At 32.3% G+C, this 57,671-nt stretch carries 57 protein-coding genes, 1 tRNA gene and 1 riboswitch (2 of these 59 cut by a window edge); of the genes, 4 read left to right on the forward strand and 54 right to left on the reverse strand.

What is annotated here, in order from left to right:
• From flgL to KQI41_RS15625, 10 genes are all read right to left on the reverse strand, one after another.
• Positions 1-423, reverse strand: partial view of a flagellar hook-associated protein FlgL gene (flgL, locus tag KQI41_RS15580; protein ID WP_216585638.1) — the 5' portion only. The gene continues 555 nt to the left of window position 1, outside the view; the window shows 423 of its 978 coding nt (coding positions 1-423); its start codon is at positions 421-423; the stop codon falls past the left edge of the window.
• 64 nt (positions 424-487) lie between these two features.
• The gene (gene flgK, locus KQI41_RS15585) at positions 488-1,912 is read right to left on the reverse strand and encodes a flagellar hook-associated protein FlgK (RefSeq protein ID WP_216585639.1); all 1,425 of its coding nucleotides are present in this window, start codon (positions 1,910-1,912) and stop codon (positions 488-490) included.
• A 39-nt stretch (positions 1,913-1,951) separates the two neighbouring features.
• Positions 1,952-3,364, reverse strand: coding sequence for a flagellar hook-associated protein FlgK (gene flgK, locus KQI41_RS15590; RefSeq protein ID WP_154438397.1), 1,413 nt, complete (start codon positions 3,362-3,364; stop codon positions 1,952-1,954).
• A 3-nt stretch (positions 3,365-3,367) separates the two neighbouring features.
• A complete protein-coding gene (locus KQI41_RS15595; RefSeq protein ID WP_154438399.1) occupies positions 3,368-3,835 on the reverse strand; it encodes a flagellar protein FlgN in 468 nt (155 codons plus the stop codon).
• Positions 3,836-3,849: 14 nt separating this feature from the next.
• Positions 3,850-4,131, reverse strand: coding sequence for a flagellar biosynthesis anti-sigma factor FlgM (gene flgM, locus KQI41_RS15600; protein ID WP_154438401.1), 282 nt, complete (start codon positions 4,129-4,131; stop codon positions 3,850-3,852).
• Between the two features lie 63 nt (positions 4,132-4,194).
• Positions 4,195-4,605 (reverse strand): MerR family transcriptional regulator, encoded by a 411-nt coding sequence (locus tag KQI41_RS15605; protein WP_154438403.1) that lies wholly within the window; start codon positions 4,603-4,605, stop codon positions 4,195-4,197.
• Entirely contained in the window at positions 4,602-5,249 is a 648-nt protein-coding gene (locus tag KQI41_RS15610; RefSeq protein ID WP_154438404.1) for a ComF family protein, read from the reverse strand. The genes KQI41_RS15605 and KQI41_RS15610 overlap by 4 nt, the downstream gene beginning before the upstream one ends.
• 1 nt (position 5,250) lies before the next feature.
• Positions 5,251-7,473, reverse strand: a complete 2,223-nt coding sequence (gene recD2 / locus KQI41_RS15615) for an SF1B family DNA helicase RecD2 (RefSeq protein WP_154438406.1) — start codon at positions 7,471-7,473, stop codon at positions 5,251-5,253.
• A gap of 154 nt (positions 7,474-7,627) precedes the next feature.
• A complete protein-coding gene (gene metK, locus KQI41_RS15620; RefSeq protein WP_216585640.1) occupies positions 7,628-8,800 on the reverse strand; it encodes a methionine adenosyltransferase in 1,173 nt (390 codons plus the stop codon).
• Positions 8,801-9,167: 367 nt separating this feature from the next.
• Positions 9,168-9,271, reverse strand: a riboswitch (SAM riboswitch).
• A 57-nt stretch (positions 9,272-9,328) separates the two neighbouring features.
• Positions 9,329-9,799: a COG2426 family protein gene (locus KQI41_RS15625; RefSeq protein WP_154438410.1), complete on the reverse strand. Its 471-nt coding sequence runs from the start codon at positions 9,797-9,799 to the stop codon at positions 9,329-9,331.
• Positions 9,800-9,969: 170 nt separating this feature from the next.
• Here KQI41_RS15625 and KQI41_RS15630 point away from each other — a divergent pair, with 170 nt between their 5' ends.
• From KQI41_RS15630 to KQI41_RS15640, 3 genes are all read left to right on the forward strand, one after another.
• Positions 9,970-12,087 (forward strand): methyl-accepting chemotaxis protein, encoded by a 2,118-nt coding sequence (locus KQI41_RS15630; RefSeq protein WP_216585641.1) that lies wholly within the window; start codon positions 9,970-9,972, stop codon positions 12,085-12,087.
• Between the two features lie 253 nt (positions 12,088-12,340).
• Positions 12,341-12,417, forward strand: a tRNA-Pro gene (locus KQI41_RS15635).
• A gap of 176 nt (positions 12,418-12,593) precedes the next feature.
• Positions 12,594-15,455 (forward strand): phosphodiester glycosidase family protein, encoded by a 2,862-nt coding sequence (locus KQI41_RS15640; RefSeq protein ID WP_154438414.1) that lies wholly within the window; start codon positions 12,594-12,596, stop codon positions 15,453-15,455.
• A gap of 53 nt (positions 15,456-15,508) precedes the next feature.
• Here the strand turns inward: KQI41_RS15640 and KQI41_RS15645 are convergent, their stop codons facing one another.
• The 29 genes from KQI41_RS15645 to KQI41_RS15785 all read right to left on the reverse strand — a co-directional run bounded on the left by KQI41_RS15645 (position 15,509) and on the right by KQI41_RS15785 (position 40,161).
• Positions 15,509-15,838 carry a rod-binding protein gene (locus KQI41_RS15645; RefSeq protein WP_154438416.1) on the reverse strand — a complete coding sequence of 110 codons (330 nt, stop codon included), beginning with the start codon at positions 15,836-15,838 and terminating at the stop codon, positions 15,509-15,511.
• A gap of 11 nt (positions 15,839-15,849) precedes the next feature.
• On the reverse strand, positions 15,850-16,644 hold the full coding sequence (gene flgG / locus KQI41_RS15650; protein ID WP_154438418.1) for a flagellar basal-body rod protein FlgG: 795 nt from the start codon (positions 16,642-16,644) through the stop codon (positions 15,850-15,852).
• A gap of 6 nt (positions 16,645-16,650) precedes the next feature.
• Positions 16,651-17,688, reverse strand: a complete 1,038-nt coding sequence (locus KQI41_RS15655; RefSeq protein WP_216585642.1) for a flagellar hook-basal body protein — start codon at positions 17,686-17,688, stop codon at positions 16,651-16,653.
• A gap of 58 nt (positions 17,689-17,746) precedes the next feature.
• Positions 17,747-18,769, reverse strand: coding sequence for a rod shape-determining protein MreB (mreB, locus tag KQI41_RS15660; RefSeq protein ID WP_326828277.1), 1,023 nt, complete (start codon positions 18,767-18,769; stop codon positions 17,747-17,749).
• Between the two features lie 120 nt (positions 18,770-18,889).
• Positions 18,890-19,144, reverse strand: coding sequence for a sporulation transcriptional regulator SpoIIID (gene spoIIID / locus KQI41_RS15665; RefSeq protein WP_216585643.1), 255 nt, complete (start codon positions 19,142-19,144; stop codon positions 18,890-18,892).
• A gap of 49 nt (positions 19,145-19,193) precedes the next feature.
• A complete protein-coding gene (locus tag KQI41_RS15670) occupies positions 19,194-20,006 on the reverse strand; it encodes a M23 family metallopeptidase (protein ID WP_195837882.1) in 813 nt (270 codons plus the stop codon).
• 138 nt (positions 20,007-20,144) lie between these two features.
• Positions 20,145-21,182 (reverse strand): stage II sporulation protein D, encoded by a 1,038-nt coding sequence (spoIID, locus tag KQI41_RS15675; RefSeq protein ID WP_154438423.1) that lies wholly within the window; start codon positions 21,180-21,182, stop codon positions 20,145-20,147.
• A 147-nt stretch (positions 21,183-21,329) separates the two neighbouring features.
• Positions 21,330-22,580: a UDP-N-acetylglucosamine 1-carboxyvinyltransferase gene (gene murA / locus KQI41_RS15680; RefSeq protein ID WP_154438425.1), complete on the reverse strand. Its 1,251-nt coding sequence runs from the start codon at positions 22,578-22,580 to the stop codon at positions 21,330-21,332.
• 18 nt (positions 22,581-22,598) lie between these two features.
• Positions 22,599-23,396 carry a YwmB family TATA-box binding protein gene (locus tag KQI41_RS15685; protein ID WP_154438427.1) on the reverse strand — a complete coding sequence of 266 codons (798 nt, stop codon included), beginning with the start codon at positions 23,394-23,396 and terminating at the stop codon, positions 22,599-22,601.
• Positions 23,397-23,540: 144 nt separating this feature from the next.
• Positions 23,541-23,951: a F0F1 ATP synthase subunit epsilon gene (locus KQI41_RS15690; protein WP_154438429.1), complete on the reverse strand. Its 411-nt coding sequence runs from the start codon at positions 23,949-23,951 to the stop codon at positions 23,541-23,543.
• Between the two features lie 2 nt (positions 23,952-23,953).
• The gene (atpD, locus tag KQI41_RS15695; RefSeq protein ID WP_216585644.1) at positions 23,954-25,351 is read right to left on the reverse strand and encodes a F0F1 ATP synthase subunit beta; all 1,398 of its coding nucleotides are present in this window, start codon (positions 25,349-25,351) and stop codon (positions 23,954-23,956) included.
• Between the two features lie 18 nt (positions 25,352-25,369).
• Complete coding sequence (atpG, locus tag KQI41_RS15700; protein WP_154438433.1) at positions 25,370-26,227, reverse strand: ATP synthase F1 subunit gamma; 858 nt, start codon at positions 26,225-26,227, stop codon at positions 25,370-25,372.
• A gap of 122 nt (positions 26,228-26,349) precedes the next feature.
• Complete coding sequence (gene atpA / locus KQI41_RS15705) at positions 26,350-27,852, reverse strand: F0F1 ATP synthase subunit alpha (RefSeq protein WP_154438435.1); 1,503 nt, start codon at positions 27,850-27,852, stop codon at positions 26,350-26,352.
• 27 nt (positions 27,853-27,879) lie between these two features.
• Positions 27,880-28,413 (reverse strand): F0F1 ATP synthase subunit delta, encoded by a 534-nt coding sequence (locus tag KQI41_RS15710; protein ID WP_154438437.1) that lies wholly within the window; start codon positions 28,411-28,413, stop codon positions 27,880-27,882.
• A complete protein-coding gene (atpF, locus tag KQI41_RS15715; protein WP_154438439.1) occupies positions 28,401-28,913 on the reverse strand; it encodes a F0F1 ATP synthase subunit B in 513 nt (170 codons plus the stop codon). The genes KQI41_RS15710 and atpF overlap by 13 nt, the downstream gene beginning before the upstream one ends.
• A gap of 66 nt (positions 28,914-28,979) precedes the next feature.
• Entirely contained in the window at positions 28,980-29,249 is a 270-nt protein-coding gene (gene atpE / locus KQI41_RS15720; protein WP_154438441.1) for an ATP synthase F0 subunit C, read from the reverse strand.
• Positions 29,250-29,278: 29 nt separating this feature from the next.
• Entirely contained in the window at positions 29,279-29,947 is a 669-nt protein-coding gene (gene atpB / locus KQI41_RS15725) for a F0F1 ATP synthase subunit A (protein WP_154438443.1), read from the reverse strand.
• A 48-nt stretch (positions 29,948-29,995) separates the two neighbouring features.
• A complete protein-coding gene (locus KQI41_RS15730; RefSeq protein ID WP_154438445.1) occupies positions 29,996-30,370 on the reverse strand; it encodes an ATP synthase subunit I in 375 nt (124 codons plus the stop codon).
• The gene (locus KQI41_RS15735) at positions 30,363-30,599 is read right to left on the reverse strand and encodes an AtpZ/AtpI family protein (RefSeq protein ID WP_154438447.1); all 237 of its coding nucleotides are present in this window, start codon (positions 30,597-30,599) and stop codon (positions 30,363-30,365) included. Before KQI41_RS15735 ends, KQI41_RS15730 begins: the two co-directional genes overlap by 8 nt.
• Positions 30,600-30,814: 215 nt before the next feature.
• Entirely contained in the window at positions 30,815-31,465 is a 651-nt protein-coding gene (locus KQI41_RS15740) for a 3-oxoacid CoA-transferase subunit B (RefSeq protein ID WP_154438449.1), read from the reverse strand.
• Positions 31,465-32,121: an acetate CoA-transferase subunit alpha gene (atoD, locus tag KQI41_RS15745; RefSeq protein WP_216585645.1), complete on the reverse strand. Its 657-nt coding sequence runs from the start codon at positions 32,119-32,121 to the stop codon at positions 31,465-31,467. Before atoD ends, KQI41_RS15740 begins: the two co-directional genes overlap by 1 nt.
• A 120-nt stretch (positions 32,122-32,241) precedes the next feature.
• Positions 32,242-33,420, reverse strand: a complete 1,179-nt coding sequence (locus tag KQI41_RS15750) for an acetyl-CoA C-acetyltransferase (RefSeq protein ID WP_216585646.1) — start codon at positions 33,418-33,420, stop codon at positions 32,242-32,244.
• Positions 33,421-33,677: 257 nt separating this feature from the next.
• Positions 33,678-35,069 carry a sigma-54 interaction domain-containing protein gene (locus tag KQI41_RS15755; RefSeq protein ID WP_342366199.1) on the reverse strand — a complete coding sequence of 464 codons (1,392 nt, stop codon included), beginning with the start codon at positions 35,067-35,069 and terminating at the stop codon, positions 33,678-33,680.
• A gap of 167 nt (positions 35,070-35,236) precedes the next feature.
• Entirely contained in the window at positions 35,237-36,346 is a 1,110-nt protein-coding gene (gene wecB, locus KQI41_RS15760; RefSeq protein ID WP_154438455.1) for a non-hydrolyzing UDP-N-acetylglucosamine 2-epimerase, read from the reverse strand.
• Between the two features lie 121 nt (positions 36,347-36,467).
• A complete protein-coding gene (locus KQI41_RS15765; protein WP_154438457.1) occupies positions 36,468-37,493 on the reverse strand; it encodes a glycosyltransferase family 4 protein in 1,026 nt (341 codons plus the stop codon).
• A gap of 14 nt (positions 37,494-37,507) precedes the next feature.
• Entirely contained in the window at positions 37,508-38,137 is a 630-nt protein-coding gene (upp, locus tag KQI41_RS15770) for a uracil phosphoribosyltransferase (RefSeq protein ID WP_216585647.1), read from the reverse strand.
• A 53-nt stretch (positions 38,138-38,190) separates the two neighbouring features.
• Positions 38,191-38,628: a ribose 5-phosphate isomerase B gene (gene rpiB, locus KQI41_RS15775; protein WP_216585648.1), complete on the reverse strand. Its 438-nt coding sequence runs from the start codon at positions 38,626-38,628 to the stop codon at positions 38,191-38,193.
• A 30-nt stretch (positions 38,629-38,658) separates the two neighbouring features.
• Positions 38,659-39,099 carry a low molecular weight protein arginine phosphatase gene (locus tag KQI41_RS15780; protein WP_216585649.1) on the reverse strand — a complete coding sequence of 147 codons (441 nt, stop codon included), beginning with the start codon at positions 39,097-39,099 and terminating at the stop codon, positions 38,659-38,661.
• A gap of 12 nt (positions 39,100-39,111) precedes the next feature.
• A complete protein-coding gene (locus tag KQI41_RS15785) occupies positions 39,112-40,161 on the reverse strand; it encodes an L-threonylcarbamoyladenylate synthase (protein WP_216585650.1) in 1,050 nt (349 codons plus the stop codon).
• 144 nt (positions 40,162-40,305) lie between these two features.
• On the opposite strand from KQI41_RS15785, the gene KQI41_RS15790 reads away from it, so the two are divergent.
• The gene (locus KQI41_RS15790) at positions 40,306-41,016 is read left to right on the forward strand and encodes a ZIP family metal transporter (protein ID WP_216585651.1); all 711 of its coding nucleotides are present in this window, start codon (positions 40,306-40,308) and stop codon (positions 41,014-41,016) included.
• A gap of 87 nt (positions 41,017-41,103) precedes the next feature.
• Here KQI41_RS15790 and KQI41_RS15795 read toward each other — a convergent pair whose 3' ends face one another.
• The 15 genes from KQI41_RS15795 to KQI41_RS15865 form a co-directional block, all read right to left on the reverse strand.
• Positions 41,104-44,121, reverse strand: a complete 3,018-nt coding sequence (locus tag KQI41_RS15795; protein WP_216585652.1) for a type I restriction endonuclease subunit R — start codon at positions 44,119-44,121, stop codon at positions 41,104-41,106.
• Between the two features lie 38 nt (positions 44,122-44,159).
• On the reverse strand, positions 44,160-44,795 hold the full coding sequence (locus tag KQI41_RS15800) for a restriction endonuclease subunit S (RefSeq protein ID WP_326828279.1): 636 nt from the start codon (positions 44,793-44,795) through the stop codon (positions 44,160-44,162).
• Positions 44,796-44,832: 37 nt separating this feature from the next.
• Positions 44,833-46,158, reverse strand: a complete 1,326-nt coding sequence (locus tag KQI41_RS15805; RefSeq protein ID WP_216585654.1) for a restriction endonuclease subunit S — start codon at positions 46,156-46,158, stop codon at positions 44,833-44,835.
• Entirely contained in the window at positions 46,142-47,125 is a 984-nt protein-coding gene (gene rhuM, locus KQI41_RS15810) for a virulence RhuM family protein (RefSeq protein WP_229768456.1), read from the reverse strand. Before rhuM ends, KQI41_RS15805 begins: the two co-directional genes overlap by 17 nt.
• 35 nt (positions 47,126-47,160) lie before the next feature.
• Positions 47,161-48,741 (reverse strand): type I restriction-modification system subunit M, encoded by a 1,581-nt coding sequence (locus KQI41_RS15815; RefSeq protein WP_216585655.1) that lies wholly within the window; start codon positions 48,739-48,741, stop codon positions 47,161-47,163.
• 120 nt (positions 48,742-48,861) lie between these two features.
• Positions 48,862-49,926, reverse strand: a complete 1,065-nt coding sequence (gene prfA / locus KQI41_RS15820) for a peptide chain release factor 1 (protein ID WP_216585656.1) — start codon at positions 49,924-49,926, stop codon at positions 48,862-48,864.
• 33 nt (positions 49,927-49,959) lie between these two features.
• Positions 49,960-50,478, reverse strand: a complete 519-nt coding sequence (locus tag KQI41_RS15825) for a chromate transporter (protein ID WP_216585657.1) — start codon at positions 50,476-50,478, stop codon at positions 49,960-49,962.
• Positions 50,475-51,017: a chromate transporter gene (locus tag KQI41_RS15830; protein WP_216585658.1), complete on the reverse strand. Its 543-nt coding sequence runs from the start codon at positions 51,015-51,017 to the stop codon at positions 50,475-50,477. Before KQI41_RS15830 ends, KQI41_RS15825 begins: the two co-directional genes overlap by 4 nt.
• A 14-nt stretch (positions 51,018-51,031) precedes the next feature.
• Positions 51,032-51,865, reverse strand: coding sequence for a peptide chain release factor N(5)-glutamine methyltransferase (gene prmC / locus KQI41_RS15835; RefSeq protein WP_216585659.1), 834 nt, complete (start codon positions 51,863-51,865; stop codon positions 51,032-51,034).
• Positions 51,859-52,803 carry a DUF1385 domain-containing protein gene (locus tag KQI41_RS15840; RefSeq protein ID WP_216585660.1) on the reverse strand — a complete coding sequence of 315 codons (945 nt, stop codon included), beginning with the start codon at positions 52,801-52,803 and terminating at the stop codon, positions 51,859-51,861. The genes prmC and KQI41_RS15840 overlap by 7 nt, the downstream gene beginning before the upstream one ends.
• Before the next feature lie 567 nt (positions 52,804-53,370).
• Entirely contained in the window at positions 53,371-53,571 is a 201-nt protein-coding gene (gene rpmE, locus KQI41_RS15845) for a 50S ribosomal protein L31 (protein WP_154438482.1), read from the reverse strand.
• 95 nt (positions 53,572-53,666) lie between these two features.
• Positions 53,667-55,022, reverse strand: coding sequence for a transcription termination factor Rho (gene rho / locus KQI41_RS15850; RefSeq protein ID WP_216585661.1), 1,356 nt, complete (start codon positions 55,020-55,022; stop codon positions 53,667-53,669).
• A gap of 167 nt (positions 55,023-55,189) precedes the next feature.
• Positions 55,190-56,158 (reverse strand): class II fructose-bisphosphatase, encoded by a 969-nt coding sequence (glpX, locus tag KQI41_RS15855; RefSeq protein ID WP_154438486.1) that lies wholly within the window; start codon positions 56,156-56,158, stop codon positions 55,190-55,192.
• 11 nt (positions 56,159-56,169) lie between these two features.
• Positions 56,170-56,817 carry a fructose-6-phosphate aldolase gene (gene fsa, locus KQI41_RS15860; protein ID WP_216585662.1) on the reverse strand — a complete coding sequence of 216 codons (648 nt, stop codon included), beginning with the start codon at positions 56,815-56,817 and terminating at the stop codon, positions 56,170-56,172.
• 70 nt (positions 56,818-56,887) lie between these two features.
• Positions 56,888-57,671: the 3' portion of a class II fructose-1,6-bisphosphate aldolase gene (locus tag KQI41_RS15865; protein ID WP_154438490.1), read on the reverse strand. It continues 68 nt past the right edge of the window; 784 of the gene's 852 nt are visible here — the last part of the coding sequence; its start codon lies off the right edge, out of view — the gene reads right to left on this strand; it ends in the stop codon at positions 56,888-56,890.

A 57,671-nucleotide genomic window follows, 5' to 3' on the forward strand; every position in this document is an offset into this window, starting at 1 on the left:
CTTATCTGTCTTATAACCTGTAAATAATGATCTTCCTGCATAAGTGGAATTACCTACTTGAATCAAATGTCCTTTTAGTTCTGCTATTTCATCTTTTATTTTATCTAAATCATCTGTATTCGTTCCATTGGCTGCTTGTACAGATAGTTCGTTAGCTCTATGAAGTATTGCTTTTATTTCTTTTAAGGCGGATTCTGTGTCCTTCATCCAAGACTGTGCATCTTTAGAATTTCTAATATATTGTTCTACCTTTGATATATCTGTATTAAATTTCAAAGATTTACTTGCAGCTATTGGGTCATCAGATGGCACTCTAAATTTCTTCCCTACAGATGTTTCATATTGCAGTCTTTCTAATCTTTGTAATGTACCATTTAGATTATATGTCATATTATTAATCAGCATATTGTTTGTTATACGCATTTTGCTAGTCACTCCCTTTGGTTACATTTATGTCTCTATTCACAATTCACAACTATAAATTTAACTAACGTCCAACTAATCCAAGTCTATTTACTGTAATATCGATTATCATGTCCATTGTGGAAATCATTTTTGATGCTGCTACATAAGTATGTTGGTATCTTACCATATCTGCCATTTCGTCTTCTAAGTTTACTCCAGATATGGAGCTACGTTTCATTTCTATGTTTTTCTGCATCAATTCCTGTGTTCCATATACTCTTTTTCCTTGAAGACTATCTACTGCTAAAGATGATACTATAGCCTTTATAAAATCATCTGGTGTTCCTTGAGATAGGCCTCCACTAAAAAACTCTTTATCTTCTCTTTGGTTTATTAATTCCAATAAGTTCGTATTGTCTTCAGCATCTCCACCTACGCTACCTGCTGCTGCTATAAAATTTACATCTTCTAATATCTTTTCATTTACAGTTATAGTTGCTGCTGTTACTGGATTACCATCTGTGCTTACAAAGAAATCTTCTCCTGGGTTACCATTTAAGTCATATCCCTGTTTATGTTGGTCATTAAACTTCTCTGCATATCCTGTTGCAAATTCATCTAGTTTCTTCATATAGTATGGAATTCCTCTATAACTGTTATTTACTCCATCACCTTCATACATATCTGCTAATCCTTTAAGTGTTCCTGAACTAAGGTTTACTTTTCCCCCATTTTCCCAAATGAACCTTTTACCTGGATCTTCTTTTTCATCATAACTTATTTTATTAGTATATATATGATCTACTAAGGAGATACCCCCTAAAGATACTGTATATTTTCCATCTGGTGATTCATTTACCTTTATATTTACTAGTTTTGACAATTCATCTACTAAGACTTCTCTTCTATCTCTTAAATCATTGGCTTTTCTTCCATCTAATTCTGATGAATGTATTTGCTTATTTAGTACGGCTATTTGCTCACTTAGGCTATTTACCTTTCTTACATTCATATCTATATTATATTTGGTTTCTATTTCCATATTTTGTAATCTCTTTGCTGTATCATTTAAATGTTTTGTAAATGCCATAGCATTTTCTTTTACTGGCTTTCTAAAAGCATCATCTGATGGATTTTTACTCATTTCATCTAAACTAGAATAAAAATCATCCATATATTTTCTAAAGCTACTATTAGATGGTTTTCCCATTAATTTTTCTATTTCTGTTAAGGCATTTTTCTTGATTTCCCATTCTCCCATTGGAGCTGTTTCATTCCAATATTTAAAGTCTACAAATGAGTCTCTTATTCTCTCTATATTATAAACTTCTGTACCAGTTCCTAGAAATCCTGTTCCCGGTATTAGATAGGGGCTTGTTGCTCTTTGTTCTATTTTCTGTCTAGAATATCCCTTTGTATTTGCATTATCTATATTATGATTTAAAGTATATAAGGCTCTCTGTGATGCAAGAAGTCCTCTTACTGCCGAGTTAAATCCAAAAAACATATTTACTCAATCCTTTCGTAAAAATTTTGGATTAGTGAATTATCTCCCCACTAATCCTACTCTATTAACAACGGTTTCTATCATTTCATCAATAGCATTTATTACTCTCGAATTGGCTGTATAGGCATGTTGGTATTTTATCATATCGGTCATTTCTTCGTCTAAAGATACAGCAGAGATGCTTTTTCTTTTTTCGTCTATGGAGTTAATTAAGAATCCTTGATTGTTTACTATGTTTCTTGACTCTTCCCTTTCTATTCCTACACTTAGAAATATATCTCTGTAATATTCATCTGGATTCATACCATCTGTGATTTCTAAATCTCTTAAGTTATAAATCTCATTTGCTATATCTCCATTTCCTATACCATCTGGATCTGTAGATGCTGCTATTTTATTGTAATCTGAAAGAACTGGATTTACTTTAATAGTACCTGCTGCTCCTTTAGCACCTATACCTATAAAGAAAGGTTCTCCAAGACCATTTCCAGACCCATCTACTCCACCATTTCCTTCTAAATCATAGCCTTTACTATGAATTTCATTTATTTTTTCTGCTATATCCTTCACTAAGGTATCTAATCTCTCCATATAATTAACTACTGACACATCCCTAGCATTTATATATCCTGCTAGTTCTCCTGAGCTTAACTCTATTTTTTCATTAGTATTTTGCCAGTATATTTCTCCTAAACCCTCAGCATTGTTTCTTATATCTATAGTGCTTACATAGCTGCCATTTACTAAATCTCTTCCCTGCATGGATATTACTGATTCACCAAATTTATTTTCATGAATATTAACTGGTATTAGCTGTGCTAATCTATCTAGTAGGGCATTTCTTTCGTCTCTATAGTCATTAGCTTTTATTCTACTGTTTTCTCCTTCTACTAGCTTGATTTTGCTATTTAGCTTAGATACTCCATTTAAAATATTATTTATTTCATTTACTTTGTTTCCTATTTCTTTGTTTAAACTCTGTTTTATATGATTAAGTTGAGTAGAAATATGGTTTACTGTTTCTGTAAAAGCTACTGCTGATTCATGAACCAAACCTCTTATAGTTAGACTTTCTGCTTCTTTACCTAATTCATTCCAATTACTCCAAAGTTCATTCATTGTTTTTTGTAAACCACTATTAGTTGTTTCATTAAATACACCTTCTACATCTTCTAAAATTCCCGACTTTGCATAATGGTATCCAAAGCTTGATATTTCTCGTCTTAATCTTATATCTAAAAACTCGTCTCTTATTTGTCTTATTTCTCCTACACTGACTCCTGTACCTGTTTGAAACCTTCCATCTGTTCTATAGTAATTATCTTTATGTAGGGCTGATTGCCTTACATAATTGGGATTATCTGAATTAGCTATATTATGTGAAACTGTGTTTAAGGACGTCTTTGTAGCTTGTAATCCTGATATTGATATATATAATCCACCAAATGACATATCCTACACCTTCCTATCAAAAATACTATTTCCGTTTTCTTTTATCTCTTTCTTACCATAATTAGGACTTGTGGGGTTGCTGGTAATTAAGTTTATATTGAAATCAATCCAATCTAAATTCTCCATTATCAAATCATTGTTTATCTTGTTCCTATCACTTAATTCTTCCATCACATTTTTCATTTCTTCTTTAATATTAATCAATACTTTATTATCTTCTGGAAATTTTTCTATGACAAAAGAAATAGAAGTGTCTTTGGCTACTCCCCAAGTATCTAGAAATCTTTCTCTTTCTTCTTCCAGCAGAGCCATTTGATTTACTAACACTTCTTCAATTCTTGAAGTTTCTTCTAATTCCTGTACATTATTGGATATGATTATATCTGTCTTTTTAAAAGATATATCTTTTAGTTCAACTAAGATTTCTAATTCTTTATTTAATATTTCTTCTAATTCCTCTATAAATGTCATTTTCTCACCAGCCGTTATATTTTCTTATCAAAAGTAATATCTTCAATTATCTTTTCAGCTATTTTCTTTCCGTCTATTTTATATGTTCCTGTCTGAATTTGTTTTTTAATATTTTCTACTTTTTCTGTACGTATTTCTTCCACTTCTTTTACCTTTTTCAAAGCGTATTGAAATTCTACAGCTTGTTCTGATAATTTTACTTGATCTTTATCATTAGTATTCTTATCTTTGACTTTCTTAACACTATGATTCTCATTATATACTTTAAAAACATTACCCATTTTATTTATTCTCATAAAAAACACCCCTCTTCCCTTTCAATATTATTATCGGTAAGATGGGGTGTTACTTTAGTTTTTTTATCTATTTTTTCCATATCTATCTATTAATCTAAATTTTTCTTCTACTTTTCTACCGTCTGTTTTAGGTCTTGCTGCATTTACTATGGCTCCCAGTTCCCTTTCCATTCCCACTGTACATTTTTCACAGAATCTTCCTGTTCTAATGCCTACACCACAGCTTTCACACTCTAGTATAAGAGCACTTCCTTCTGCTATTTCCAATCTTCCTGCCCTTAGAAAATCTATGATTTTCCTTGAATCTACTTCTGTTTCTTCACTAACTTCCTGAACATCAGCTCCTGGATTGTCATATAAATACTCCTTTACCTTTTGAAAATCTGCTTCATCTTCTCTTCTACAGGTAGGACACACTCTAAATCCATCATAGTTATAAATTCTTCCACATCTACTACAATTTTTTACATTCATATTTTCACTCCTTTTTTACTTGAAGTTATGCCCACGGTTATGACTTCCTTTACACCACTATTTATAAGTAATCTAGAACATTCTCCCATAGTTGCTCCTGTAGTTATAATATCGTCTACTAGAAGTATTTTTTTATTTTTAATTTTATTAATATCCTTCACTTTAAATGAATCCTTTAGATTTGTAGCCCTATTGATTTTAGTCAAGTGAGATTGTTCCTTAGTCCATTTTATCTTGACTAAATTATTTTTAGACACAGGTATGTTTAATTCTTTTCCTATGAAATTTCCCAATAGCTCAGCCTGATTATATCCTCTTATGGCTTCCTTTCTTCTATGAATTGGTATATATATTATTATATCTATATCTTTATGTATGTTTTTTCTTGTTATTGTTTCCACCATAATTTGTCCAAGGGGTTTATATAAATAATTTTTTCCATTAAATTTATAATCTCCTATAATTTCTCTAATGAACCTATTGTACTCCAAGGAATAGTAGGTTTTCTTAATATAGGGAAAATCCAGTTCTAATTCACCATGGACTATTTCTAATCTTTCATAACAATCTTTACATAGATACCCAATTATGTCAATATTATTCTCCTTGCAAAAAAGACAAATATTATTTTTCACAAATAACATACTATTCCTCCATAAAAATAGAAATATAACTTCTCATTTTCCTATCTAAAGCCGAATATCTTTTTGTTATTCTATTATTTTTTATCATCATAGATAAATATTTCTCTTCTCCTACTAATACTACTAGTTTTTTTGCCCTTGTAATGGCAGTATATAATAGATTTCTAGTTAGAAGCATTGGAGGACCCCAGGTAATAGGCATTATAACTACGGGGAACTCTGAACCCTGTGATTTATGTACTGTTGTTGCATAGGCTAGTTTCAATTCATCTAATTGGTTAAATTCATATTCTACTTCTTTTTCATCATCAAATAAAACTTTCATGGTTCTATCCTCTTCATCTATATCTATGATAAATCCAAAGTCTCCATTAAATACACCTTCACCTGTATCTATTTCTATACCATTTTTCATTATCTTCCATTCAGTAGTATAATTGTTTTTTATTTGCATCACTTTGTCCCCTACTCTAAAAAGTTCTCCAGCTATATCCTTTTCAGATTTTTGGTCATTTTCTGGATTTAGGGTAGATTGCAAATATTTGTTTAAGGAATTTATACCTACATCTCCTTTTTTCATTGGAGTAAGAACTTGAATATCTTTTACACTATCTACTCCATAGAATTTAGGTAATCTATCAGCACAGAGTTCCACTACTGTATCTAATATATCTTTAGTAGTATTTCTTGTGAGAAAATAAAAATCTTTATCCTTTTGATTTAGAATTGGATTTTCTCCCTTATTTATTTTATGGGCATTGACTATTATCATACTTTCTTCTGACTGTCTGAAAATTTCATCTAACCTTACTACTTTAACTACTCCTGATTCTATTATATCCTTTAATACATTTCCTGCTCCTACAGATGGTAACTGGTCTATATCTCCTACTAAAACAACTCTAGTTCCTGGATTTATAGCTTTAAGTAAAGAATTCATAAGCAGTATATCTATCATGGAAGATTCATCTATGATAATTAAGTCTCCTTCTATGGCATTGTCTTCATCTTTTCCAAAGGCCATACTTTCTTCTTCCATAAAGGAATATTCCAATAATCTATGTATTGTTTTTGCTTCTTTTCCTGTAGTTTCTGTCATTCTCTTTGCTGCTCTTCCAGTGGGAGCTGCCAATATAACTGAAAGTCCTAAGTCCTCTGATATTTTTATTATGGCATTTATGGTAGTAGTCTTTCCTGTACCTGGTCCACCTGTAATTACTACAAGACCATTTTCTAAGGATTCTTTTATGGCTAAAATTTGTTTTTTAGCAAATAGAATAGTTTCTTCTTCCTCTATTCTTTTTATTTCCTTTTCTACATCTACTGATAGTTCTTCTAATTTTACTTGAGACAATTCTACTAATTTTTTACTTACATTATTTTCTGCAATATGAAAAGGAGTGTAATAAATTAGAGTATCTTCACCATCTCTAATTATATGAATACTTCCCTTCAGTCCAAGATTTCTTATACCTTCTTCTACTAAACTTTCTTCTGTTTCCAGCAATTCTTTGGTATTTAAGATTAATTCTTCTTTAGGTACATAGGAATGTCCATTTCCTGCCCATTCCATTATAACATACTTTAGTCCTGCCTCTATTCTATATAAAGATTCCTTATTTATACCCATTTTTTCTGCAATTTTATCTGCTGTTTTAAATCCTATACCGTATATATCTTCAGATAATTTATAGGGATTTTCCATTATTATATTTATGGTGTCTTTACCATATTTTTTATATATTTTGATACCATAGTTTACTGTAATTCCATATTGCTGAAGAAATACCATTATATCTCTTACTTCTCTCTGTTCTTTATAAGCTTCAACTATTCCTTCAAGCTTCTTATCCCCTATTCCACTAATTTCCTTTAGTCTTTCTGGATTATATTGGATAATTTCCAAAGAATCCATGCCAAACTTCTCCACTATCCTTTTAGCCGTCTTTGGTCCAATATGAGGTATAAGTCCAGAGGAAAGATAGTTTTCTATTCCCTTTAAGGTAGACGGTACTACTACCTCTAAAGTTGTAAAGCTAAGTTGTTCTCCATAAGTAGGGTGATATATCCATTCTCCTTCTACCTTTACAGTTTCTTCTAAATTAATAAAGGGAGTATTACCTACTATAATAATTGGTCCATCAGATGTATTAAGTTTTGCAACTGTATAGCCGTTGGATTCATTTCTGAATCTAACTTCTTCAATGACACCTTCCAGTAACATATACTCGCCTCCCTTATTAGTTAATATTTAATAGTTAAAAGTGAATAGTTATGGAAGTTTCAAGTAAACTTGAAACTATTTAGGTAAAGACCGCAGGTCGTACACACTATTCACTATTCACTCTTAGTTATTCACTGGAGATTTATTGAGAGGGTTATCCTCTCAATAAATCAACTTTATCTATTTTCTCCCATGGTAAATCTAAATCTTCTCTGCCAAAGTGTCCATAGGCCGCTATTTGACTATAGATTGGTCTTTTTAAGTCTAAGTCTTTTATAATTGCTGCTGGTCTCAAATCAAAGTGCTTTCTTACTAATTCTTCTATTTCTCCATCAGTTACTTTACCAGTACCAAATGTATCCACATAAATTGATAATGGTCTAGCTACTCCTATGGCGTAGGAAAGACCTACTTCACATTTATCTGCTAATCCTGCTGCTACTATATTTTTCGCCACATATCTTGCAGCATATGCAGCTGAACGGTCTACTTTTGTAGGATCTTTTCCTGAAAAAGCTCCCCCTCCGTGTCTTGCATATCCTCCATAGGTATCTACTATTATTTTTCTTCCAGTCAATCCTGCATCTCCCATAGGTCCACCTGTTACAAATCTACCTGTTGGATTTACATAATATTTTGTATTCTCATCTAGTAATTCATGAGGAATTATTTCCATTACTACATATTTTATTATGTCTTCTCTTATGGTATCTAAAGATACATCTGGACTATGTTGAGTGGATACTACTACATTTTCTATTCTTACTGGTTTATCATTATGATACTCTACTGTTACTTGAGTCTTTCCATCTGGTCTTAGATATTCCAAAGTGCCATCTTTTCTTACATCTGCTAATCTTTTAGCCAGTTTATGAGCTAAAGATATGGGTAATGGCATTAGTTCCTTAGTTTCATTACAAGCATAGCCAAACATCATGCCCTGATCTCCAGCACCTATTTGGTCTAATATATCTTCTGAGTTAGTCTTTTGTTCAAGAGATTTATCTACTCCCATGGCAATATCTCCTGATTGCTCATTTATGGAAGTAAGTACTGCACAAGTATCTGAATCAAATCCATACTTTGCTCTAGTATATCCTATTTTTTCTATAGTGTCACGAGCAATTCTAGGAATATCTACATAGCATTTTGTAGTTATTTCACCTGCTACTAATACCATTCCTGTAGTCACTGTAGTTTCACATGCCACCCTTGCATTAGGGTCTTTTTCTAATATTGAATCAAGTATAGAATCTGATATTTGATCACATATTTTATCTGGATGCCCTTCTGTTACTGATTCAGAAGTAAATAACCATTTCTTCATTTCTTTTCCTCCTCTTTATAATTTAAATTCACCTACTATTAGGTCATTTTATATAATTTGTCGTTATATTTGACCTAGAATTACACTAGGTCAGTTGTCGCAGTCTCGAAACACCAATTTGTTTACTCACTGGCGTTCGTTGTGTTAAGTCATTTGTCACAGTCTCGAAACTCAAATCTATTTGCCCGCTACCCTCGCATAGATTTGGTTCTCATTGCCTTTTTGTCCAATGAGCGTAGCGAATTGTAGACAAAACGGACAGCGTAGGTGCGTTTGACCTACCTACAGCTCACTCACTACGTTCGTTCACTGGGTTAGGTCATAAAAAAAGACCTTTTTTTAAAGAAAAGGTCTTAGCGTTTGCTTTACCTCATCTTTCAGAACTTAGTTCTGTGGGACTTAGCACCTTGTATATAAATACTGGTTGCCGGGTTTCATTGGGCCCATACCCTCCACCTCTCTTGATAAGGAACTATATTTTTTTATCTACATGACATTTTATCATAGGAAAAAATCCTAGTCAACAATTTAAAATATTGAAACTATACCATAAGATATAGTTAGTACTATAAGACCTGATGATACGACTCCTAAAGATATAGCCATTAATGACTTTTTAAAATCAAGCTTCAGCATAGATGCTATAACAGAGCCTGTCCATGCTCCTGTAGTAGGTATTGGTACAGCAACAAATATAAATAGTCCTATAAGACTATATTTTTTTATGGTCCTTGATTTTTTCATAGATCTTCTTTTTATCCACCCTATGGTCTTTGAGAAAATCACTGTTTTTTCAAAGAAAGACATAATAGGATAAAGTAACTTTAGTAAAAACGGAACTATGATTATATTCCCTATTATACCAAGAATTGCACTATGTACTGGGCTTAGACCTAGTGATATACCTAAAGGTATAGCTCCTCTCACTTCCACTATAGGTAACATGGAAAAGAAAATTACCATGATTTCTATCCTTAATTCTTCTATTAATTCTAACATAAATATTCCTCCAAACATTCCGATAAATATATTATACCTTCAATGATTGAATTTTGACAATGAATAATCGCAATTTTTGTAAAAAACTTGCTTTATTTATGGTAAAATAATCAATATACGGTATATATTAGTTAAACCTTTAATTACAAAATAACATAGGAGATGATAAGGTGAAAAAGCTAAAGATGAAAAAATTTAAAAAAGAAAATTTAACACCCAAAATGCCAAGCTTTAAAGTATCTCAACCTAGTGAGGAAAATCAAAAAAGTAAGAATCCCAAAACCATTAAATTTAAGTTAATTGTAGTTCCCTTAGTATTTCTATTTATTACAATACTAGTAATTGAAGGTGGAACCTCGTATTTGTTTAAGAGGAATATATTAAATGCAAAGAAAACCAGTGGTTTTCAGTTAGCAAACCAAGTAATAAGTAGAATGAATGATAATGAAAGCTCTATTATGGCAATTACTGAAGTATTGGAAAAAAACATGAGAGCTACAGCAAATTCAGTAATAAAAAACCAAGATAACTTAAATAATGAACTCCTAGATAATATTAAAGAAAGTTCTATTATAGATAATATCTATTGGTATAATGAAAATATGGAAATGATATACTCAACAGTTCGTGGAGATATTGGATGGGTTGTACCTTCTGATCATCCATTAGCTAAATTTATGCAAAGTTCTGATCTCGAAATGATAGAAAAAGATATTAGACAAGACGCAGCATCTGAAAATGGTTCTTACTATAAATTTGGAGCAATAAAGGGACAAGGCGGAGCATTTGTTCAGGTTGCTATTTCTGCCGATAAAGTCCATGAATTAACTGAAAAATTTCAATATCAAAAACTTATAGATGATTTGTCCAGAGATTCTAGTATAGTTTATGCTGGATTTATAGATCCTAGTAATAAAATAATAGCTCATAGTAATAGTGATAAAATTGGTACAGAAATAAGTGATAGTAATATTATTGAGGCAATAAATGAAAGAACAGGCTATTCCTCCATATTTGATAATGGAGAAGAAGTCTATGAGTTCGTAGTTCCTGCTAATATAAACGGAAAGTTTTCAGGTGCTTTGAATATAGCTTTATCTATGAAAGATACCAATGATGCAATTAATAGAAATATGATTATTGTTTTAATTGTAGGTGCCATTTCCTTTATTATTTTGGGAACCGTATTGTTTCTTATATCTAAAACCATTTCAGATAGTCTTAATATAGCAAAAAATCATTTAAATCTAATGGCATCTGGAGATTTTACCAATATCCTATCTCATAAGTTCCTTAGTAAAAGAGATGAGTTTGGAGAAATTTCTAATTCTCTAGGGAATTTACAAAGCTTTATTAAAAAACTTCTTAGTGATATGTATAATATATCTGATAACTTAAAACTTGCATCAGAAAAATTGGCTTCTACCAGTACTCAAACAACTATGGTATCCCAAGAAATTGCCAATACCGTGCAAGAAATAGCTCGAGGAGCATATGACCAAGCAGGAGATACAGAAAAAGGTGCCGTAAGTATAAATGTATTAGGAAACCTTATAGAAAAAAACCAAGAATATGTTGAAGAACTAAATAAAACTACAGATGAAGTCAGAACATTAAAGGATGAAGGTAGTGCAATAATTAAAGAATTAGTAAAAAAAACTAAAATGAATCAAGATTCTGTAGAAGAGATAAATCAAATTATTTTAAATACAAATCGTAGTACTGAGAAAATCCACAATGCCAGTTATATGATTCAAAACATAGCTAGGGAAACAAATCTTTTGGCTCTTAATGCTGCCATAGAAGCAGCTCGTGCTGGTGAGCATGGAAGAGGTTTTGCAGTTGTTGCAGATGAAATCCGTAAATTAGCAGAGAACTCCAATGAATTTACTAAGGAAATAGTAAATATAATAGAAGATCTAACAAAAGAAACAGAGTATGCAGTAGGTAATGTTGAAAAAGTAAAAGAATCTACAGAACTGCAAAGAGTAAGTGTAGAAACTACTAATGATAAATTTGAAGGTATTGCAAAGGCTATTGAAAAAATTGGAGCAGCAATTGAAAATGTAAATTCTTCTGGTAATGAAATGAATAATAAAAAAGAAGAAATAATAAATATTATTGAAAGTTTATCTGCAATTTCAGAAGAAAATGCTGCTGGAACACAGGAAACTTCAGCATCTATTGAGGAACAAATATCTGCCATGTCAGAAATTGAACTTGCCTCAAAGAATTTACTAAAATTATCAGAAGAAATGTATAGAGACATATCAAAACTTAAATACTAACTCTAAAGACAGGACAGAAAACATAAGATTTTTTGTCCTGTTTTAAATATCCCTTTATAAATTCACATATTTTTAAAGATATGTCTAGATATTTATAGATATACTTCAATTTATCTATATAATCTTAATTTCAATCTATATATCACCATTTTTGGCTATATATAGACTAATTTAACCTATTGCATTTTTATCCAATCCATCGTATACTATAATAGTCGAGTGAGTGACACAGACACAACAAACAATTAAATGTCGGGGTGTAGCGCAGTTTGGTAGCGCACGTGGTTTGGGACCATGGGGCCGGGGGTTCAAATCCTCTCACCCCGACCATAAAAAAAGAATTAAACAAAAGTTTAATTCTTTTTTATTTTTTTGTCAATAGTCATTTGTTCCTAACTTGTAATATAATTGTAACCCAATTGATATATTTAAACTATATAATAATACTTGGACAAGCAATCTTAGGCAGATTAGGAAAAAAAGGTAAATTATAATGAGGTGATTTAATGAAAAAAAATATTAAAAAGGTTTTTGTGTCTATTTTAGCTGCTACAACTGTATTTACTTCAACTGGTCCAGCTCTTGCTGCTAAAATTACTGTAAACATGCCATATTCTATATATGAGAATGTAGAAAAACATAATATTTCTTCTGGAGTGGTCTATGAAAAAATAATGCGTTTTACCACTTCTGGATGGTGGAATATAAATGTACTTAGAATAGATTTGCTAGACCCTTATACTGAAATAAAAGGTCTATTTAATCCGAATGGCATTCCAAATAGAGACAAAGTTAGTTCCCTAGTGGAGAAACATGATGCTGTAGCTGGAATAAATGGAGACTATTTCAATTACGCTCCTCTACCATCTTCTTTAGGAACTTTAATTAATGATGGTACAATAATATCTTCTCCTATAGAAAAGGACTATGCTCTTCCTACCTTCTTCATAGACTTTTTAAATAATGCTAAAATAGATTATTTAGATAGAAGCATGGTGGCTACTAACTTATCTAGTGGAAAGAAAGTTGTTATAAATGCAATAAATAAGGTAACTACTAACTTTGAGGTTTTAACGCTTTTAGATAAAAATTGGGGCACTAAATCCATAGGAAACAAATTTCATTCAGATTTAGTAGAAGTTGTAGTAGAAGATGATGTAGTAACAGATGTAAGAATTGGAAAAGAAGCAGTTAACATACCTCAAAACGGATATGTTTTAGCTGTAAGAGGAGAAGAAAGAAAGCAAGGATTAGATCAATTTGCCGTAGGCGATCCTATAGATCTTAAATTAGCCACTTCTCCAAGTACTGATGAAATCAAATTTGCCATAGGTGGCGGAAGTATTATACTTAAAGATGGGGAATTGTCCCTTACAAATATTAACTCTCAAGGAAATGCTCCTAGAACTGGAATCGGAATTAGTCAAGACGGAAAAGAACTTATTTTAGTAACTATAGACGGAAGGGATAAATCCTTCAAAGGAGTCAGCCAAGAAATGTTTGGTGCAATTCTAAGAGACTTAGGGGCATATAATGGATTAAATCTAGATGGCGGTGGTTCAACTACTATGGCAATAAAGCCAATTGATGAGCAAAAAGCCACTGTAGTAAACAAACCATCTGAAGGAACTGAAAGACTTGTAGTAAATGGAGTTGGAGTATTTTCCAATGCTCCAGTAGGAGAACTATCATATATTAAAGTATCAACTGATGATTCAAATATGTTTTTAAATACTTCAAGAGACTTTACAGTAAAAGGCTATGATGAATATCATAATCCAGTTGCAATAGATAAATCTAAACTAATATTCACTCACGAAGGTGTAGAGGGAACTATAGATGGCAACAATTTTAAAGCTCTTTCAGAAGGTGTTGCTAAGATCAGTGCCAATTATGATGGTATAACTGCTTCTACAGAAGTTAAGGTATTAGGTCCCGTTAGAGACTTAACTACTGATTTATCCAATTTCAATATGGACTTAAATAGTGAAAGAACTTTGCCTGTTTTTAATGGTAAAGATAAAAATGGCTATCAAGCCAAAATATATCCTAAAGACATTGAATTCACAACTATTAACAATATTGGAACTGTAAATAACGGGGTCTTCCATAGTGGTGACAAATCTCAAGCTGGAGTTCTAACTGCAAAGTTAGGAGACGGAGTTAAAAATATTATAGTAACTGTAGGTAGTTCTGGTAAACTTGTTGAAAGCTTTGAAAGTATTAACAATATACATTTCTCACCATACCCAGATGCAGTAAAAGGTAGTGTATCTTTAAGTCAGGATGTAAAAGAGGGTAAATCTTCACTATCTCTAAAATATGATTTCTCTGGTGGAACTGGTACTAGAGCTGCTTATATTAATTTCGGAACAGGAGATAAAAAGGGACTAACTATAGCTGGTGTGCCAAAGAAACTTGGTATTTGGGTTAAAGGCGATGGTAGTGGTACATGGCTAAGAGGTACTTTAAAGGACAGTAAAGGAAAAGAACATACTATAGACTTTACAAAGAATATAGATTTTAGTGACTGGAGATTTGTAGAAGCTACAATTCCTTCTAATATTTCATACCCTATTATTTTAGAACGAATTTATCCTGTGGAAACAGATAGTTTAAAAGCACCAGCAGGAGAATTATTACTTGATGGATTAACAGCTTTTTATCCACCTACATTAGGCAATGTAGTAATGCCTACACCAAGCTCATTAAAAGATGATAAAAATGTTAAGTCCAATGTTGAAGATAATGGTTTTACATTTGCTGTAGCAGCAGAACCAAAGAAATTAGATGAACTTGTAAAATATGATGCTAGTTCAAAAATTAAAGCTAGAATAAATAAAAGTAAAATAGCTGTTTTCTTAAATAGCGTATCAAAAGAATTTTCAAATGGATTAAACAACTATGCAAGAATAGACGCTTCAAGTGGTTATAAAAAGGATAAACATAAAGAGGTTGTTTTCATAAGTGTAAATACTGACAAAAAAGGTATTAGGGCAACTAATGCTAGTCAATGGAATAATCTTAAAAATGATTTATCTAAAATACAGGAAGATAATATTGTACTATTCTTTACTACTCCAATATTTGGAGATAATGGATTTGAAGATAAACTAGAAGCAGATTTACTTCACAGTTATTTAGTAGAAGCCCACGAGAGAGGTAAAAATGTATTCGTAGTCCATGGTGGAAGCTATAATGCTTCTGATTTAAAAGATGGTATAAGATATATTTCTCTAAATACAAAAACACCAACAAAAGCTGATGAAATATACGACTTAGGTATTGTAGAATTTGTGGTAAATGGCAAGAATATGACTTATACAATTTCCCCCTTATTTGAAAAACCGGGAGTCAAAGTAAAATAAAAACAACTCCGATTTCTGATAATCAGAAATCGGAGTTGTTTTTATTTGCAAATTTACAATCTTACATTTCCATTTTTAAATTGTTCATAAAGCATCTTTGCTATTCCTATACCATTATTTCCGTTGGACATCTCCTTAGATAATTCCTCTAAGTACATTTCCTCAAATATTTGAGTTCCTTGAGACTTTTCTATGAAGCCATTATTATCTGGAACAGTTTTTTTCATTTCTTTTAACATCATATAGGTAAATATACTTTCAAATTCCTTACATACTTCCATTAATTCCTTATCTTCGCCATCTTTAAGGTTTTCTGCCTTTTTCTGAATCATGGAAGGATCTTTATCTACATTTATAATATTATTATTTGGTAATATATTCATCTAATCACCTATTATCTTTTTAAATTATTTGCAATCTGCATCATTTCGTCAGAAGTAGATATGGTCTTTGAATTAATTTCATATGCTCTTTGAGCTGTAATCATCTTTACCATTTCGTCTACAACTTGAACATTTGATGCTTCTAAATATCCTTGAACTACTTTCGTACTCATTTCTTCTGCTTCTAGTAAAATTTCTTCTCCAGAAGCAGTTGTTGCTCTGTAAAGGTTTTGTCCTTCAGCTTGAAGTCCCTCTGGATTCATAAAATTAACTAACATTAGTCTTCCTATCTCAACATTTTCATCATCTTCATCTAATCCATAGACATATCCTAGTTCATCAACAGTTATATCCTTTAATCCTAAATCAAAAGTAATTAAATCCTCATCTTCACTAAGTACAAAATATCCTTCTGAAGTAACTAAAGTAGCTTCATCCCCATCTACACTTAATTTAAATCCACCATCTCTAGTATATCTTATATCTTCATTAGGCATCATCACTGCAAAGAAACCTTCTCCATTTAATGCAAAATCAAAGGTATTTTGAGTATCTATAAAAGACCCTGTTCTAAAATCTCTTTTAGTAGCCACAGGCATAGAACCATGTCCTACTTCTAAATTTACCGGTCTTCCACCTTCGTCGTTTATATTAGCTCTTTTTAGATTTGTATAAAATAAATCTTTAAATTCTGCTCTTTGTACTTTATAGCTTGTTGTATTCACATTGGCTAAGTTATTTGATATAGTATCTATATTAAATTGCTGTGCCTTCATACCTGTTGCCGCAGTCCATAATGATCTCATATTATTTTACACCCTTCCTATTTCAGTAGCTGCTTTTTCTAACATTTCATCCTGCATCTTAATTGCCTTTTGTCCTGCTTCAAATTCCCTAAGTAAATTTATCATTTCAACCATTCCAGATATTGAGTTCATATTAGAACCTTCAAGATAACCTTGTAATACTTCTCCATTAAATGGATTTTCTTCTATATTAGCATTTTCTACTCCATAAAAAAGATTATCTCCCATTTTTCTAAGAAATTCTTTATTATTTATATTAACTATATCTAAGGTATCTATGGTATTTCCATCAACTTGAATGAGTCCATTAGCTAAAATATCTACATTACCACCGTTTAAAGGAATCGCACCATTTCTTCCAAGTACTCTTCTGCCATCTAAATCTGTAAGATAACCGTCAGTTATGGAGAATGAACCATTTCTAGTATATAGAGTTTGTCCTTCTCCTTGGATTTTGAAAAATCCATCTCCCTTTATGGCTAAATCTAATTTTCCACCTGTATCCATCATTCCACCATGAGTAAAATCAGTAAATATCTTCTGAAATCTTACTCCTCCACTCATAGTACCTACAACATAAGGAGGTGGAGTAAATACTACGCCTTGAAGTAGATTTTCCATATCTCCTCCTTGCTGTACTCTGTTTCCACTCTGGTCGATTAAATAATTTTCATAATCTGTTTTATTCTCACCCATTAAATCTTTATAATGGGTTTTTAAATTCCCTTCTTCATCAGCTACAACTTTTATTTCCTTTACATAAGACTTTCCCCTAGAAGTTTCTAAAACAAAGTATCCTTCTTCTGTTCTAGCAGTATGAACTCCATTATTATTTTCATAAGTTATGTTATTTTCCCCAGGTATATTTCTCAACTCTGGAGTTTTACTCATCTTTACCAATAACTTTTCAGGAAAAGACTCAGAAAGAGAAATATCCTTTTTATATCCTACTGTATTTACATTGGCTAAATTATTTGACAAAACATCTAGCTTTTTTTGGTTGGTCACTAAAGAAGTAGCTCCAATATATAGACCTCTATTCATATTCATCACATCCTAAACATTATATCTATTATATTATCGGCTGATTTTATAAAAGACTTTAGCGTATATATTTTTTTGGTGTACTAGCTTCTACCACATTAGAATCAAGGTATTGTATCCATTCCAATGCCTTACCTGTACCTCTTGCAACAGATGAAACTGGCTCATCTGCTATATGAACTGGAATTCCCGTTCTTTCCGATATCAGCTTATCTAATCCATGAAGAAGTGCTCCTCCTCCAGTCATAAGTATTCCTCTATTACTAATATCTGCTGCTAATTCTGGTGGTGTTCTTTCAAGAACTATATGAACTGTATCTATAATTTCTTGTATAGGTTCTTTAAGAGCTTGAAGCATATCATCTGAGGATACATTTATAGTTATAGGCAGACCTGTTAATAAATTCCTTCCTCTTACTTCCTTAAACCTTTCTTCTCCCATCTCATAGGCAGAACCTATATTGAGTTTTAGTTCCTCAGCTGATCTTTCTCCTATCATCATATTAAATTTTTTTCTAATATATTTGGAAATAGATTCATCCCATTCATCGCCAGCTATTTTTATGGAACGACTAACAACAATACCTCCTAAGGAAATCACAGCTACATCTGTAGTACCTCCACCAATATCAATTACCATATTGCCAGTTGGCTCTGTAATATCTACTCCTGCTCCTATGGCAGCAGCAATTGGTTCTTCTATTATATAAGTTTTTATAGCCCCTGCCTGAGTACTAGCTTCTATAACTGCTCGTTTTTCTACTTCAGTTATTCCACTAGGTACACACACTATTACTCTAGGCTTTAAAATATACTTACCTATTGCTTTTTGTATAAAATATTTTATCATTCTTTCAGTTATATCATAATCAGATATTACTCCATCTCTCATAGGTCTAATAGCTGTAATATTTCCTGGAGTTCTACCTAACATTCTTCTAGCCTCTTCTCCAACTGCTAGAAGCTTGTTTGTATTTTGATCTATAGCAACAACTGAAGGTTCTTGTAATACTACTCCTTTACCTTTTACATATACTAAAACGCTTGCAGTACCTAAATCTATTCCTATATCCGCTCTCACGTTACTACTAACCTCCTTATTTATCCTTATCTAATATAGTATTCTACATTAATTTTAAAACTCCTTCTTTTTTTGGAGATTTTTGTCAAAAAATTTAAAAGTCCCAACTATGGGACTCTTTTATTCATTAGATACGCTATACTTTAATTTAGTTGCTTCTCCGCCTCTTATATGTCTCTCTGACTTATTAAAATCTAATAAGTTCTTTACGCTATCGGCTAAGTTTGGATTTATCTTTGGCAATCTTTCTGTTAAATCTTTATGAATCGTTGATTTGCTGCACCCAAAAGCTTTAGCTGTATCCCGAACAGTACTTTTATTCGCAATTATATATTTTGCAACTTCTAGTGTTCGTTCCTCTATATAATCTTTCACTTACCAACCCCCCTGACTTTTTGGGTATTCACTAAATATTTATGCACTTCTAATCATTAATAGAACGTGGATCCACTAATTTTCCATTTTTTATAACTTCAAAATGAAGATGTGGTTTCATTAACATTTCAGCCTTAGCTGTACTTCCTATTTTAGATATATGATCTCCCTTTTTTACTTCCAGTCCTTCTTTTACCATTTCTTTAGTTTCTAAATTAGAATATCTAGTTTGTAAGCCATTTCCATGCTCTATTACTATTACTATTCCCCATAGATCATCTTCATATACTTCCTTAACTACTCCATCTAATGCTGCCTTAACTGCCGTCCCCATTGATGCTTCAATATCAATAGCTTCATGACCTACCCACGCATCTAAAGTTTCTGAATATATTAGAGTATTTGTAGCATAGTCAGTTAGTATATTTCCTTCTACTGGCATAGAAATATTTGCCGTATCTTGTACTATTTCCGGAGTCTCTCTATAATCATCTTCTTCAAATTCCAATTCCTCATCTTCAACATTATTATTTACAGTCTCTACTTCTTCAATTTCCATAGTTTCTTCTATCTCTTCTAACTCTTCTTCATCATTCTTATTTTCTTCTTCAGTCTCCTCCACATCCTCTGCATTTACCGTCTTTACTTCTTCCTGATTAATCAAATCAAAATGTTCATCATATAGAGAAATTTCCTCTCCACTTTCTTCTAGAATTGTAAAATCCCCATTCCCTACATTTTTATTCTTATTCATGTTTTCCATGGATAAAAACAAAGTACCTCCTGCAACTAAACATACACACACAAATAAGATTAAGATAAATCCTTCTTTTTCCATTAATTTTATTAATTTATTTTTCATATGTCCACCTCCATTACCTAGTATTTCCACATTGAAAAAATCCATACAATAAATTCACAATTATTAGTGATCAAAATAAAAATAACTCCAATTTTGGTTCTAACACCAAAATTAGAGCTATTAAATAATCAAAACTATTTAATTGTCTATTTCCTTTATTTCTACTTCTGTATAATAGTGTTTTAGTATTTCCTCATAGGTACTGCCATGTTTACCCATACCATTGGCACCCCATTGACTCATACCTACTCCATGACCATATCCATAAGTCTCTATTTCTATTATATTTAATTTTTTATCTAAGGATATGGTAAAATTAGTTGAGTTTAAGGCAAATAAATCTCTTAAATCTCTGCCTTCTAATATAATTCCATCTATGGCAATTTTCTTTACTCTACCTGTTAATGTTCTATCTATTAATTTTATTTTTTCCTGTATATTATCCTTAGTTATTTTAACATCAGGATATTTAGATTGAATCTTTTTAATAAATTCATCTAAGGTTAAAGTCAATATATCTTTAAATTTTGGTGCTTCTTCTTCATAGGGACTAGTTACAGATTTTAAGTAAGGTGACTCTACTGCAAATACATCTTTGGCGTCTTCTGTCCTACCTCCTGCTGTGGAGTGATATAGTGGTTCTATAATTTCACCATTATAAAATATTGCCAAATTCTTAGTTGAATTTACCGATTCTTCAATCTTACCCCAATATTCCTCCATCCAACTTTCTCCATGGAGTTCTCTCAACTGTTCAAGAGATAAGTACGCCTGACAGTGGATACCTGTACAAAGAGGAGCAGATTTATGTTCTGGATGTCCATCAGCAAACCTTATACTTCTACTTATGGCATAGGTTCTAGCAGCCACTGCCTGAGCCTTCAATGCCTCAATATGAAATGCTGCAGGCATTTCTGCTGCAACTACACCTTTTATATACTCATCTAATTTTAATTCTTCAGTTTCTCCAGTTTTGGAATTATATACTTTGATGACTTCATATTCATGATCCTTAACTGATGTTATTTCATTTGTCTCTATTGTATTATCCTCTTCTAAGGATTCTCCAACTACTGAATTGACTCTAGGTACAAAATTAAAAGTCTTAACAATAACTGTAGGTAATATTATAGTTATTATCAAGACTGTCCCAATATAAATTCCAAGTTTTTTCATTTTCTCCCCCTCTTTACCTTTAGTATGTAATATAATATGCAAATTTTATAGTCCATATGACTATAAAATTTGCATATATCTAATTACGAAGGAAAAGATAAAAAGGATAAAAAATATAGGAAATAAAAAAAGTGCCATGGCACTTTTTTATTTCCTATATATAATTGCTCCTAATTGTGTAAATTTCTCTTCTATATTATCATATCCTCTATCTATATGATATATATTATCGATTTCAGTAACTCCTTCAGATACTAACCCAGCTAATACTAAAGCTGCTCCTGCTCGTAGATCTGATGCTTTTACTGGAGCTGATGTTAGATTTTTTACACCTTGAATAATTGCAGACCTTCCATCAATTTTTATATCTGCACCCATTCTCTTTAGTTCGTCTACGTGCATAAATCTATTTTCAAAAACAGTTTCTATACATACTGATGTACCTTTACAAAGACTCATAAGTGCCATAAATTGTGCCTGCATATCTGTAGGAAATCCTGGATATGGTAAAGTTTTTATATCTATTGCTTTTAAATCCTTTGTACCAATTACTCTAACTGAATCTCCATTTTCTATTACTTCACAGCCTACTTCTTTTAATTTTGCTATAACTGGTTTTATATGACTGGTGATTACATTGTCTACAATAATATCTCCACCAGTTATAGCTGCTGCTACCATAAATGTACCAGCTTCAATTCTATCGGGGATAATAGAATGAACACCTCCGCCTAATTTTTCTACACCTTTGATTCTTATGGTAGATGTTCCTGCTCCCTTAATATCTGCTCCTAGTTTATTTAAAAAACTAGCTAAGTCTACTATTTCTGGTTCCATTGCTGCATTATCTAATATGGTATCTCCCTCTGCTAATACTGCTGCCATCATTATATTTTCTGTAGCTCCAACAGAAGGAAAGTCTAAGTAAATTTTATCTCCTACTAATTTATCCGCATAGGCTGTAATATTACCATGATCTACATCTATGGTTGCACCTAATGCCTTAAATCCTTTTAAATGCAAATCTATAGGTCTAGTACCTATGGCACATCCACCAGGTAATGAGTTTTTAGTTCTTCCAAGTCTTGTAAGAAGTGGTCCCATAACTAAAAAAGATGCTCTCATTTTACTCATTAATTCGTATTTAGTTTCATAGTTATTTATATTTCTAGAATTAATTTTTATTTTGCCTTTATCTAATTGTTCAACTTCTGCCCCAAGTGATCTAAGAACTTCACAAATCACTGTAACATCTTTAAGATTTGGTACATCCTCCAAAATTATATCTTCTGTACCTAGCAAAGATGCTGCTAATATTGGAAGTGCCGAATTCTTTGCTCCAGATATTCTAACTCTTCCTTTCAATGGGGGGCTTTTTTCCACCATTATTTTTTCCAAGCAAATCTCCTCCTAATTTTAGTATCCAATGGTAATAATAGGCGTTCCTATCCAAATATAGGTCTTATCTTCATATTCATTGTATCTTACTGCCAAATTTAGGTTAACCTTTTTATCACCGGAGAATATGGAACTTTCTATAAGAGGAGTATAGGCAGTGTAACTAACTATGGATTCGTCTACATATTCTTCAACAATTTTTCCCTTATACTTCATTACAGATTTAGCTGCGTCTTTCTTCAGTTCTTTACCTGATACTTTTCCCTCTAATGTTCCAATAATACAAGTTGTAGTTTCTAAAGGTTTACCATAGCTTTTAAAAATACTTGTTACCTTTTCTATTATACCATTAATACTAAAATTTTGCTTATGTTTTATTAAATTTATAAAAAGAGTTGTTTCTTCCTGAGTACAGTCTGGACTTGAGTATGAAGCTATTGTAAACTCTATCATATTTTTATTTATATCATATCCATATACTATTAAATGTCTAGACTCAAACTCTTCAGTATACTGTCTTATAAAGTATTTTCCTTCTTCTTCTGTAATGTCCACATCATCTATATAGGGGTCTATTTCAACTCCAGTAATACCTAATTCATTGATTACTTTCTTACTTATATCCTCCATTTCGTCTTTAGATATAAGCCTATCTAATATTATTCCCCCCATATTTAAATCTCCCTCTTTAAATTCACCTTCTAATCTTTGTAATATACCTTGTAAAATATCTTCCTCATTGTATTTCTTTCCTGCCATTGTTATTGTTGGAATTAATAAAGATAGAATAATTGCAAATAAAATTAATTTTTTCATTGTATCCCTCCTTGATTTTAAAGGAAGGGTACTTTTTAATAAAATGTAAAGGGGGACAAAACATTTCAAACTAAAAAGTACCCTATTCCTATGATAAAAGTATTACCAAGGAAGGGTACTTTTTATACCTATATTAATTAAATTTTAATCAAATTTTTTAATTTGAGAAACTTCAATTCTATTTATAGCACGATGAAGGGCTAACTCTGCTCTATGAATATCTATATTATCACGTCTATCTTTAAGTCTCTTTTCTGCTCTTTCTTTTGCAGACTTAGCTCTTTCTATATCTATATCATCTGGCCATTCTGCTGATTCAGTTACTATGGTAACTTTATCATCCTGAACAGAAACATATCCATCTGATATGGCAGCTACTCTTTCTTTACCTTCTTGAAATACTCTTACCTTTCCAATTCTAAGAGGAGTAGTGATAGGAGCTCTTCCTTTTAATACAGCTAAGTCCCCATCGATACCCCTTACTATAACCATTTCTACTTTATCAGAGAAGAAAAGATTATCAGGGGTTACAATATCTAAATGAAAGTTAGACATAATTAATCCTCCATTTTCTTAGCATTTTCTACAGCCTCATCTATAGTACCTACAAATAGGAATGCTGACTCTGGTAAATCATCATGTTTTCCTTCAAGGATTTCCTTAAATCCTCTTACAGTTTCGCTAATAGGTACATATTTACCTACCATACCTGTAAATTGTTCTGCTACTGTAAATGGCTGTGATAGGAATCTTTGAACTTTTCTAGCTCTCCCTACGATTAGTTTGTCATCATCTGAAAGTTCATCCATTCCTAAAATTGCTATAATATCTTGAAGATCCTTATATCTTTGTAAAATTTCTTGTACATCTCTGGCTACTTTATAATGCTCCTCACCTACTACTTCAGGGTCTAAGATTCTTGAAGTTGAATCCAGTGGATCAACTGCAGGATAAATTCCTAGTTCTGAAATCTGACGTGAAAGTACAGTTGTAGCATCTAAATGAGCAAAAGTAGTAGCAGGTGCTGGGTCTGTTAAGTCATCTGCAGGTACATATACAGCTTGAACAGATGTAATAGAACCTTTCTTAGTAGATGTAATTCTTTCCTGTAAAGCACCCATCTCTGTTGCTAAGGTTGGCTGATAACCTACAGCTGAGGGCATTCTGCCAAGCAATGCAGAAACTTCTGAACCAGCTTGAGTAAATCTAAATATATTGTCTATAAATAAAAGTACGTCTTGATTTTCTTGGTCCCTAAAATATTCTGCCATAGTAAGACCTGTTAGTGCTACTCTCATTCTTGCTCCTGGTGGCTCATTCATCTGACCAAATACTAAAGCTGTTTTTTCAATAACTCCAGATTCAATCATTTCATAATATAGATCATTACCTTCTCTTGTTCTCTCTCCTACACCTGTAAATACAGATAAACCACCATGTTCTGTTGCTATATTATTTATTAGTTCTTGTATAAGTACTGTTTTACCAACACCAGCACCACCAAATAGTCCTATTTTTCCACCTTTAGAATAAGGTGCTATAAGGTCTATTACTTTAATCCCCGTTTCAAATATTTCTTTAGAAGTCTCTTGTTCTTCAAAGGATGGAGCAGCCCTGTGTATTGGTGCAGTTTGCTTTGCTTTAACTTCTCCTTTACCATCTATAGCTTCACCTAATACATTGAAAAGTCTACCTAAAGTAGATTTACCTACAGGTACAGCAATAGATTTTCCAGTATTTTTCGCTTCCATTCCTCTAACAAGTCCATCAGTTGAATCCATGGCAATACATCTAACAATGTCATCACCTACGTGTTGTGCTACCTCTACTATTAATGTTTTACCTTCTCTATTAATTTCTATAGCATTAAGTAGTTCTGGCAGACTATCTTCATCAAAACGAATATCAACTACGGGGCCTATAACTTGAACAATTTTTCCAATGTTCTTTTCCATTTGCCCTCTCCTTTCATCTTACTTTAGAGCATCAGCGCCAGATACAATTTCTGTTATTTCCATAGTAATGGCAGCTTGCCTTGCTCTATTATAGCTGATGTTTAATTCATCAATCATTTCTTCAGCATTATCTGTTGCAGCTTCCATGGCAACTCTTCTAGCTGCCTGTTCACTTGAAGACGCTTCTATAAGAGCACCATAGATACTGCTTTGTATATATTTAGGAATCAAATATTCTAAAACTTCCTCTGGGGAAGGTTCAAATTCTGTAATGGTTTTTCTTTCCTTCTTTTCTTCATCAATTTCATTAGAAGGAAGTAATTTTATAATAGTAGGCACTTGAGAAATAGTTCCTTTAAACATGGTGTAGACCAGATTTATTTCATCTACATCCTTGTTTTCATATAAGTCCATGGCCAAACTACCAATTTCTCTAGCATCTGAAAACTGTGGATCTTCACTAATTCCAATAAATTGACCAACTATATTATAGTTTCTTTTTGTAAAATAGTCTCTAGCTTTAGAACCTACAGCTATGATTTTAGCATCTTTATTTTGCTCTCTTATTCTTTTCTCTGCTAGTCTTATTACTCCTCCATTATATCCTCCAGCTAAACCTCTATCAGCTGCTATTACAATGTATAAGGAGGACTTGACTTCTCTAATATCTAATAATGGATGCTTTACATTACCTGTAGAACCTAAAATTTCTTGAATATTATGAAGGACTGTTTCATAATATGGTCTAGACTTATCTAGTCTTTCCCTTGCACGTTTAAGTTTTGCAGAAGAAACCAATTCCATAGCCTTAGTAATTTGTTTGGTGTTACTTATTCCTCTTATTCGCCTTTTAATTTCTCTTGTTGTTTCAGCCAAAATTTACACCACCTTGAAATAATCGTTAATTGTTGATTGCTAATTTTAATTGTGGGGTCTATTAGATGAATAATTTCACTTATGTTTTCCACATTAATCTTGTTTACAATTACAATTTACAATTAAAAATTTTTCTTAAATTCTCCTAAGGCTTGTTTTATTCTTTCTATATTATCATCTGTTAAATCCTTTGAGGTCTTTATACTTTGTACTATATCTGGATAATTATTGTCCACAAATTTTAGGAATTCCTTTTCAAAAGCCGATATTTTTGCTACAGGAATATCTGCTAAATGTTTATTAAGTACAGCATAAATAATTATAACTTGATGCTCTACAGAAACAGGACTATATTGAGGCTGCTTTAATATTTGAAGCATTCTTTCCCCTTGGTCTAATCTTTCTTTGGTTTCCTTATCTAGTTCAGATCCAAATTGAGCAAAAGCTGCTAACTCTCTATATTGAGCTAATTCAAGTTTAATCCTACCTGCAACTTTTTTCATTGCCTTGATTTGAGCAGAACCTCCAACTCTTGAAACTGAAAGTCCAGTATTTATAGCTGGTCTTTGACCTGCAAAAAATAAGTCAGTTTCTAGGAATATCTGTCCATCTGTAATTGATATAACGTTAGTTGGAATATAGGCTGTAATATCTCCAGCTAAAGTTTCTATAATTGGTAAAGCAGTTATAGAACCTCCACCATATTTATCATCTAATTTTGCCGCCCTTTCAAGAAGCCTTGAGTGAAGATAGAATACATCTCCTGGAAAAGCTTCTCTTCCTGGTGGTCTTCTTAAAAGCAGAGACATAGCTCTATACGCAATAGCATGTTTAGATAAATCGTCATATACGATTAAAACATCCTTACCATTGTCCATAAATTCCTCAGCAATTGTTACTCCTGTATAAGGAGCTATATATTGTAATGGTGCTAATTCACTAGCTGTAGCAGATACTATAATCGTATAGTCCATAGCACCACGCTTTTCTAATGTGTCAACTATTTGAGCCACTGTAGATCTTTTTTGTCCTATGGCAACATAGATACAAATAACATCTTCACCTTTTTGGTTAAGAATAGTATCTATTGCAAGAGCAGTTTTACCTGTTTGTCTATCTCCAATTATAAGTTCCCTTTGTCCTCTACCTATGGGAACTATGGAGTCTATTGCTTTGATACCTGTTTGTAAGGGTTCACTAACACTCTTTCTTGTGATAACTCCTGGAGCAATTTTTTCAATAGGACTAAACTTAGAAGTTGCTATAGCTCCCTTACCATCTATTGGCTGACCAAGGGCATTAACAACTCTACCCATCATAGCATCCCCTACTGGAACTTCTATGATTCTGCCAGTTCTCTTTACAGTATCGCCTTCTCTTATATTTTCATCTGAACCTAAAAGAACACAACCAACATTATCCTCCTCAAGGTTCATTACCATACCAAATACTTCACCTGGAAACTCAATAAGCTCTCCAGCCATACATCCTTCTAGACCATGGATTCTAGCTATGGCATCTCCTACTTGAATAACTGTACCTATATCTACCATTTCCAAAGTCTTTTCATATCTTTTAATTTGTTCCTTAATAATGGAACTTATTTCTTCTGGTCTTAACTCCATTTTTTCACCTCACTCCTTGCTAGTTTGTTATACTATCAGAGCTTTGCCTATGGATTCTAATTGTCCTTTTACTGTACCGTCTATAATCCTGTTTTCAACACGCAGTAAAACTCCACCAATTACAGTTTTATCTACTTTATTTGAAAGTTCTACTTTCTTATTTAACCTGCTGGATAAAACTGATTTTAGCTTTTCTTTAGAACTTTCTTTCATAGGAATAGCTGTTATAGCAACAACATTTAGTATATTTTCATGTTCGTTAAATATTTCTTTATATTTTTCTATTATATCTAAGATAAACCCTTCTCTTCTCTTATCTACTATGATATATAAGAAGTTAATCATTTCCTCAGATAATTTTCCTTTGAAGATATTATCTATTAAACTTTTTTTCTCACTTTTACTAATTCTTGGATGATTAAATATTTGAAGAAGTTTAGCTTCACTTTCAAATACTGCTTTTAAAAAATCTAACTCTTTATTAAACTCATTGTTCCTATCCATATCAAGTCCTGCTTCAAATAAAGCTAACGCATATCTGCTGCTAACTAACTTTGCCATTCTTGATTACCTACCTCATCAATAAATTTATCGATTAGTTTTCCTTGCTTATCATTATTGATTTCTTCTTCCATTATTTTGGAAGCAATAAGTAAAGCTATTTCACCAGCTTGGGATTTGATATTTTGGAAGGCCATTTCTCTTTCACGAGTTATTTCCTTTCTTGCTCTAGATACTATATTTTCAGCTTCACGTCTAGCTTCTTCTATAATATCTTCTTTTAATTCTTCTCCACGTTTTCTAGCACCTTCGATGATTTCATTACTTTCTTTCTTAGCAAGGCTAATTCTTGATTCATATTCATTTTTTAGCAACACAGCTTCATTTTTTAAACCTTCAGCTTCTTGAATATCAGTCTGAATTTTATCTTTCCTATTCTGTAAGAATGTTGAAACTGGTTTATATAAAAACTTTCTAAGAATGAGGTAAAGTAATAGAAGAGCCACCCAGGATATTATCATGGATGACAAAATAGGCAAAGGCCTTATTACTACATTCATAATTAAACCTCCTTATATTGAGGGTTAATTGAGATGGGGAAACCCATCCCCCTCAAAATGTTTTTCCTATAGACCAGCTAATAATGGTCGAACAAATAATAAAATAATAGCAATTACTAAACTGTAGATACCAGTTGTCTCAGCTACTGCCTGACCTAATAACATGGTTCTTGTAATATCACCTTGTGCCTCTGGTTGTCTTCCAACTGCCTCTGCACCTTTACCTGCAGCAATTCCCTGTCCAATTCCAGGTCCTAAACCTGCTATCATTGCTATTCCTGCACCTATTGCAGAACACCCTAAAACAAAAGCTTCATTTGATATACCTTGTAACATTAAAAATCCTCCTCTCAAGTTTTAAAAAATTATGCTTCCTTGCCACCTATAAATATCATAGATAACATCGTAAATATAAATGATTGTAATACACCAGAGAATATATCAAAATATATATGCAGTGGTGCCGTTACTATTGGGGCAAAATAACCTAATGCACTATATAACAATCCCATAATTATACCTCCACCCATTACATTTCCAAATAAACGGAAAGATAATGATATTGGGTTTGCCAAGTCACCAATTACATTTAAAGGTGTTAACAATGCCATGGGTTCTGTATAACCTTTTAAATATCCTAATAATCCTCCAGAATTTTTGAAATTCCAATACTGGGATAAAACAAAGGTAATTAAAGCCAGTGATATTGTCACTGAATAATCTGATGTTGGGGCTGTTATACCTAACAAACCAGATAAATTAGAAGCCATTATAAACGTAATCAGCGTAAATATATAGGGTGCAAATCCTAAGTTCTGCTCACCCATAGTGGTCTTAACTAGATTATCAATACTTTCTACTGCAACCTCCAATATCAATTGGAAATTTGATGGTTCTTCATCAAGCTTAGCCTTTTTCATTTTGCTGTTGACTACCAATGCAAATACAATTAAAACAATAGCAACAAACCAAACATTGACTATAGTATCGGGAATAAATATTTCCTTACCACCAATTTGGATTAGTACTTCCAATTATTATTCCTCCCTCCTTTATGAATTTAGTTAATCTTTTTAAATTTATTATCTTTTTAAAAATTCCCTATCTAATATTAATGAGCCTGAGATAACTATTCTTATCATAATTAACCCAATAAAAGTAGAAAGGAAATTTAGATAATTCGCTAGAGCCGCCACCACCAATACAGCACCATATATTAAGAATCTTCCAGTATATTGACCTACACTATAAGCATTGGCCATTCTTGGTGGCATAGTAACTGACTTATTTACGGCATTATGAAGGAGTTTAAAAGTTAAAATACTTATGATTGTCCCAAATATTAAACCTAATGCTATAGGCTTCCAATCCTTAAAGATAAAGAGAATTACTCCAGTTGATATTAGGCTTAATACTATGGCTCTTTTAATTATCTTTAAAACCAAGTCATTATTCATCTTTCTTCTCCTTATTTTCAGGCTTTATTCCTAATTTGAAAATATTCAGAAAACCAGCCCCAGAACCTAAAATTATAAATATTATAGAAAAAGCATAGTTTGTTCCTAGCTTTTTATCAATAAACTGTCCCAACAAAACTCCTAATAAAATCGGTGTTATAATAGATATACCCATTTGGCTAACCAAAGCTACATTTTGAAGAATATCTTTATAATTTTTATTTTTCATTTTATCACTTCCGATACAGTTTTATAATCTAGATTAATAAATAATCATCGATTGATATTTTTTTGTTTATTTTGTCGAATCTTCTGCCCATATTTTTAAATACAGTTTCAATTATATAAAATTTTGACATTTATTGCAAGTAGTTTAACACAATATTCAAATAAATATTAAATAGTATAGCAAAATGACTCTTAGAATATTCTAAGAGTCATTTTTTATATTTCCATACTTATTAGGTTTTCAGCAATAATCAGTTCTGCCTCTGTAGCAGCCTTTATTTCATCTATAGTATATTCTGGATTTATCTCCTTTAACAGTAATCCTTTTGATGTTACTTCCATAACACCCATTTCAGTAATGATTAAATTTACTTCTCCTGCTGCAGTTAACGGAAGATTACATTTCTTAAATATCTTATGATTTCCCTTTACTGTATGTTCCATGGCCACTATTACCTTCTTTGCACCAACTACTAAATCCATAGCTCCTCCCATACCTGGAACCATTTTTCCTGGTATCATCCAATTAGCAAGATTTCCTTTTTCATCTACTTGCAATGCACCAAGAACAGTAATATCCACATGACCACCACGGATTATTCCAAAGGATGTAACCGAGTCGAAGAACACTCCTCCTGGCAAAATAGTCACACATTGAGCTCCTGCATTTACTATATGAGGGTCTTCTTCTCCTTCAAGAGGTGCTGGTCCCAGCCCTATAAATCCATTTTCTGATTGAAAAGACACATTCATGTTTTTAGGCACATAATTTGCTACCATAGTAGGTAAACCAATACCTAAATTAACCACATCTCCATCTTTTAGCTCCTTAGCTACACGTCTAGCAATGAATTCTTTCTTGTCCATTACTTTTCACCTCCATTAACTATGTAATTAATAAATATTCCTGGAGTAACAACATGATTAGGATCAATATCCCCTACTTCAACTACTCTTTCTGCTTCTACTATAACTGTATCAGCAGCTGTAGCCATAAGAGTATTAAAGTTTCTAGTTGCACCATAATATACAATATTTCCATATTTATCTACTGTTTCTCCAGCAACTAAAGCTATATCCGCTCTTAAAGGCTTTTCAAGAAGGTAGGTTTTTCCATCTATTACCATCTTCTCCTTACCTTCTTCAATTACAGTTCCTACACCTGTAGGAGTTAAAAAACCGCCTAATCCTGCTCCACCTGCTCTTACTTGTTCTGCAAGAGTTCCTTGAGGTACTAAAACTACTTCCATTTCACCAGAATTCATTTGATTCCCAGTTTCTTTATTAGTTCCAATATGAGAAGCTATAAGCTTTTTAATCTGTTTATTTACTACTAACTTACCTACACCTATATCAGTAAAACCAGAATCATTACAAATTAATGTTAAATTCTTAACATTCATCTTTACAAGAGCATCTATTAGTTTATGGGGAGACCCGCAACCCAAAAATCCACCTATCATAATAGTCATACCATCTTTAATATGAGATATTGCCTCATCTATAGATACAACTTTATTCATATATATAACCTCCTTTATGTAACTACGTTACAATTTTTTGCTTGTAAATGTTGAATTGTGAATTAGTTGGTTTTCATTCAACATTCACAATTCAACATTCACAGTTTCATAGTCAAACGCCTAGCGTTTGACTATCATGGCAATTCCCTGTCCGCCACCTATACACAAAGTAGCCAGACCATTTTTCGCATCTACCTTCTCCATTTCATGAAGTAATGTAACTAATATTCTTGCTCCTGAAGCTCCTATTGGATGACCTAAAGCTATTGCGCCACCGTTTACATTTACTTTAGAAGTATCTAAATTAAGTTCCTTTATAACTGATAAAGCTTGAGCAGCAAAGGCTTCGTTAGCTTCTATTAAGTCTAAATCCTCCACTGTTATATTTGCTTTATCTAAAGCTTTTCTTGTTGCAGGAATAGGTCCTGTACCCATTAGGGAAGGTTCTACTCCAGCTGAAGCATATGAAACAATAGTAGCCAATGGAGTAATTCCCAATTCTTCTGCCTTTTCCTTACTCATTATAACCAATGCAGCTGCTCCATCGTTTATTCCTGAAGCATTTCCTGCTGTTACTGTTCCATCTTTTTTAAATGCAGGTCTAAGTTTTGATAGACTCTCAATTGTAGCACCAAATCTTGGGTATTCATCTGTATCTACAACTATAGGGTCACCTTTTCTTTGAGGAATTTCCACTGGAACTATTTCTTCCTTGAATCTACCACTTTTTATTGCTTCTTCTGCTTTATTTTGGCTCATCAATGCTAGTTCATCTTGCTCCTCACGAGTAAGACTGTATTTTTCCACTATGTTTTCTGCTGTAATTCCCATATGATAGTCATTGAAAATATCCCATAATCCATCAGCAACCATATAGTCTACTATTTCTCCATTGCCCATTCTTTGACCCCATCGAGCAGACTTTAATAAATAAGGTGCCTGACTCATGTTTTCTGTACCACCTGCTAATATTATATCTGCTTCTCCTGCTAAAATAGCTTGAGCCGCTAATTGGATAGTTTTTAAACCTGAACCACAAACTTTATTTACTGTAAAAGATGGTACTTCCATAGGAATACCTGAATGTACTGAAACCTGTCTGGCAACATTCTGTCCTAAACCTGCCTGAAGTACATTACCAAATATAACCTCTTCAACCATATGCGGCTCTATCTTAGCTCTTTTTAGAGCTTCCTTAGCTGCTATGGTTCCTAATTGTACTGCAGAAACATCTTTAAATTTACCACCAAATGCACCAATAGGTGTTCTCACTGCTGAAGCAATAACTACTTCTCTCATTCTAATACCTCCTATTATTATATTTAAAACTATATAAGTATATATTTCATACCCTATATAATAGCAATTATTATGCCAAGGTTTATATAAATATTCTATAGTCTAGAAAGATTGATTTTACTGATTTCTTTAGAAAACTCAAAATGGAGTAAATAGATTAATTTTATATCTGTAGCTATTTATATACAAAACTCATTGATTACACTATAATAGTGTAGCCATAAATATACACTCTTCAGAATTTTGTATACTTACGGCTACATATAATCTATATCTTCTATTTTATACTTGTCTATTTTTTTGTAAAGAGCTGTTCTATGTATTCCTAGTTTCTCTGCAGCCAAAGTTTTATTTCCTTTTGTAAGTGTAATTGCCTTTATAACAGCCTCCCTTTCCACTGCTTCAATTGTATCTTTAAGTTTTATAATGTCCTCTATATTATTTGGCAAATAATTTACTCCATTTAAAATTCTTTCTGGTAAATGTTCTGCTAATATAAGATTCCCCGTTGAAAGATTAATGGCTCTTTCTAGTATATTTCTTAACTCCCTTACATTTCCCGGCCAACTATAAGACTTTAATATTTTCATAGCTTCTTTAGATAATTCTTTTCTTCCTACTGCCATTTCTTTAATTAGATTATTTAATATATCTTCACTTAAAATCTCTATATCTTCCATTCGTTCTCTTAGGGGTGGAATCTCTATAGATATTACATTTAACCTATAATATAAATCCTCTCTAAACTTACCTTTTTTTACAGATTCCTCAATATTTTCATTTGTGGCAGCTATTACTCTCACATCAAAGCTAATCTTCTTATTACCGCCTATTCTTTCAAATTCCTTAGATTCCAGTACTCTAAGTATTTTTGCTTGCATCTCTAAAGGCATATCTCCAATTTCATCTAAAAATATTGTACCACCAGAGGCAAGTTCAAACTTCCCAGGTTTGCCATCTTTTCTAGCTCCTGTAAATGCACCACTGTCATATCCAAATAGTTCAGACTCCAATAACTCCTTTGGGATTGCAGCACAATTTATTGCAATAAATGCTTCTTCTTTTCTATAACTAGCCCTATGAATAGCATGAGCAAATAATTCCTTTCCAGTACCTGATTCTCCTGTAATCAATACTGTGGAATTAGTCTCTGATGCCATTTTTCCTACCTTTTTTAAATATTCCATCTTTGGGTTTCTAGTAATTATACTGTGAAAAGAATATTTTGTACCTTCTATCCTTTCGATTTCACCCTTATACTTATTTATCTTTGACTGCAAATCAAGGAGTTGGTGTGCCAACTCCTTTACTTCGCTTATATCTTTAAAAAGCACTGTACCTACAGCACCTATTATCTTTTCTTGTTTGATTATAGGAATACGGTTTGTAATCATATCGTGCCCTTGAATTCTTTGAACATCTCTTAGTTCCTTTTTCCCTGTCCTTACTACAATATGCATACGAGTATTTTCTATTACCTCTTCCACAGGTTTACCTATGGCGTCTTCTTCCTTTATACCCATAAGTTTTTCATAGTTCATTTTAACAATTCTACCGTTAGGGTCAACTAATACATAACCTTCATAAGCATAATTTAAAATATCCACAAGCATTTCAAAACTATCTCTGAGTTCAGTTAATTTATCCACAATAGACCCCCTTTTAGTGAATAACTAATATAAGCAGAGTACCAAAATTATGGTTTTCAATTTTGTGTGCATCGCTTAGTTTGTTTATCTAGTGAATAGTTTTGGAAGTTTCGAATAAACTAGAAACTATTAACCTAAAGACCCAAAAACTATTCACTTTTCACTATTTACTCTTCACTATTAACTAATATATCTACTATCTTTTCACTGGCCTTTCCGTCTCCATAAGGATTCACTGCATTTGCCATTTTGTTATATTCTGATTCATTAGATAATAATAGGTTTAATTCATTATATAGATTTTCATATTTAGTCCCTACTAGTTTAGCAGTTCCTGCTTCTATACCTTCTGGTCTTTCTGTTTCTTCTCGAACTACAAGTACAGGTTTACCAAAGGTTGGTCCTTCTTCTTGAAGTCCACCAGAATCTGTAACTATTAAATGTACCTTTGACATAAGGTTTGCCATTGGTTCATAGTCTAGTGGCTCTATTAAATGAATTCTATTATTGCTTCCTAGTACTCTGTTTGCAATATCTCTCACCTTTGGATTTAAGTGCATAGGAAATACTACTTCTACATCCTTATATTCTTCTACAATATCTTTTATTGCAGTAAATATATTTTCCATAGGTTTACCAATATTTTCACTTCTATGGCTTGTAACTAAAATCACTCTTTTATTTTTATAATCTAGATTGTTTAACAAATCTAATTCAAATATATAATCTTCTTTAACAACATATTTTAAAGCATCTATTACTGTGTTTCCCGTAATAAATATCTTTTCATCTGGATAATCTTCTTTTAATAAATTTTGTCTATTGCTCTCTGTAGGAGCAAAGTGAAAATCTGAAAGTATACCTGCTAGTTTCCTATTGGCTTCTTCAGGGTATGGTGAATATAGGTTTCCACTACGAAGACCTGCTTCAACATGTCCAATTTTTACCCTATGATAAAAAGCAGCCAATGCACCTGCAAATACTGTAGTAGTATCTCCTTGAACCAATAATACATCTGGTTTCTCCTTTAAAATTACTTCTTCTAGACCTTGTAAAGCTCTTGTTGTAATTTCTGTTAGAGTTTGTCCAGGTTTAAATATATTTAAATCATAGTCTGGCTTTATATTGAATAAGTTTAAAACTGGGTCTAACATCTCTCTATGTTGTGCTGTTACACATACTATAGACTCTATATTTTTTCTTTTCTCCAGTTCTTTCACTATGGGAGCCATTTTTATCCCCTCTGGTCTTGTGCCAAAAACAGTCATTATTTTCAAATATACCCCTCCTATTCTTTAGTGAATAGTTAATAACTAATAGTAAATATTGTAGAAGTTTCAAGTAAACTTGAAACTATTATATTACAGCCTGTGGTCGCATTCACTATTCACTGCTTCTCTATCCTCTTTTCTCAAATATTCCTAATTTTATAGCCACTAATACTGAAGCTAAAAGTAATCCGATGGAAGCAAAAACTGCCTGCCTTGTATTTGCCCTAGATACTATTATGGCAAACACTCCAAAACCAGCTGACATAGCATAAAGTATCAGTACAGATTTTCTTTGAGAATATCCCTTATTTAAAAGTCTATGATGTAAATGACCTTTATCTGCAGAAGATATAGACTGCCCATTTAGTAATCTTCTAAATATTGCAAAGGTAGTATCAAATATAGGTACAGATAATATAAGTATAGGAGCTACAATTGCAATAGTTGCTACAGACTTCATTACACCTTCTATAGTTATTGCTGCCAACATAAATCCTAAAAACAAAGCACCAGTATCTCCCATGAAAATCTTAGCAGGGTTGAAATTAAAAGGTAAAAATCCTAAACAAGCTCCTGCTATGGCAGCTGATAATATGATTATAGATGTATATCCAAATTTACCTGCTACTACCATAAGAGTTATACTAGAAATCATGGCTACTCCTGCTGACAATCCATCTAATCCATCTATAAAGTTTAATGTATTTGTAATACCAACTATCCAAAATAAAGTTATAGGAATAGATAACCAATGTAAATAAATTAGAGAACTATTCCTTGTAAAAGGATTAGTAACAAAATCTACTTTTATACCACCATAAATAATTACTAGTCCTGCTATAATTTGAAATATGAATTTAGCTTTGGGATTTAGCTCCCTTAAATCATCTATAATTCCACTTATTACAATAATTGTACCTCCTATTAAAAGAGAAACCATCTCTCTATTTAGAGGTAAAAATATTATAGAAACTAGTACTACGCTGAAGAATATAGCCAAACCACCTATTAGTGGCATTGGCTCTTTATGCACTCTTCTGTCGTCCTTGGGAACATCAACAGCACCTATTTTGAATGCTAGTTTTCTCACTAAAGGAGTGGAAATAAATGAAATCAATAAAGCTAGAAAAAATGGTGCAATAAAGCTTCCCATATTAATCCACTCCTTTATTTAGTTCCAAATAACCTATCACCAGCATCTCCTAGTCCTGGCACTATATAAGCATGATCATTTAATTTTTCATCTAAAGCCGCTACATAAATATCCACATCTGGATGAGCATCCTTTACGGCATCTACTCCTTCTGATGCAGCTATTAAGCAAACTAGTTTAATAGAAGTTGCTCCCTTTTCTTTTAAGAAGTCTATGGCTGCAGTGGCTGAACCACCTGTTGCAAGCATAGGGTCTAAAACTATTAATTCCCTCTCTTCAATGTCTTGAGGTAATTTACAGTAATATTCCACAGGCTTCAAAGTTTCTGGGTCTCTATAAAGACCAACATGACCTACACGAGCTGCTGGTAATAGATTTAACATTCCATCTACCATACCAAGTCCTGCTCTAAGAATTGGAATAAGACCCACCTTTTTACCTGATATAACTTGTGATTTCATAGTTGTAACAGGTGTTTCTATTTCAATTTCCTCTAATGGAAAATCTCTAGTTACTTCATATCCCATTAACATGGAAACCTCTGTAACTAATTCTCTAAATTCCTTTGAGCCAGTGTTTTTATCTCTTATAAATGTAAGCTTATGTTTAATAAGAGGATGATCAAATACTACTACTTTTGCCATATAAAAAACTCCCTTCATTCACTAATTTTTTTCCTTAAAGATTATATCACAAATTAAGCTTCAATTTCACTTATTTTTTCTACCCTTCGTTTATGTCGTCCATTAGCAAATTCAGTTTTTAACCAAACTCCTACTATTTCCATTGCCAAATCTCTGCCAACTACTCTTCCTCCAAGGGCTAAAATATTGGCATCATTATGCTCTCTGCTCATTCTTGCAGAGTAGGTATCTCCACACAATGCACATCTAATTCCCTTTACTTTGTTACAAGCTATGGAAATACCAATACCTGTACCACATACAACTATAGCTCTGTCTACTTCCTTTGACACTACAGCCTCAGATACCTTTTTGCCATAATCTGGATAATCTACTGAATCCATAGAATTAGTTCCATAATCTATATATTCAATTCCTTCTTTATTTAAATACTCTTTAATATATTCTTTTAATTCAAATCCGCCATGATCACTGCCTATACCAATTTTCATTTACTTTTCCTCCTTTTTAGCAACTAACAACTATTCTTTAAATTTAATTTGTACTATTGCCTGATATATTTCGTCTCTTATATACTCATATTGCTTCGGATTCCCTCCAAAGGGATCTGATATATCTTTGTTTATTTTATAAGCATATTCCATTAGATTGTAAACCTTACCAACAGCTTTTGGAAAATTAGATACTATAAAATCTTTATGAGAATTTCCCATAGTCAAAATTAAATCTGCCTCTTCTATTAAATCTATATGTAATTGAGAAGCTTCATGACCTGATATATCTATATTTATTTTTTTCATTGCCTCAATGGAGTTAATAGATGCACGGTCTCCATCAAATACAGAAATACCAGCAGATCTAACTTCTATATCCAAACCATTTTTCTCCGCTATTGAACGTAAAATTCCTTCAGCCATAGGGCTTCTACAAGTGTTACCAGTACATACAAATAATATTTTCATTCCATATCCCCCTTAAACTTCTATGATTTTTCCCCCTGAAGCTTTCATCATTCTGTTCATTATAGCTACTCCCAAAAATGAAAAATCAACACCTTCACTTAAAATTATATCTACATTTTTCTCATCAAATAATCTTAAAATATTAAATAAATTATGGGCTATGGTTTTTTCATCCTTTCTGGTACCCATGGATATTATTATACCATCTTTATAAAATTCCTTTGTTTCATCTGTACAAATAATTCCTACATTTTTTCCACCACTTATATATTCTTCAGTCTTTTCCAAAATAGCCCTTACAATATTCTCAACATCTCCACTATAGACTACCATTTCTGACTTAGGGGCATAATGTCTGTATTTTTGTCCAGGTGATTTAGGTACTATATTTTCATCTTCTTTTATTATAGCAAAGTCTACCTCTATATTGGGAATTATTTTTATTAAATCTTCTTTAGTTATACCACCTGGTCTAAGAATCATTGGAATCTCTCCAGATAAATCTAATACTGTTGATTCTAAACCTATTCCAGTATCTCCACCATCTATTATTATATCAACCTTACCCATTAAGTCCTCTATAACATGTTTTGCAGATGTAGGACTAGGTCTTCCTGATGTATTAGCAGAAGGTGCAGCTACGGGAGTATTAGATCCACTTATTAGTTCTAATGCTATTTTATGCTCTGGCATCCTAATAGCGACAGTATCTAATCCTGCTGTAATTATACTAGGTATCTTATCTGATTTCTTCAACAGTATAGTAAGAGGTCCTGGCCAAAATCTTTCCATACACTCTATGGCTACCTTTGGTATTTCTCTTACTAATTCTCCTACTTGCTCAATTGATGACACATGAAGGATTAGTGGATTGTCCTGTGGTCTACCTTTGGCAATAAAGATTTTCTCAGCAGCCCACTGATCGAATCCGTTAGCTCCAAGTCCGTAAACAGTCTCAGTAGGAAAAGCAACAAGCCCTCCATTTTTTATTACATTTATAGCTTCATTTATTAAATCTTCATCTATATTATTTTCAGTTATTTTTAATATCTTTGTATTCATAATGACCTCCGTTTTTTAGTGAATAGCTATTAACTGTTCACTATTCATCTCAATTATATATTATTATGTTTCAATTCACAATTCATAATTCACAATTCATAATTAGCTTTAGCTTCTCATATCTATTATTGGGAGGGATTCTTTATGAATATATGGTTTGTTAGTCTTATTGGATTGTTAGTAGGGGTAGTAGGTACTGGACTAGGAAGTTTTATTGGTATATATGTAAAGAAAACAGATAAAATTTTAAGTTTTTTATTGGGTTTAACAGGTGGATTTATGATGTTTATAGTAAGCTTTCATCTATTTCCTGAAGCCTTTTACCTAGGAGGAATCTTAAATGTAATCTTAGGTGTCTTAATAGGAGTGTCTATTATTATTATACTGGAATTTTTAATAGAGAAAATAGAATTCCTTGTAGGATTAAGGTCTGGAGTACTTCTGGCTTTGAGTATAGCTATACATAATATGCCTGAAGGCCTAGCCCTAGGCTCTACCTTAGTAGGAGTATCTGATTTTGGATTTATTTTAACTTTTGCCATGCTTCTACATAATATTCCAGAGGGCATATCTATGGCACTACCTTTAAGCATGAATGAGGTAAGTCCTTTTAAAATAATGTGGATTAGTTTTCTTGCAGGTGTTCCTACAGGCATAGGTGCCTATATCGGTTCCTATTTAGGCACCATATCTAATGGCGTAATCTCTATTTGCTTAGCCATAGCTGGTGGAATTATGCTATATATAGTATGTGATGATTTAATTCCAACAGGTAAACAACTTCACAAAGGCAGAGTATCTAGCCTTGGAGTCATTGGTGGATTTATACTTGGAATTATATTATATTTTAGATAAAAATAGTATAGCAGAGTCAATATACCATCTCGATGCTACTCTACTTAGGATTTAACTCTGCTATCTTAGTTCTATAGATAGTTGGTTCTAAATACCAACAAATATTTCAACCATTTTTTGAATTTTCTCTAAAATTATTTGTTTTTTAGTTTCTCTAGCACCATGCCTTCTTGATGTAGGTGGCAATATACTATCAAGTTCTGCTCCTCCATATGATACAAAACCCTTTTCAATAGACCTTTCAATAAAGCACTTAGCACCATTTTTTAAATTCTCCTCTTTTGAAAGATTCTCAATTTGTTTTCCCTTTTGTTTCTTTGCATAAACATAAAATGATGTCAAGATTTCATTAGTGTTTTTAAGACTTGCTAAATCAGTATTATTAATAAACGAGATAATCAGTTCTTCTTTTGCACGTGTTCCAAGACTTGAACGAATCACCCTACGAATTTCAGATTTCAATGTTTCTATATCTTTATGCTCTTTAGATTTTTCTAAGATAAGTGCCAAGATATAATCAAGATTTATTTCATCTGTTTTTAGTAACTCAACTTGAAACTCTATATCTGAAAAATCTATACCACTTGTTCCCTTTACACTGTTTCCGCTATTATTTTTAAGGGCTTCCTCACGAATATCAACATAAACGCTCTTCATATCCTGCATAAGTCTCTCACTAATAATCGAACCCTTCTCCTGAAACTCATCAAAATTTTTCAATATATTCTCCGACTTTAATAATTCTCCAAACAACTTAGCAAACTCTTTCTTATCTTTATCTAATACAATCCCTGTAGGTTCAGGGAATCTTTCTAAAATCTCATTACATAATTCTTCATATCCTTTAATTGTTTTTCCTGTTTCTTTATCAGTGAAACCATACATATATTCATCATAGCTTTTTTCTAATATAACATTGATGCTATTTTCGTCACCAAATACCTTAATAGCATCACGAGTAGCATTCTCTAAGTCACGAAAGCAGACAACATTCCCAAAAGCCTTAACCTTATTTAAAATACGATTGGTTCTTGAATACGCCTGAATCAGTCCATGATACCGTAAGTTTTTATCCACAAATAAGGTATTCAATGTAGGTGCATCAAATCCAGTTAAAAACATCCCCACTACAATTAATAAGTCAACTTCCTTATTTTTTACTCGTAAGGATACATCTTTATAGTAGTTTTGAAATTCATCCCCATTGGTTGAAAAATTTGTTTTGAAGGTATAGTTATAATCTTTTATAACTTTGTCTAAGAATTCCTTGCCACTACTATCAAGTGCATTTGGTTCAAAGTTTTCATCAGCAATCTCACCGATTGCACTCTGCTCTTCGTTTGCTACAAAGCTATAAATTGTTGCTACCTTTAATCTTTTTTCTTCTTGTAAAGTAGCTTGTTGTTTAGTAAATTCTTCATAGTAAAGTTTGGCAGCTTCAATACTTTGAACAGCAAACATGGCATTAAATCCATGTAAAGCCTTTTGCTTATGAGTGTAATGTTCATTTCGATGAGTTTTTGTATCAAAAACCTTTAAGATATGTTTAGTTACAGTTTCGATACGCTCGGGATGTAAAAGCATTTTCTTTTCAAGTTTTTTTAACTTATCATAGTCCTTTTCCATTTCAGCTTCTTTAAATTTAGGGGATATATTGTTGTAATCAACTTTAAACTTCAATACTTTTTTATCACGGATAGCATCAGTTATTACATAGCTATGAAGCTGAGTGCCAAATACTCCTGCTGTTGTATCTGCTCCAAGGGAATTTTCAGGAAAAATAGGTGTGCCCGTAAATCCAAATTGGTAATAATGCTTAAAAGCCTTTTTAATGTTTTTTTGTGCCTCTCCAAATTGTGAGCGATGACATTCATCGAAAATCAGAACACATTGTTTACCATAAATATCATGTGTCGAATTTCTTTTAATAAATTCATTTAATTTTTGAATTGTGGTTACAACTATTTTATTATCTTGTCTTTCTATACTTACCTTGAGTTCCTTTGTATTTTTACTGCCATTAACAGAATCTGCTTGAAATTTTTGATATTCCTTCATGGTTTGATAATCTAAGTCTTTTCTATCAACTACAAAAAATACTTTATCTATATATTCAAGGTTTGTTGCAAGTCTTGCTGCCTTAAAGCTAGTCAAAGTCTTTCCACTTCCTGTGGTATGCCAAATAAACCCACCAGCAGAAATAGTTCCATACTTCTTATTTTGATAGCTGGATTCAATTTTCCACAAAATACGCTCCGTTGCTGCAATTTGATATGGACGCATAATAAGCAAAATATTATCTGAACTAAACACACAATATTTTATTAAAATTTCTAATAGAGTTCTCTTATTAAAAAATGTGGCTGTAAAATCCTCTAAATCATTTATTGTTTTATTTTTTGCATCAGCCCATTCACAAGTGAATTCATAATGATTCTTGTTCTGAGCTGTTGTATTTGCAAAGTAACGAGTATACGTTCCATTTGAAATTACAAAAATTTGAATATATTTGAACAAAGAATTTTCGTGATTAAAACTTTCCTTGCTATATCTATGTACTTGGTTAAATGCCTCATGAAGATTAACTCCCCGCTTTTTAAGCTCTACCTGTACTAAAGGAAGCCCATTCACTAAAATAGTAACATCATATCGATTCTTATGTGAACCCATTTGACTGATTTGATTGGTAACCTGCAAATAATTGTTATAAATATTATCTTTATCGATAATTTTGATATTTTGAAGATGTCCATCATCAAATGTAAAATCATAAACATGGTCTTCCTGAATCTTTCTAGTTTTTTCTATCATTGTGTCATTAGGTGTATCTAAATACTCCAATAAAAAACGTTCCCACTCATCATCTGTAAATGTCACTTTATTTAGCTTCTCTATTTGTATTTTTAGGTTAGACAGTAATTCCTCTGATGTACCAATAGACACATCTTCATATCCTTGAGAAATTAGATCATCTTTCATCTTACACTCAAGCATAGATTCAGTTTGAAAAGTACCTTCACGTACTAATGGTTGCTTTTCAAAATTAGCTAAAATAATACCATTAGTCATTTCAGCAATTGTAGTATAATCCGTCTTTTGCTCCATAGATCAATTTCCTTTCCTTTTTAATTTTTATATAAAATCTATTTTTCTTTACTAAAACTTAGTAGCTTCTCTCTATAGTATTCGTATTGTTTAGTTCTAAGTTCTATCTCCTTTGATAGTCCTTGAACAATCTCATTGGTTAAATTATCAAATTTATCTAAAATACTTACAACAAATGTTTGAACTAAATATGATGGTAAAGGAATAGAGATTTTAACCATATCCCTTGTTGAAAGTTCTATTACTTTTGTCCCTCTAGCTAATTTATTTTTTTGCTTTATTAAATCATAAGAGCCATTAAAAACATAAGCTAAGTATTTAGGATTTTGATTATGCTTAAAAATAGCTGAATGTCCGCCTGCTACAACTTCCTCATCTCCAAGATAAGCAATTGTTTTCATAATATCATCAACATTTTCAGATGTTCTGGCAACAACTAAATCACCACTTTGAACTTTCTTTAGTTTTTCAGCATTTTTGCGAGAAATTTTGACGGCTGGTTCATAAACAAAATTTTGATATTTTGTATAAATATGTCCATAATGAATTGCTCCAATTTCCCCATTTTCATCAAACATATTTTTGGGCATACCAGAACCGTTAATAAATGTTCCAACTTCCCCTAATGTAGTCCACTTAACTTTTGGCGTAATATCTTCTATCAGTAAACTCACTATATTAGCAGCAGTTTCCAATAGTTCAAAGTATCTATTAGGTATTATGTGTGTGTGTGTGTGTGTGTGTGTGTGTGTGTGTGTGTTTATCATATTCCTCATGGAATGTCAATAGTTTTTCACGATAATATTCATATTGTTTTTTTCTTTGTTCAATTTCTTCTGGAAATAGCCCATTTATATCATTCATATACTCCTGAAATTTATCTAATATTTCTACGACGTTTTGCTGAATATGTATTGGTGGAAGAAAAACTTTAAATTTTTCCATATCCTTTGCATTAACACGAATAACCTTTGTTCCAGTAACCTTGCGTTCTTTCTGAACTTGAAAAGCTATGGTTTGAAAGAAGTAAGCTAAATATTTCGCGTTTTGATCAGTGCTAAAAATATAGCAGTCTCCAGAAATTCCAATTTCTTCATTCCCTAGCCATACTACAGATTTGCAGACATCTTCCACATTTTCTGATGTTGTAGCCATTACTATATCTCCAGGCTTTGCTTTTTTTAATTTCGAAAAAGTTTCAACACTAGTATATGATATGGTTTTCGCAGTGGAAAACCCATAGCTTGTATAAATTTGTCCATAATGTATAACTGGTTTACCATCCTTTGTAAAATCCTTCTTTTGCAAACCATTGCCACGAATAAATTTGCCAATTTCCCCAAGGGTTGTCTGAATAACTTCATTACTCTGATCCTCCTCAAGCATTAGCTTACTAGAGATTCTATTCAAATATTCTTCACTTAACAACAAATCACGATAATAACTATATTGTTTTTTTCTTGTGGTTAATTCTGTAGTTAATTCTACGGTTAGTTTTGTAACATATTCTGTGAATTTATCAAGTGTTTTGGCAATTTCTTTTTGAATTTCTATCGGTGGAATGGGAATTTTGATATTATCAATGTGTTTTTGTTTTAAATATCCTTGACTGGAATTATTCTTAATTGATTGCAAATATGTTTTGATAATTTTTGAATTAAAAAAATGATAAAAATATCTTATATTAATCAAATCCATATCTAATCTTAAAAGATACATGTTTTGTCCATAAAAAGGTAAATCTTCTTCTTTAACTATCGCTATTTCACCTAAGGTTCCTATCATACTTATCAAAATATCGTTACACATAATTTCTCTGTTCTTTGATATTTCTATATAATCATTATTTGAAATATATTTTGAGTTATTAAAATTTATAGTTCCATTTCTAATATTTTTTGATGTTATATATCGTATTTCTTCTCCACTTATATATTTAGGAGTAGATGGCATTATCCAAAACTTATCTTTTGCAACTTCACCAAGTGTCTTCCACTCAACTTTAATATCTTTTAATAAATCATCTATTTTGGTCATTACTATTTCCCCCTACTTTTGCCATGTTTCCTATACGCTTGATTTCCTCCAAGTAATCTTTTTCAACCTGTGTAACTGTTTTTTGCTTGTATTTCTTATATTCCACTTCTACTTTATCAATCATATTCCGATGTGATATTTTTCCGCTATCTTTTAATATATCTTCACCGCCAGCTTGCAAGATACTATCAACGTGGTTTATCCAGTCTTTCATGGTCATAACCACTCGCCTATCAGCTTGTCTTTCAGCAAAATCCAAATATCCCGAGACCAACTGATTTAGACCTTTTAATTCTGCCTCACTCAGATAATTTTTTGCTGTCTTTGCCTCTTTTAAAGTAGGTAGTTCTCCTTTAAAGATAGTAAGCCCCATAAACTCTTTATCACTATCTACACGTGAATATATTAACTCACTGGCTGTATGGTTATGTATAGCAAAATGCATTTTATTTTGGACCGTAGCAAAGAATAGTTTAGCCTCAGCAGAGTTTTTATTATAATCACTGCTTGTTGCAAATAGGTCTAAAACTTGACGATAAAAGACTTTTTCACTCGAACGGATGTCACGAATTCTATCCAGTAATTCTTTAAAATAATCTCCGCCACCAAGATTCTTTAGACGTTCATCATTCATAGCATAACCTTTGATAAGATACTCTTTCAAGACCGTTGAAGCATATCTTCTGAATTGTACTCCACGTATTGATCTTACTCGATAACCAACTGCAAGAATCATATCTAAATTATAAACCTTCACCGACTTTGACTGGGTTTTCCCTTGTATTGCTCCATGTTTAGTGGTTATCAACTGATAGTTGACAGCCACTTTCTCCTCTAGTTCTCCATCATCTAAAATTGCCTTAATATGCTTGCTAATATTCTGTTTTGTTGTTTGAAAAAGTTCTGCTATTTCTAATTGAGACAACCATACAGTGCCATCTTTTAAATATAGCTCGATTTTTGTCAAGCCATCCTCTGTGTTATAAATAATTACTTCATTAGTCATTTACTCAGCTCCTTTACAATTTCATCAATAGCAGCTCTAAGTTCATCAATTCTAATAACAGTCTCAGTAATCTCAGCATTTAATTTAGCAATATCAATTTTTTCTCTTGTGTCTTTCTTTTCAACATAGTTTGAAACAGATAGATTATAATCATTTTCAGCAATTTCACCGTTATCGACTAACCTGGTAAAATGTTCTTGTACTTTCTTATCTCGAAAAGCAGATACTATTTTTTCAATATTTGCTTCAGTTAATACATTGTTATTGGTTTCTTTTTTATACTCGCTACTGGCATCAATAAATAGAGTTTTATTTTCTTTTTTATTTTTGGCAAGAACCAATATATTAGTTGCAATACTTGTACCAAAAAAAAGGTTACTTGGCAAAGATATTACACAATCCACAAAATTATTATCTACTAGATATTTCCGAATTGTTTTTTCTGCACCTGAACGATAGAATATTCCTGGGAAGCATACAATTGCGGCTGTTCCTCTGCTTGAAAGATAGTTTAAGCTATGCATAATAAAGGCAAAATCTGCTTTTGATTTAGGTGCCAATTTACCTGCTGGAGCAAAACGCTCATCATTAATAAGAGTGGGGTCATCATCACCAATCCACTTTATGGAATAAGGCGGATTTGATACGATAGCATCAAAGGGTTTTTCATCTTTATGGAGAGGATTTAATAGAGTATCTCCACGCCTGATACTAAAATAATTATAATTGATATTATGTAAAAACATATTCATACGAGCTAAGTTAAAAGTAGTCATATTGATTTCCTGACCAAAAAAACCTTCTCCAATAATATGTTTTTCAAATTGTTTTTTCATCTGTAAAAGCAACGATCCACTTCCACATGCTGGATCATACACTTTATTAATTTTATCTTTCCCTTCCATAACGATACGAGCTAATAGTTTTGATACTGTCTGTGGGGTGAAAAATTCTCCCCCGCTTTTTCCAGCATTACTTGCATAGTTAGAAATTAAATATTCATATGCATCACCAAAAGCATCTATATCATTCTCTGCAAATTTACCAAAATTAATTTCAGAGATGCCTATAAGAATATCTGCTAACCGTTTATTTTTTTCAGCAACTGTTCCACCTAAACGATTACTCGTCATATCCAAATCATCAAATAAACCTTTAATATCTCCTTCAGATGAGAAACCTATAGCACTTGCTTCTATACGGCGAAATATATTTGCCAAATCTGTGTTTAAGTTTTCATTAGTTTTAGATGTCTTTACTACATTTTCAAATAACTGGCTAGGCAAAATGAAGAAACCTTTTTCTTCCACAGTATTAGGTCGAAAATCTTGTTCTGCCTCTGCATCAGAGAGCTTTGCATAGTCAAAGTCTAAATCACCTGCTTCATGTTCAGTTTTATTAAAGAAATCAGTCATATTTTCTGAAATAAAGCGATAGAAAAGGATTCCTAAAATATATTGCTTAAAATCCCATCCATCTACTGCACCGCGTACATTATCAGCTATTGCCCAAATCTTACGATGCAACTCTGTACGTTGTATTCCTTCATTGTTTAGTTTATTGAATTCTTCTGCCAACTTATTCACCTCTCTACTCTACTTAGTTATATCATACCTCAGATTTAGCGTTTAAACAAGATTTTAAGGGGTTTTCAGTATTATAAAAAAATCGACTTTGGTCTACCAAAGTCGATTTTTTTATTCTCCACTTAACTTTTCTGCTTGATCTGATGTGATTAAAGAATCTATCATTTCATCTAAGTCTCCATCTACGAAAGCATCTAATTTATACAGTGTTAAGTTAATTCTATGGTCAGTTACCCTTCCTTGAGGGAAATTATAGGTTCTAATTCTTTCGGATCTATCTCCTGATCCTACCTGCCCCTTTCTTTCCTGTGCAATTTCTGCTTCTTGGTCCATTAACATTTGATCATAAATCCTAGTTTTAAGTATTTTCATTGCCTTTTCTCTATTCTTAATTTGGCTTCTTTCATCTTGACAGGCAACTACTACTCCTGTTGGTATATGTGTAATTCTAACTGCTGAGTCTGTAGTGTTAACGTGCTGTCCACCTGCTCCTGAAGATCTATAAATATCTATTTTTAAATCCTTTTCTTGAATTTCTATATCTACATCTTCAGCTTCTGGTAACACCGCAACTGTAGAAGTAGACGTATGAATTCTACCACTAGCCTCAGTTTCTGGCACTCTCTGAACTCTGTGTACTCCTGATTCATATTTTAATCTACTATATGCACCTTTACCTTTTATCATAAATATTACTTCTTTAAACCCACCTATACCTATTTCATTACTACTCATTACTTCTACTTTCCATCTATTTCTCTCTGCATATCTTGAGTACATTCTAAATAATACTCCTGAGAATAAAGCTGCCTCGTCTCCACCAGCTCCACCTCTTATTTCCACTATAACGTTTTTGTGGTCATTAGGGTCCTTTGGTATAAGCAATACTCTAAGTTCTTCTTCTATAGCCTGTAAGTTTGTTTCTAATTCCTTTATTTCTTCCTTAACTAATTCCTTCATTTCATCATCTAGCTTATCTCTAAGCATTTCCTTAGCATCTTCTAAACCATCTCTAGTTTCTCTAAATTCTCTGTACTTAAATACTATAGGTTCAATATCTGAATGTTCCTTCATAAGTTTTTGCCATAATTCTCTATCGTTTATTACTTCCATATCTATTACTTTTTCACCAAGTTCATTATATCTAGCTTCAATTGAAGCCAATTTATCTAACATATTATTCCTCCTTCTACAATTTCAATTTTGAAATTAATATATAAATACCCCCACTACTCCTGCTAATACAATAACCAATATTGGATGCAGTTTTTTGAATGATGTTAAATAGAAAAGTATTGCCATCAATACAAAACTTTTTATATCTATAATTGCATCCTTAGCAACTGTCAAGCTAGCAGATGTAATTAATCCTAAAACCACTGGTCTTATTCCTGTAAATGCCCAAGATACATAAGGCGAACTTTTAAACTTAGATAGAAAATGGGCAATTATAAGTATTATAACTATAGATGGTAATACTACACCAACTGTTGCTGCAACTGAACCTAAGAATCCTCCTACCTTATACCCTAAAAATGTAGCAGAATTTATAGCAATAGGCCCCGGTGTCATTTCTACTACAGCTAATATATCTATAAATTCTTTTGTAGTTATCCAACCATGAACATCTATTAGCTCTTTCTGTATTAGAGGCAACATAGCATAGCCTCCACCAAAACTAAAGGCACCTATCTTTAAAAAAGATATAAAAAGTTTAAGTATATTCATATCTTTTTCTCCTTATTTTTAAAATAAACTATTGAGCCAATAGAGGAAATAAGGATTATAACTATTGGACTTAAATCTAGAAATAGTATAGAAAATATCGTAAGTAATGCTCCTATTATCATAGTTTTATTTAGCTTCATAGTTTTTCCTAACTTATATACAGCAGAAAATATTAAAGCCGATACAGCTGGTCTAATTCCTAAAAACACCTTTTCTATAATAGGATTACCTCTATACCCCCAGAAAAATATAACAATCAAAAGTATAATAATAAATGAAGGAAGGATAGTTCCTAATGTACATACTAAAGCACCTTTAAGACCTGCTTTCTTGTAGCCCACATATGTACTGGTATTTACAGCTACAGGTCCTGGAGTCACTTCTGCTATAGCCAATATATCCACAAATTCATCTGATGTAAGCCAATTATTTTCTTCTACGACCTCCCTTTGAATTAGTGGAAGCATTGCATATCCACCACCAATAGTAAATGCACCTATTTTAAAAAATGACCAAAATAGTTTAAATAATAATTCCACTTAAAGCACCACCTTTACCCTTTAGTACCATAGACTACTCTATCTAGTCCTTGTAAGTCTTTTAATATGGAAACATTACTAAAACCTTCTTTTATCAAAATATCGCTAACAGATTTTCCCTGATCGAATCCTATTTCATATATTAAAAGTCCATTATCCACTAAATATCTCTTGCTTTCCGCTGTAATCTGTCTATAAAAATTTAATCCGTCCATTCCACCGTCTAATGCAATTCTTGGCTCAAAATTCTTTACTTTAATATCTAAATCTTTTATCTTTTCTGAAGCTATATATGGAGGATTAGACATTATTATATGAAACTTTAAATCCAATCCGTCTAAGGCTTTAAATAAATCGCCTTTAAAAAAGTTTACGTTAGTTAGATCGAACTTTTCCTTATTTATATTTGCTACCTTAATAGGAATATCTTCAATATCTATACCATAAACCTCTGCATCCTTACAATAGTTAGCAATACTTAATGAAATTGCACCACTGCCTATTCCAATATCTAGTACATCAATATTCTTGCCATTATATCTTTTATTTATATAATCTATGACATATTCTACCAAAATTTCAGTATCAGGTCTAGGGACTAAAACTCCATCCTCTAGATAAAATTCTAGTCCCATAAACTCTCTTTCTTTTAGGATATATTGAATAGGATACCCTTTAATTATATTTTCCATAAAATATATAAATTTATCTTTTATTTCTTTTGAAACCTGTTTTTCTCCATAGGTATAGATATAGGATTTATCCACATTTAGTAGTTTACATAAGATTAAAATTCCTTCCAATGAGAAGTCCTTATATTTCCTACGCAGTTCATCTATAGTTACCATTTATCCTCTTCCTTATTATCCGTCAGTACTGCCTTTAAAGATTCTATAGCCACTTCAATCTGCTCTCCATCTGGTTCCCTTACAGTTGCCAGTTTTTGAATCATTAGTCCTGGATAGGATAAGATATACGCCAATTTACCACTACTCTTTCCGATTAATCTATTTATTTCATAGGATATACCTGCAATTACAGGAAACATTAGGATTCTCACTAAAAATCTTTGTAAAGGATTCGGCCATCCAAAAAATGAAAGAACCAAAATACTGACTATCATAACCATAAACAAAAAACTAGTTCCACATCTAGGATGAAGAATTGGATATTTCTTTACATTTTCTACAGTCAATTCTTCTTCATTTTCATAACAATGAATGGTTTTATGTTCTGCACCATGATATTCAAAGACTCTTTTTATATCTTCTAATTTAGATACTCCAATTATATATATTAAAAACACAACTATTCTAACTAATCCCTCTAAAAGATTTAGCCCTATGGAACTCTGTATCTTTGTCTTAAAGAAATTAGTCAAAATAGTAGGTAAAATCATAAATAAACCTACAGCTAAAACTAAGGAAGTAACTACTGCAAAAATCATTTCTACATCTTTAGCCTTATCTTTAAATATCTTTTCTGTAAAGCTTTCCTTAGTTTCTTCCTCTTCTTCAAAGAATTCTGCTGAGTACATCAGTGCATTGGTACCAAATAGCATTGCTTCTATTAGCCCTACTACCCCTCTTATAAAAGGTAGTTTAAATATTTTATATTTCATCCCTAAAGTTTGGAGTTTCTCTACCTTTATTTCAATTTCCTTATCTGGCTTTCTAACAGCCATTGCAATCTCCTTAGGCCCACGCATCATAACTCCTTCAATTAAGGCTTGACCGCCAATACTTGTAATATGTTTTGGCACTCTATCTATATTTTTTATTTTCATATACTCACCCCTCTTTTTTGGTGAATAACTAATAGTGAACGGCTTAAAGGGAAATTCTAAGTTCTAGCTAATAGTTTCAAGTTTACTTGAAACTACCATAACTATTTATTATTAGTTATTCACTGCTTTTTTATTATTCAAGTTAATTGTAGTTCTAAGTTTGGTTACGCAGTACTGAAGCTCAAATTCACTTGCTCGGTTACACTCGTATAGATTTGGTTCTCGTTGCGTTTGACCTACTTGTTCTGGTATTTGAGTTGATTCTAGCTCTCAGTCTGGTTACGCAGTTTCAAACACCAATTTATTTACTCGTTACACTCGTATAGATTTGGTTCTCGTTGCTTTTGACCTACTCGATCTATTATTTAAGCTGATTCTAGCTCTCAGTCTGGTTACGCAGTTTCAAACTCCAATTTATTTGCTCGTTACACTCCCATAGATTTGGTTCTCGTTGCGTTTGACCTACCTACAGTTCACTCGCTACGCTCCTTCACTGGGTTAGGTCATAAAGGTCATAAAAAATAAAGGTTAGTTGCTATAGCATCTAACCTAGTTTTTTTGACAAAATTAGTCTCTGTTGTATTTTTTCTTAAACTTCTCAACACGTCCGCCACGCTCAGCAAATTTTTGACGGCCTGTAAAGAATGGGTGACATTCTGAACAGATTTCTACTTTTAGTTCATCTTTAACTGAACCTGCTTTAAATGTATTGCCACAAGCACAAGTAACATTAACTTCATTATAATTTGGATGAATATCCGCTTTCATTCCTTTCACCTCTTTCCGACTGCTAGTCTATAGCAAAAAAACATTTTTCTATAATTCAACCATTAAATTATAGCATATATTATTTTAGTTTTCAACTATAACCAAATTTTATTTCTCATTTCATTTATAAATTGTTCATTGTCCTTAGACCTTAGTAAGGAATCTATTAAAGTCTCAGTTACATCCTGCGTAGGAGCATTACCTAGAGCTTTTCTTATGCCCCAGATTGTCTCAAGTTCTTTTTGAGAAAGAAGTAGCTCTTCTCTCCTAGTACCTGATTTATTAATATCTATTGCTGGAAAAATTCTCTTTTCAGACAACTTTCTATCTAGATGTATTTCCATATTACCTGTACCTTTGAATTCCTCAAATATAACATCGTCCATTCTACTTCCAGTTTCTACTAAACCTGTGGCTAAAATAGTTAAGCTACCGCCTTCTTCCAAATTTCTTGCTGCACCAAAGAATCGCTTAGGTTTGTGCAATGCTCCAGGGTCTAATCCTCCTGATAAGGTTCTCCCTGTAGCTGGAATAGTTAAGTTATAAGCTCTAGCCAATCTTGTAATACTATCCAATAAAATAACCACATCTTTCCCATGCTCCACAAGGCGTTTTGCCCTTTCAAGGACAATTTCCGCAACCTTAGTATGATGTTGAGGTTGCTCATCAAAAGTAGAGTAAACCACATCACCTTTTACAGACCTTTTCATATCTGTTACTTCCTCTGGTCTCTCATCTATTAGTAATACAATTATTTCCACCTCTGGATGATTTTCCGATATACTATTGGCAACCATTTTGAGTAAAGATGTTTTTCCGGCTTTTGGGGGAGAAACGATCATTCCTCTTTGTCCTTTTCCAATAGGTGCAATTAAGTCTATCATTCTAGTGGATAAATCAGATGAATTTGTCTCAAGTTTTAATCTTTTATTTGGATAAATGGGGGTTAAATTATCAAAATTAGGTCTTTTAATAGACGTTTCTGGATGCATTCCATTGACAGATTTAATATATAGAAGAGCTTTATATCTTTCACCGGGATTTGGGTCACGTGTTACTCCAAATATCTTATCTCCTGTTTTTAATCTAAATCGCCTTATTTGTGAAGGAGAAATATATATATCTTCGTCACCTGATTGGTAGTTATCTGATCTTAAAAATCCGTATCCATCTGTATGTAACTCAAGGATTCCTTCAGCAGTGTTTATAACCTCCATATTCTCTAATCCTTCTGCTACTTTTTCAGGTAATTTTTCCGTGTTAATAACTTTTGTTCTAATATCTTCTTTATTTTCTTCCATATTACTTTCCTTTTCTTCTAATACATAACTTTGAAGTATTATATCGATTAACTCATCCTTTTTATACTTATAAGGACTAGCTATGTCTTGAAGCTTTGCAATTTCTCGTAATTCACTAATCTTTTTCCCTGACAGTTCCTGCTCCGTCAAATATAACACCTCCTAGGCTTACGCCAATTTTAAATTGTGAATTGTGAATTTTGAATGGAAAAGATTAAAACCAATCCTCATACTTAAAAACATAATGTTTTTAAGTATGAGGTTTTAATTCACAATTCAACATTCAAAATTTACAATTATAAATTTCCTTTAGAAATTTATTTCGCGTATTCAGGTTTCTTGTCTAACTTATGTGTTGCCTCTATGAATCTAATGGTGCCTGTTTCTCTCCTAAGAACTAAAGTATGAGTAGTTGCAACATTGTTTTCTAAGTATTTAACACCTTGAAGTAACTCTCCATGGGATACTCCTGTTGCTGCAAAGACTATTTCATCTCCTTTTACAAGGTCATCTGTTTTATATACTTTATTTAAATCAGCACCCATTTCTATACATCTTTGTTTTTGTTCATCAGTTGCAGGATGTAGAATTCCTTGAAATTCTCCTCCCATACATTTTAGAGCAGCAGCAGTAATTACCCCTTCTGGAGCTCCTCCTATACCTACCATCATATCTACTCCTGTATTTTCAAAACAAGTGTTAATAGCAGCTATTACGTCTCCATCAGTAATCATTCTAATTCTAGCTCCTGCTTTTCTTATATCTTCTGCTAATTTATCATGTCTTGGTCTATCAAGCATAGTTATAGTAACCTCAGATATATCCTTATCTAAAGCCTTAGCAACATTGGCAATATTTTCTTCTATAGGCTTTTTAATATCTATAACTCCTGCAGCCTTTGGACCTACTGCAATTTTATTCATATAAGTATCTGGTGCATGAAGCATACAGCCCCTTGGAGCTATGGCAACAACCGAAACAGCATCTGGTCTACCAAAGGCTATGGAACTAGTTCCATCAAGAGGGTCTACAGCTATGTCTATTTTTAAACTATCAGGTCCTGCAATCCCTATTTGTTCTCCAATATATAACATAGGAGCCTCATCTATTTCTCCTTCACCGATAACTACTACTCCATCTATATTTACAGTATCAAACATTCTTCTCATGGCATCAACAGCAGCTTGATCTGCAGCATTTTTATCTCCTCTGCCTAAAAATTTTGCACTGGCTAATGCTGCTGCTTCAGTTACTCTTCCTAAATTTAAAGCCAAGTTTCTATCCATTTTAACACTCCCTATTTAGTTTGTAAACTATCCCAGTCCTTTAAAAATTTGTCTATACCAATATCAGTTAAAGGATGGTCTAACATTTGTAAAAATACCTTATAAGGTATAGTTGAAATATGAGCTCCTGCTTTTGCCGCATCTAATACATGAATACCGTGCCTTATACTTGCAGCAATTATTTCAGTATCTATATTATGAACATTAAATACATTTACTATATCCTCAATAAGAGATATTCCTTCATTTCCTATATCATCAAGTCTGCCAATAAAAGGACTTACATAAGTAGCTCCTGCACGAGCTGCCAATAATGCTTGATTAGCAGAAAAAATTAAAGTTACATTGGTCTTTACTCCTTCAGATGATAAGACCTTTACAGCCTTTAATCCTTCTTTAGTCATAGGAATCTTTATTACTATATTTTTGTGAATCTTAACAAGTTCCCTTGCTTCCTCTAACATACCATCCTTTTCTAAAGAAATAACTTCTGCACTAATGGGTCCATTAACTATTTCAGCAATTTCTTTAACAACCTCTTTAAAATCTCTTCCTTCCTTAGCAATTAAACTAGGATTAGTAGTCACTCCTGAAATTATTCCCCATTCATTTATTTCTCTTATTTCATCTATATTTGCAGTATCAATAAAAAACTTCATAAATCTTCCCCCTCTTTTTCTAGTGAATAACTCTATTCACTACCCCTAGTTATGGATAACCAAAATGAATCTAAGCTTTATTAACTGAACCAAATATCTCCATCTTTTCTTTAATCTTTGCTTTCATTTGTTCTTTAGCAGGTGTTAAGATTTTTCTTGGATCTATATTAGCTGGATTGTCTTTTATAAAGTTTTTTACTCCTTCAGCAAAAGCTATTCTCAAATCTGTATCTATATTTATTTTAGATATTCCTAAAGAAATAGCCTTTTTCAAAGCTTCTTCTGAAACTCCTGATGAACCATGTAATACTAGTGGTACAGATATGGTTTCTCTTATGGTCTTTATTCTATCGAAATCTAGTTTTGGCTCTCCCTTATATACTCCATGGGCAGTTCCTACAGCTATGGCTAAAAAGTCCACATCTGTTTCATTTACAAATCTTAAAGCTTCTTGTGGATCAGTAAAAGTAGCATCTTTTTCATCTACAGTAATATGGTCTTCTGTTCCGCCAATTTTTCCTAGTTCTGCCTCAACTGAAACTCCAACAGCTTTAGCCACTTCTATTACTTTCTTAGTATAAAGAATATTTTCCTCCAATGGGAATCTAGAACCATCAATCATTACAGAAGAAAATCCATGTCTAATACATAACATTACTTGATCAAAATCTGTACCATGGTCTAGATGAAGTGCTACTGGAACCTTAGCATTTCTAGCTGCAAGTTTTCCTAAAGCCGATATATACTCGATTCCTGCATATTTAATGCCACCTTGACTAGCTTGAAGTATAACTGGAGAATTAGTTTCCTCTGCTGCTTCAATAATAGCTTGAATTATCTCCATATTATTAATA

Source organism: Tissierella pigra (assembly GCF_018917845.1).
In the GTDB taxonomy this organism is placed as follows: Bacteria; Bacillota; Clostridia; order Tissierellales; family Tissierellaceae; genus Tissierella; species Tissierella pigra.

Coding starts and splice junctions, on each gene's coding strand:
- KQI41_RS15730 (WP_154438445.1), bottom strand. CDS start 30,370: ATGAATAATGACTTGGTTTTAAAGATAATTAAAAGAGCCATAGTATTA.
- KQI41_RS15785 (WP_216585650.1), bottom strand. CDS start 40,161: ATGAATACAAAGATATTAAAAATAACTGAAAATAATATAGATGAAGAT.
- metK (WP_216585640.1), bottom strand. CDS start 8,800: ATGAAGAAATGGTTATTTACTTCTGAATCAGTAACAGAAGGGCATCCA.
- KQI41_RS15595 (WP_154438399.1), bottom strand. CDS start 3,835: ATGACATTTATAGAGGAATTAGAAGAAATATTAAATAAAGAATTAGAA.
- atpF (WP_154438439.1), bottom strand. CDS start 28,913: ATGAATGTAGTAATAAGGCCTTTGCCTATTTTGTCATCCATGATAATA.
- KQI41_RS15690 (WP_154438429.1), bottom strand. CDS start 23,951: ATGTCTAACTTTCATTTAGATATTGTAACCCCTGATAATCTTTTCTTC.
- KQI41_RS15645 (WP_154438416.1), bottom strand. CDS start 15,838: ATGAATATATTACCAAATAATAATATTATAAATGTAGATAAAGATCCT.
- atpE (WP_154438441.1), bottom strand. CDS start 29,249: ATGTTACAAGGTATATCAAATGAAGCTTTTGTTTTAGGGTGTTCTGCA.
- upp (WP_216585647.1), bottom strand. CDS start 38,137: ATGGCAAAAGTAGTAGTATTTGATCATCCTCTTATTAAACATAAGCTT.
- KQI41_RS15740 (WP_154438449.1), bottom strand. CDS start 31,465: ATGGACAAGAAAGAATTCATTGCTAGACGTGTAGCTAAGGAGCTAAAA.
- fsa (WP_216585662.1), bottom strand. CDS start 56,817: ATGAAGTTTTTTATTGATACTGCAAATATAGATGAAATAAGAGAAATA.
- atoD (WP_216585645.1), bottom strand. CDS start 32,121: ATGAATAAAGTTGTATCTATAGATGAGGCAATATCTCATATTAAAGAT.
- KQI41_RS15710 (WP_154438437.1), bottom strand. CDS start 28,413: ATGGCAAAGTTAGTTAGCAGCAGATATGCGTTAGCTTTATTTGAAGCA.
- KQI41_RS15750 (WP_216585646.1), bottom strand. CDS start 33,420: ATGAGAGAAGTAGTTATTGCTTCAGCAGTGAGAACACCTATTGGTGCA.
- glpX (WP_154438486.1), bottom strand. CDS start 56,158: ATGGATAGAAACTTGGCTTTAAATTTAGGAAGAGTAACTGAAGCAGCA.
- recD2 (WP_154438406.1), bottom strand. CDS start 7,473: ATGTTACTGGAAGGTGTCATTGAAGAAGTTAGATTCAGAAATGAATCC.
- KQI41_RS15670 (WP_195837882.1), bottom strand. CDS start 20,006: ATGAAAAATAAATTAATAAAATTAATGGAAAAAGAAGGATTTATCTTA.
- flgK (WP_154438397.1), bottom strand. CDS start 3,364: ATGTCATTTGGTGGATTATATATATCAATATCAGGATTACAAGCTACA.
- prmC (WP_216585659.1), bottom strand. CDS start 51,865: ATGGTAACTATAGATGAACTGCGTAGGAAATATAAGGACTTCTCATTG.
- KQI41_RS15625 (WP_154438410.1), bottom strand. CDS start 9,799: ATGTTAGAATTAATAGAAGAATTAAGGATAGAAATCATGGTAATTTTC.
- KQI41_RS15765 (WP_154438457.1), bottom strand. CDS start 37,493: ATGGGAAGCTTTATTGCACCATTTTTTCTAGCTTTATTGATTTCATTT.
- rpmE (WP_154438482.1), bottom strand. CDS start 53,571: ATGAAAGCGGATATTCATCCAAATTATAATGAAGTTAATGTTACTTGT.
- KQI41_RS15655 (WP_216585642.1), bottom strand. CDS start 17,688: ATGAATAGAGGTCTATATATTGGAGCTACTTCTTTAGTGACCAACCAA.
- KQI41_RS15780 (WP_216585649.1), bottom strand. CDS start 39,099: ATGAAAATATTATTTGTATGTACTGGTAACACTTGTAGAAGCCCTATG.
- KQI41_RS15795 (WP_216585652.1), bottom strand. CDS start 44,121: ATGGAGCAAAAGACGGATTATACTACAATTGCTGAAATGACTAATGGT.
- flgM (WP_154438401.1), bottom strand. CDS start 4,131: ATGAGAATAAATAAAATGGGTAATGTTTTTAAAGTATATAATGAGAAT.
- KQI41_RS15825 (WP_216585657.1), bottom strand. CDS start 50,478: ATGAATATACTTAAACTTTTTATATCTTTTTTAAAGATAGGTGCCTTT.
- atpA (WP_154438435.1), bottom strand. CDS start 27,852: ATGGAGTTAAGACCAGAAGAAATAAGTTCCATTATTAAGGAACAAATT.
- atpD (WP_216585644.1), bottom strand. CDS start 25,351: ATGGAAAAGAACATTGGAAAAATTGTTCAAGTTATAGGCCCCGTAGTT.
- KQI41_RS15685 (WP_154438427.1), bottom strand. CDS start 23,396: ATGAAAAAATTAATTTTATTTGCAATTATTCTATCTTTATTAATTCCA.
- KQI41_RS15735 (WP_154438447.1), bottom strand. CDS start 30,599: ATGAAAAATAAAAATTATAAAGATATTCTTCAAAATGTAGCTTTGGTT.
- spoIID (WP_154438423.1), bottom strand. CDS start 21,182: ATGAAAAAACTTGGAATTTATATTGGGACAGTCTTGATAATAACTATA.
- KQI41_RS15605 (WP_154438403.1), bottom strand. CDS start 4,605: ATGAATGTAAAAAATTGTAGTAGATGTGGAAGAATTTATAACTATGAT.
- flgG (WP_154438418.1), bottom strand. CDS start 16,644: ATGAGATCATTATGGACTGCGGCAACAGGTATGAAGGCACAGCAATTT.
- KQI41_RS15610 (WP_154438404.1), bottom strand. CDS start 5,249: ATGTTATTTGTGAAAAATAATATTTGTCTTTTTTGCAAGGAGAATAAT.
- KQI41_RS15840 (WP_216585660.1), bottom strand. CDS start 52,803: ATGAAAATAAAAAATATAGATAGAGTGCCAAAACATATTACAAGTATT.
- KQI41_RS15805 (WP_216585654.1), bottom strand. CDS start 46,158: ATGACCAAAATAGATGATTTATTAAAAGATATTAAAGTTGAGTGGAAG.
- KQI41_RS15640 (WP_154438414.1), top strand. CDS start 12,594: ATGAAAAAAAATATTAAAAAGGTTTTTGTGTCTATTTTAGCTGCTACA.
- flgK (WP_216585639.1), bottom strand. CDS start 1,912: ATGTTTTTTGGATTTAACTCGGCAGTAAGAGGACTTCTTGCATCACAG.
- KQI41_RS15790 (WP_216585651.1), top strand. CDS start 40,306: ATGAATATATGGTTTGTTAGTCTTATTGGATTGTTAGTAGGGGTAGTA.
- rpiB (WP_216585648.1), bottom strand. CDS start 38,628: ATGAAAATTGGTATAGGCAGTGATCATGGCGGATTTGAATTAAAAGAA.
- prfA (WP_216585656.1), bottom strand. CDS start 49,926: ATGTTAGATAAATTGGCTTCAATTGAAGCTAGATATAATGAACTTGGT.